35 protein-coding genes and 1 pseudogene (1 of these 36 only partly in view) are annotated in these 57,671 nt (G+C 66.8%); 8 read left to right on the forward strand and 28 right to left on the reverse strand.

Features of this window, described 5'->3' with window-relative positions:
* Window positions 1–100: 100 nt before the first annotated feature.
* The 7 genes from H582_RS32415 to H582_RS0114555 form a co-directional block, all read right to left on the reverse strand.
* Window positions 101–610, reverse strand: coding sequence for a TlpA family protein disulfide reductase (locus tag H582_RS32415; protein WP_052333283.1), 510 nt, complete (start codon window positions 608–610; stop codon window positions 101–103).
* 2 nt (window positions 611–612) lie between these two features.
* Complete coding sequence (locus H582_RS33140) at window positions 613–741, reverse strand: hypothetical protein (RefSeq protein ID WP_276203377.1); 129 nt, start codon at window positions 739–741, stop codon at window positions 613–615.
* Window positions 742–807: 66 nt separating this feature from the next.
* Window positions 808–1,560, reverse strand: a complete 753-nt coding sequence (gene ccmA / locus H582_RS27720) for a heme ABC exporter ATP-binding protein CcmA (protein ID WP_052333284.1) — start codon at window positions 1,558–1,560, stop codon at window positions 808–810.
* On the reverse strand, window positions 1,553–2,371 hold the full coding sequence (locus H582_RS0114540) for an ABC transporter permease (RefSeq protein ID WP_028599101.1): 819 nt from the start codon (window positions 2,369–2,371) through the stop codon (window positions 1,553–1,555). The genes ccmA and H582_RS0114540 overlap by 8 nt, the downstream gene beginning before the upstream one ends.
* A gap of 3 nt (window positions 2,372–2,374) precedes the next feature.
* Window positions 2,375–2,989 carry a nitrous oxide reductase accessory protein NosL gene (locus H582_RS27725; RefSeq protein WP_052333285.1) on the reverse strand — a complete coding sequence of 205 codons (615 nt, stop codon included), beginning with the start codon at window positions 2,987–2,989 and terminating at the stop codon, window positions 2,375–2,377.
* Window positions 2,986–4,338 (reverse strand): right-handed parallel beta-helix repeat-containing protein, encoded by a 1,353-nt coding sequence (locus tag H582_RS0114550; protein WP_052333286.1) that lies wholly within the window; start codon window positions 4,336–4,338, stop codon window positions 2,986–2,988. The genes H582_RS27725 and H582_RS0114550 overlap by 4 nt, the downstream gene beginning before the upstream one ends.
* A 137-nt stretch (window positions 4,339–4,475) precedes the next feature.
* On the reverse strand, window positions 4,476–5,822 hold the full coding sequence (locus H582_RS0114555; protein WP_052333287.1) for a DRTGG domain-containing protein: 1,347 nt from the start codon (window positions 5,820–5,822) through the stop codon (window positions 4,476–4,478).
* A gap of 78 nt (window positions 5,823–5,900) precedes the next feature.
* On the opposite strand from H582_RS0114555, the gene H582_RS27730 reads away from it, so the two are divergent.
* Entirely contained in the window at window positions 5,901–8,081 is a 2,181-nt protein-coding gene (locus tag H582_RS27730; protein WP_127464502.1) for an amidase family protein, read from the forward strand.
* Window positions 8,082–8,293: 212 nt separating this feature from the next.
* On the opposite strand, the gene H582_RS27735 is transcribed toward H582_RS27730, so the two are convergent.
* The 18 genes from H582_RS27735 to H582_RS0114655 form a co-directional block, all read right to left on the reverse strand.
* A complete protein-coding gene (locus H582_RS27735) occupies window positions 8,294–9,331 on the reverse strand; it encodes a hypothetical protein (protein ID WP_052333289.1) in 1,038 nt (345 codons plus the stop codon).
* Window positions 9,332–9,345: 14 nt separating this feature from the next.
* On the reverse strand, window positions 9,346–9,954 hold the full coding sequence (locus H582_RS0114575) for a hypothetical protein (RefSeq protein WP_028599104.1): 609 nt from the start codon (window positions 9,952–9,954) through the stop codon (window positions 9,346–9,348).
* Window positions 9,951–10,571: a hypothetical protein gene (locus tag H582_RS27740; RefSeq protein WP_052333290.1), complete on the reverse strand. Its 621-nt coding sequence runs from the start codon at window positions 10,569–10,571 to the stop codon at window positions 9,951–9,953. The genes H582_RS0114575 and H582_RS27740 overlap by 4 nt, the downstream gene beginning before the upstream one ends.
* An 18-nt stretch (window positions 10,572–10,589) precedes the next feature.
* Window positions 10,590–11,600, reverse strand: coding sequence for a hypothetical protein (locus H582_RS0114585; RefSeq protein WP_052333291.1), 1,011 nt, complete (start codon window positions 11,598–11,600; stop codon window positions 10,590–10,592).
* Window positions 11,593–12,462 carry a cell division protein FtsX gene (locus H582_RS0114590; protein ID WP_028599106.1) on the reverse strand — a complete coding sequence of 290 codons (870 nt, stop codon included), beginning with the start codon at window positions 12,460–12,462 and terminating at the stop codon, window positions 11,593–11,595. Before H582_RS0114590 ends, H582_RS0114585 begins: the two co-directional genes overlap by 8 nt.
* The gene (locus H582_RS0114595; protein ID WP_240479025.1) at window positions 12,437–13,120 is read right to left on the reverse strand and encodes a cell division ATP-binding protein FtsE; all 684 of its coding nucleotides are present in this window, start codon (window positions 13,118–13,120) and stop codon (window positions 12,437–12,439) included. The genes H582_RS0114590 and H582_RS0114595 overlap by 26 nt, the downstream gene beginning before the upstream one ends.
* Complete coding sequence (locus H582_RS27745; RefSeq protein WP_052333292.1) at window positions 13,117–13,941, reverse strand: ABC transporter ATP-binding protein; 825 nt, start codon at window positions 13,939–13,941, stop codon at window positions 13,117–13,119. Before H582_RS27745 ends, H582_RS0114595 begins: the two co-directional genes overlap by 4 nt.
* A gap of 22 nt (window positions 13,942–13,963) precedes the next feature.
* Complete coding sequence (locus H582_RS27750) at window positions 13,964–15,748, reverse strand: dipeptide/oligopeptide/nickel ABC transporter permease/ATP-binding protein (RefSeq protein ID WP_084137326.1); 1,785 nt, start codon at window positions 15,746–15,748, stop codon at window positions 13,964–13,966.
* Window positions 15,745–16,728, reverse strand: a complete 984-nt coding sequence (locus tag H582_RS0114610; protein ID WP_028599108.1) for an ABC transporter permease — start codon at window positions 16,726–16,728, stop codon at window positions 15,745–15,747. Before H582_RS0114610 ends, H582_RS27750 begins: the two co-directional genes overlap by 4 nt.
* The gene (locus H582_RS0114615) at window positions 16,725–18,383 is read right to left on the reverse strand and encodes an ABC transporter substrate-binding protein (protein WP_052333293.1); all 1,659 of its coding nucleotides are present in this window, start codon (window positions 18,381–18,383) and stop codon (window positions 16,725–16,727) included. The genes H582_RS0114610 and H582_RS0114615 overlap by 4 nt, the downstream gene beginning before the upstream one ends.
* A 184-nt stretch (window positions 18,384–18,567) precedes the next feature.
* Window positions 18,568–19,494, reverse strand: coding sequence for a LysR family transcriptional regulator (locus tag H582_RS27755; RefSeq protein WP_084137328.1), 927 nt, complete (start codon window positions 19,492–19,494; stop codon window positions 18,568–18,570).
* 168 nt (window positions 19,495–19,662) lie between these two features.
* A complete protein-coding gene (locus H582_RS0114625) occupies window positions 19,663–19,851 on the reverse strand; it encodes a YjfB family protein (RefSeq protein WP_028599110.1) in 189 nt (62 codons plus the stop codon).
* A 100-nt stretch (window positions 19,852–19,951) separates the two neighbouring features.
* Window positions 19,952–20,227, reverse strand: a complete 276-nt coding sequence (locus H582_RS0114630; protein ID WP_028599111.1) for a hypothetical protein — start codon at window positions 20,225–20,227, stop codon at window positions 19,952–19,954.
* A 145-nt stretch (window positions 20,228–20,372) separates the two neighbouring features.
* Window positions 20,373–20,717 (reverse strand): YlbF family regulator, encoded by a 345-nt coding sequence (locus tag H582_RS0114635; RefSeq protein ID WP_028599112.1) that lies wholly within the window; start codon window positions 20,715–20,717, stop codon window positions 20,373–20,375.
* A 63-nt stretch (window positions 20,718–20,780) separates the two neighbouring features.
* On the reverse strand, window positions 20,781–21,467 hold the full coding sequence (locus H582_RS0114640) for a S1C family serine protease (protein WP_028599113.1): 687 nt from the start codon (window positions 21,465–21,467) through the stop codon (window positions 20,781–20,783).
* 52 nt (window positions 21,468–21,519) lie between these two features.
* Window positions 21,520–30,261: a chitobiase/beta-hexosaminidase C-terminal domain-containing protein gene (locus tag H582_RS0114645; RefSeq protein WP_127464501.1), complete on the reverse strand. Its 8,742-nt coding sequence runs from the start codon at window positions 30,259–30,261 to the stop codon at window positions 21,520–21,522.
* An 82-nt stretch (window positions 30,262–30,343) separates the two neighbouring features.
* Complete coding sequence (locus H582_RS0114650; RefSeq protein WP_028599115.1) at window positions 30,344–37,966, reverse strand: S-layer homology domain-containing protein; 7,623 nt, start codon at window positions 37,964–37,966, stop codon at window positions 30,344–30,346.
* 31 nt (window positions 37,967–37,997) lie between these two features.
* Entirely contained in the window at window positions 37,998–43,265 is a 5,268-nt protein-coding gene (locus tag H582_RS0114655; RefSeq protein WP_028599116.1) for a hypothetical protein, read from the reverse strand.
* A gap of 477 nt (window positions 43,266–43,742) precedes the next feature.
* Here H582_RS0114655 and H582_RS32905 point away from each other — a divergent pair.
* Window positions 43,743–44,024: pseudogene (locus H582_RS32905) on the forward strand (transposase); the annotation flags it as partial.
* Window positions 44,025–44,157: 133 nt separating this feature from the next.
* On the opposite strand, the gene H582_RS27765 reads toward H582_RS32905, so the two are convergent.
* Window positions 44,158–45,276, reverse strand: coding sequence for a response regulator (locus tag H582_RS27765; RefSeq protein ID WP_052333295.1), 1,119 nt, complete (start codon window positions 45,274–45,276; stop codon window positions 44,158–44,160).
* A gap of 3 nt (window positions 45,277–45,279) precedes the next feature.
* Window positions 45,280–48,336, reverse strand: coding sequence for an ATP-binding response regulator (locus tag H582_RS0114670; RefSeq protein WP_164820131.1), 3,057 nt, complete (start codon window positions 48,334–48,336; stop codon window positions 45,280–45,282).
* A gap of 252 nt (window positions 48,337–48,588) precedes the next feature.
* Between H582_RS0114670 and H582_RS0114675 the strand changes: the two genes are divergently transcribed.
* From H582_RS0114675 to H582_RS33230, 6 genes are all read left to right on the forward strand, one after another.
* Complete coding sequence (locus tag H582_RS0114675) at window positions 48,589–49,965, forward strand: YheC/YheD family endospore coat-associated protein (RefSeq protein WP_043111398.1); 1,377 nt, start codon at window positions 48,589–48,591, stop codon at window positions 49,963–49,965.
* Between the two features lie 69 nt (window positions 49,966–50,034).
* Window positions 50,035–51,189 carry a YheC/YheD family protein gene (locus H582_RS27770; protein ID WP_052333296.1) on the forward strand — a complete coding sequence of 385 codons (1,155 nt, stop codon included), beginning with the start codon at window positions 50,035–50,037 and terminating at the stop codon, window positions 51,187–51,189.
* Window positions 51,190–51,229: 40 nt separating this feature from the next.
* The gene (locus tag H582_RS0114685; protein ID WP_028599119.1) at window positions 51,230–52,600 is read left to right on the forward strand and encodes a YheC/YheD family endospore coat-associated protein; all 1,371 of its coding nucleotides are present in this window, start codon (window positions 51,230–51,232) and stop codon (window positions 52,598–52,600) included.
* On the forward strand, window positions 52,600–53,766 hold the full coding sequence (locus H582_RS0114690; protein ID WP_028599120.1) for a YheC/YheD family endospore coat-associated protein: 1,167 nt from the start codon (window positions 52,600–52,602) through the stop codon (window positions 53,764–53,766). The genes H582_RS0114685 and H582_RS0114690 overlap by 1 nt, the downstream gene beginning before the upstream one ends.
* A 1-nt stretch (window position 53,767) precedes the next feature.
* The gene (locus H582_RS33145; RefSeq protein WP_052333297.1) at window positions 53,768–54,748 is read left to right on the forward strand and encodes a GNAT family N-acetyltransferase; all 981 of its coding nucleotides are present in this window, start codon (window positions 53,768–53,770) and stop codon (window positions 54,746–54,748) included.
* Window positions 54,705–56,558 carry a YheC/YheD family protein gene (locus H582_RS33230; RefSeq protein WP_084137333.1) on the forward strand — a complete coding sequence of 618 codons (1,854 nt, stop codon included), beginning with the start codon at window positions 54,705–54,707 and terminating at the stop codon, window positions 56,556–56,558. Before H582_RS33145 ends, H582_RS33230 begins: the two co-directional genes overlap by 44 nt.
* A gap of 685 nt (window positions 56,559–57,243) precedes the next feature.
* Here H582_RS33230 and H582_RS0114705 read toward each other — a convergent pair.
* Window positions 57,244–57,671 carry the 3' portion of an HAD family hydrolase gene (locus tag H582_RS0114705; RefSeq protein WP_043111399.1) on the reverse strand. The gene runs 265 nt beyond the window's last position, so the window shows 428 of its 693 coding nt (coding positions 266–693); its start codon lies off the right edge, out of view; the stop codon is at window positions 57,244–57,246.

Consider the following 57,671-nt stretch of genomic DNA (forward strand, 5'->3'; position numbering starts at 1 on the left):
CGGCTGGTTGCGACCAACCAAGGCACTCTCGACTCCCTCATCCGCCGGACCGATGCCGATCTAAAAAAAAGCATAGAACCGTCAGGACAGAGCTTCTGCCTTAGCGCGCCGCGTCCAGCGCATCCAGCACCTCGTCCGCGCTGGCGAATTCGCCCTGCACGATGCGCTCGATGCGGCCGTCGGGCCCGATGATGAACGAGGCCGGCAGCGCCCGTACGCGGAACGCGCCCGCCGACTCGCCGGCAGCGTCGGAAGCGAGCGGCAGCGCGATGCCGCTCGCCTCGGCGAACTCCGTCATCGTAGCGCGGCTGTCGCCGACGTTGACGACAAGCACCGCGCCGCTCCCCTGCGGCCGCTCCGCCAGCTTGGCCGCAGCCAAGTCGATGCGCGGCAGCTCGCGCTTGCAAGGCTCGCACCATGTCGCCCAAAAATGGACGAGCACCGGCTCCCCCCGAAAGTCGGCGAGCCGCAGCCGCGTTCCGGTCCCCGGCAGCGCCGCCTCGATCGCCGGGGCCGGCTCGCCGACCGCGATCCGCCCGTCGGACGCTCGCGGAGCGCCGCCGAGCAGCAGCCAGCCGATAGCTGCGGCCGTTCCCGCCAAGACGAGCAAGCTCAGCCAGGCTGCCGCCCGCCTGCGCCTTGGCCGACGGACAGAACCGTCCGCCCCTCCGTCGTCTTCACGCCCGACAATCGGGCCACCGCCCTCTCCTTCGCCGCCTTCACGCCCGGCGTTCGGGCCACCGCCCTCTCCTTCGCCGCCTGCCGGCCCGGCGCCCGTGCGGTCGCGATACTCCTCCGACGAAGCGCTCACGTCTGCCCCCGCTCTGCCGCGCCGCCCGCCTGGCGGCTGTCGGTGAAGGCCGCGTGCAGGCCGCCGCTGCCGTATTGCCGCAGCAGCTCCGCGACGGAGCCCTGGCGCACCGCCGAGCCCTCGCGCATGAACACGACCTCGTCCGCGCTCGCCTCGGCGACCGGGAGCTGATGCGTGGAGTACAGCACCGAGTGGCCTTCCGAGCGCAGCTTGCGCACAAGCTCCACGAACGAGTCCATCCAGTACGGATCGAGCCCGTTCGTCGGCTCGTCGAGCACGAGCAGCGGCGGCTTGGCCAGCATCGCCTGGGCGAACAGCAGCCGCTGCCGCATCCCTTTGGAGAAGGCCGTCACCTTGCGGTCCCGCATGTCCGCGAGGCCGACCTCCACCAGCGCCTCTTCGGTGCGGCTTTTCGGCAGCCCGCGCAGCGACGCCCAGAACTGCAGCGTCTCCCATGCGGTCAGGCCGCGCGCGAACGTATAGTCGTCGGGCATGTAGCCGAGCTTGTCCGCATAAGCGCGCCGGTCCTGCTGCCAGCGCAATCCGTCCACCTCCACATGGCCGGACGTCGGCTGCAGCAGCCCCATGACGAGCCGCAGCAGCGTGCTTTTGCCTGCGCCGTTGCCGCCGCACAGCGCCAGCACGCGGCCCGCTCCGAGCTCCAGCGAGATGTCCCGCACGAGCGTCTGGCTTTTGATCGTTTTGCCGACCTGCTCGACGCGCAGCAGCGGCTTCGTTGCGTCAGCCATGACGCCGCCCCCTTTCCCAAGCCCAGACGGCGATGCCGCCGGCTCCAGCGATCCAGGCGAGGCAGATGCCCGCGAACAGCAGCGGCCCCCAGCCTCCCGCCATCACCTCGACCCAGCGGTAATAGTCCGGTCCGAGGATCGAGCCGCCGCCGAGCCGGACGACGACGAACAGCCGCACCAGCTCCGCCGGATTGAGCAGCGTCAGCGCGGTCAGCGCCGGCTTGATCCATAGATACGGCAAGTAGCCCAGCGAGGCGATAAGCAGCGTCGGCCAGCCGATGACGGTGAAGAACCAGAAGGCGACCGCATACGTCAGCGCCTGCCAGCGATTCGCCGCCACGGTGCCGATCAGCAGCGCGACGGCCAGGTACAGCAGCACGAGCAGCAGCGAGAAGACGAGGAACAGCAGCAGCGTCCGCAGGTCGAAGCCCCCGCCCGCAAGCGCGCCCGCGACTCCGCTGGCGCCGAAGGCGAAGGCGACGATCGCGCCAAGCACGAGCGACAGGCCGGCATATTTGCCGAAGACGAAGCTGGAGGTGCGCAGCGGATAGACCGCGAGCAGCTGCCAGCTGCCCTCTTCCTTTTCCGCCGTGAGCGAAAAGCTGCCGATGAGCAGCGTCATGAGCGGCAGCAGGTACAGGATCAGGCTGAGCATCGAGCCGGTCGTGCTCGTGTAGCCGCCGCCGGGGCTTTGCGCCCCGATCAGCAGCAGCAGCAGCGAGAAGATCGTGAACAGCACGAGGAACGAATAGGACCACGGGTTGCGGAAGCCGAGCTTGATCTCCCTGCGGGCGACATGGACCGCGTTCATCGCCTAGTGGCCGGAGCCCGCATTGGATGCGTTCTCGCTCATGTCCATGCCGCCTTCATGACCTGCGTTCTCGCTCATGTCCATGCCGTCGCCATGGCTCTCGCCCGCGTCGCCGTCGTGGGAATGCCCTTCGCCCATCATCATGTCCTTGTTCTGCTCCCAGCTGTGGCTGGCGAGCTCGGCCGCCGTCAGCAGCTGCCCTTTGCCCTGCTCCTGGGCGAACGCCTCGGCCGATGCCTTGTCCTTAAAGCTGACGACCCCGTACGCCATCGGCGTCTTCAGATCCTTGTCATAGACGTAATACGCGTCGGCGTATGCGATCCATTCCTTGTCGTTGTAGTCGCGAACGTACTCGCCGCCGATTTTCGCCGCGGCGTTTTTCGCTTTCCAGTCGTTCATGCAGCCGATATCGTCGAACTTGAACGTTTTGCCCTCCGTCGTCGTCAGCTGCGTCGCGAAGGCGTCGTCCTTGACGGTCATGTTGCAGATCGCGCATTTGTCGACGGACTCGTCGATCGGCACCGGACCGTAGTCCTTGGAGCCGCAGGCCGCCAGCAGCAGCAGCGTCAGGAGCGCCGCCAGCGGCAGCGTCCGGCTCAGGCATCGCTTTGTTGTCATCGTTTCCTTACCCCCAATAAAATGATGGTCGACGCCGCCAGCAGCAGCGCCGCTCCGGCCGTGGCGGTCGCCCCGCTCGCCGCAGGCTCGGCCGCGGAGTCCGCGGCGCCGGCGAGGGCCGGCTGCTCCATGAGCGGAGCGCGGTCGCGGGTCCAGTCCGCGGAATCGGCCGCCATGAGGCCCTCGAGAAACTTCATGCCCGGCGACTGAAAGAACAGCTGGAACGCCGGCGTATCCTTCGTCAGCCGCTGGAAAAACGGATTCATCGGATAGGCCAGATCGCTCTTGCCGTCCCCGTTCGGGTCCAGGCCCTGGAACGCGTCCCAGTAGTTGCCCTCGATCCGGTTGCCCGCGCTGCCGTCGGCCATCGTCTCGATGACGTTGGAGACGAAGCGGTTGCCGGCCAGCTCGTTGTCCGCCGAGTCGAGTAGCTGGATGCCGACGAAGTTGTAGGAGACGTCGTTGCCCATCCATACGTTGTTCGCGGAGCGCTCGATGTAGAGGCCGACGCGGTTGCCGACCAGCTCGTTGCCGGTCACCTGCATGTCCTCGACCTCGTAGAACAGCATGCCCTGCGAGTTGACGCTCCCCTTCTGCAGCTTGAAGGCGTTGCCCGCGATCGTCCCGCCGCGCGACACCATCGCCATGATGCCGGTCACGTTATGCGAGCCGCGATTGCCCTCCACCTCGGTGTTCCTGGTGTACATCAGATGCACGCCATAGCGGGAAAAGTCCACGACATTGCCGCGGACGGCCGTATTGTTGCTGCCCTCCAGGTAGATGCCGTCGAACATGCTGCTGACGCGGTTGTTCTCGATCGTATTGCCATGCGACCGGTACAAGTCGATGCCGTTGCGCCGCTCCGAGGCGCGGGCGGAACGGCCGAGCAGCTCCGGCGTCGCCTCGACGGCATTGTTCCGGATGACCGAGCCGTCGGATTCCTGCAGCTGGATGCCGATCGTCCTCGTCACGATGCGCAGCCCCTCCACGCGGACGCCGTCGCCCTCGACGAGCACGGCCGCCGCCTCGCCGCCGCTGTCCTTGACGATTGACAGGCCGGAGATGGAGGCGAAGTCCGCGCGGACGGCGACCGCAGGCTTGTCCGCCGCTCCGCTATGGAGCGTGACGCCTTCGCCCTGCACGACGAGCGGCTTGTCGACGACGAGCTCCCCGTCATAATCGCCCGCCGGCAGCACGACCGTGCTTCCATGCGGCGCCTCGTCGATCAGCTTCTGCAGCGCTCCCGCTTCGGCCTGGGCGGCCTCCGATGCCGGGATCGGCCCTGCCGCGCCTGCGCCGACCGCGAGGACGGCGGCCAGCGCCAGGCGATACGCGATTTTGCCGATCATCCTCTCCTCCTTTCCGTCGATGCGCGTCCTTGGCGCCTGACTCCAGCATAATCGTCCGCGGGCGGCGCGGCATGACCCGTTGGAGCTATCCCCTGTGAAGAAATCCCGAACGAAAGCCGCGGCGGCGAAGAGCGCTTCTAGCCGTCCATCAGCTGCATCGACAGGATCGCCTTGGCGGCTACGCCTCCGGGATCCGACAGCTCGATCTCGAGCCTGGCGTTTTTGCGGCTCAGCTCCAGCACGGCCGGCTCCAGCACGAGCTCGGCGTCGATCGCCACCGGACGGAAGAAATACGTCGTCACGCTCTCGACCATATGGTCGCCTCGACCGCTCTCGCGGACCATGCGCCGCGCCGCCTGCAGCATGAGCGTCGAGAGCACGCCTTCGGACACAGTGCCCGGCATGCCGGACATCTGGGCGGCGGCGACGCCGGCGTAGCGGAAGCCCTTGGCGCTGCCGTCCGGCTTGAAGCCGGCCAGGATCAGCTCGTCGAACGTCTCGCCGGATTCGCCCTGGCGGCCGGTGATGCGCATCGCCTCCTGCACCTCCTGGCGCGTGATGACGCCGAGCAGCCGCCGGTGGCGGTCGACGACCGGCAGCAGGTCGATGCCCTCGGCGGCCATCGTATGCGCGGCCGACGTCACCGTGATGTTGGGCGCGGCGGTGATCGGATGACGCGTCATGAGCCGCTCCACGGGCGCGTCCGGCTCGGAGCCGGCAGCGTCCTTGGCGGTCATCATGCCGCTCACGCGGCCGCGCTCGTCGAGCACGGGGAAGCGGAAGCTGCCGGTCAGTCCCGCCAGCCGGTGGAAGTCGGCCGCCGTATCGCCGTGCTTCAGCACGTCGGCGGGACGGGCGAAGCTCATGATGTCCTCGATGAGCACGATTTTCTGCTTGATGAGGCGGTCGTACATGGCGCGGTTGATCATCGAGGCGACCGTGAACGTATCATGCCGCGAGACGATGATCGGCAGCCCGCGCTCGTCCGCAAGCCGCTTGGCCTCGTCGCTCGTATCGAAGCCGCCGGTGATGAGCACGCCCGCCCCTTGCTCGAGCGCGAGCCGGTGCGCCTCCTCGCGGTTGCCGACGATGAGCAGGCTGTCTTCATTAATATAGCGAAGCATCGCATCGAGCTCCATCGCGCCGATGACGAACTTGTGCAGCGTCCGCTGCAGGCCGCCGGAGCCGCCGAGCAGCTGGCCCTCGACGATGTCGGCAACGTCTCCGAACGTCAGTCCTTCGAGCGAGCCCCGCCGGGAGCGGTGCACGCGGACGGTGCCGATCCTTTTTTTGGTGGCGACGACGCCGAGCTCCTCGGCCTCCTTGATCGCCTTGTATGCCGTGCCTTCGCTGACGTCGAGCTCGCGGGCGATGCCGCGCACGGAGATGCGCGTGCCCGGCTCCAGCGCCTCGATGTGCCGGATCAGCTGCTCGTGCTTGGTCATCGTCTCGAGCGACGACGGGGGATGGTTATCGGGTGGCATGAGAGGTCCTTCCGCCTTTCCTTTCGCTGACGCTTCTTTTGTTCCCTTGATTATAACGAATCGGGCGGGCGCTGTCTTTTGCGCTCGCCTGCCGCTGGCGATATTCGCGAAGACCCGCTTCGACATCGTACATGCAAAGGCTCTAAAAATGCTTTGACAAGTCAATCGATATGCACTAAGATCCCTCGTGTAAGCATTCATTACATAGGGGGTTGTTTTGGCATGGGGAAGAAGACAAAGAACTACCGTCGATTGTTAGGTGTTCCTGCCCTCGCTTCAATGCTTCTGGGAGGCGCCCTGCCGGCTTATGCCCTGAATGACAACGGAATGTTCGAAGAAGCGGCAACAACGACAGCTGCCCTGAACAGACTGAAGGCCGTCGTCGAAGAAGCGAAGAAGCTGCAGCTGAACGATTACCCGGCCGAGTATGCGGCGCAAGTCAAGCATGCCCTCTCGAAGGTAAGCAACCTCACTCCGAACAGCCCTGTTTTCAACATCGACCAGACCCGGCTTCAGCTGCGGGTCGCGATCGACACGCTCACGATCGACCTGCAAAAAGCAACGATCTCCGACATCCAGGCGATGGTCAAATCCGGCAAGCTCTCTTACGAAAAACTATTCCAAATGTATTTTTCTCGAATCGATCTGTACAACACCCATACCGTTCAACTCAATGCCGTATCGAGCCTGAATCCCAATGCGCTGAAGCTGGCGGCAGCCGCAGATGCGGCCGTGAAGGCCGATCCGTCCAAAGCAGCCGGCATGTTCGGCATCCCTGTACTCATAAAGGACAATATCGGAACCGATGACGCGGACGGCATGCCGACGACGGCAGGCTCGATTGCTCTCGCCAACAACTTCGTCGCCGACGACTCCTATGTCGCGGCGCAGCTGAAGAAATCCGGCGCGATCATCCTCGGCAAGACGAACCTGTCGGAGTTCGCCAACTTCATTACCCGCGGCATGAAGAACGGCTATTCGACGCTCAATGGACAAGTTCTCAATCCTTACTTGCCCGGAGTGCTCGATGTGTCCGGCTCTTCATCCGGCTCGGGCTCGGCCGGCGCCGCCGCGCTGTCCGCCATAACGATCGGCACGGAAACATCCGGCTCCATCCTCTCCCCGTCGATGCGGAATTCCCTGGTCGGCTTGAAGCCGACGGTAGGACTCGTCAGCCGCAGCGGCATCATCCCGCTGGCCCACAGCCAGGATACAGCCGGCCCCATGGGGCGCAATGTCGCTGATGTAGCGTCCTTGCTCACCGCAATTCAAGGCTATGACGCAAGCGATATTCCGATCAACATGGGCGTAGACAACGAAATTGTCGTCGACGAATCGTACCTGGCTCCCCGCATGGAAGACTATACGGCCTACCTGAAAAAGGACGGGCTTAAAGGCAAAGTGCTCGGCGTATACAGCATTCCCAATCAGGAGACTCAGCCTGATCTGTACAAGGCGTTCACCGAGGTGATCAAGACGCTGCAAGCGCAGGGAGCCTCCATCGTGTATGGCGCCAACGGCGCCGGCATGAGCAGCGAGCTGCCGGCGGCTCCGGCATCGAAGGTGCTTTACTACGACTTCAAGCAGGATATCGAACATTACTTGAGCTCGCAGAAAAACCCGATTGTGGCGAGCGACAAGCAAACCGTCATCAAAAGCCTCCAGGATGTCATCGACTACAACAAGAAAAACCTAAGCGTCCTGAAATACGGCCAGAGCATCCTGGAGGAGTCGGTCGCCTATGACATGACGCCTGGATCCGCCGATTATGCAAGCTACGAAAAGGATCGGGCGGCCGATATCGCCTACTCCCGCAAAAACGGCATCAACTATTTGCTTGACAAATACAAGCTGGACGCTCTTATCGGCTTGAACGGCGCCACGACCGGCATCGCCGCCAAAGCCGGTTATCCAAGCATCACCTTGCCGGCCTCTTACCGCACGGCGGAAGGCAGCAACGGGGAGCCGGTCAACCTGCAAATTACCGGCGACGCTTTTACAGAAGAGCAGCTCATTCAGATGGGATATGCCTTCGAGCAAGCGACTCACGCGCGGATCGCGCCGGGCATGGCGGTCAAAACCCGCCTGAAGCAGCTCCTCGACGATGCGGCCGCGAACGGCGTGAGCGGCGATGCCTACGATGCCGCTGCCGCTGCCTACAGCAGCAACTTCGCCACGCAAAAAGAAGTCGATGAAGCAGGAAACGCCCTGTATCTGAAGCTTTATCAATCGTGGTGGGCAGGATTCCTGCACATCTAGGTCCGTTGCTGCGCCAGATCCTTGGATCGGCGCAGGTTCTTTTTTCGGGGGCGATCTCATCATCGCGGCAGTCGCTCGTCGGCATGGAGGACGGGATGCTGGCCGTCTGCGTCATCAAGAAGCACGAGTCGGCTCGGGAGCGCGGCTGACGCGCACTTGAACGCAAAGAAGCGGACCGCCAGCAAAAACTGGCGGTCCGCTTCGATTCAAAATCATTCCGCCGGCTTGGCGTCTCTTCTTCTCCGCCGCCGCGCAGCTGCTGCGGCGAGCAGGAACAGCAGCGCGGCGGCTCCGACGGCTCCGACGGCAACCGCCGACAGCCTGCCTTCCGGCTGCGCCTGCGCCGACGCGGCCTCGCCGGCCGCGGCATGCCCCGCATGGCCGGCAACCGCATCCGCGCCCGCGTTCGCATCGGCCCCTGCATCCGCATCCACTCCGGCGGCTCCGCCTGCATCCGCTCCCGCAGCGGCTTCCGCAGCGGCTTCCGCCCCGGCCTCAGCCGCGCTGAAATCCAGCACATGCAGCGCGAGCTTCCGCGAATCCGCCGCATCGGGCTTCGTCCAGGAGCGGACAAGGACCTGCCCCTCCCATTGAGCGGGATCGGAGGAAGCCCCCATCACTCTCGGATGCTCGTAGAGCCGGTAGGACTGATCCCCGATCTGAACGTCATACCCATCCCGCTCCTCTTCGACGACGACCCGCTCGACGATCCCGGCAGGGCCGCTCTCGTAGCCCGCCTGCTCCGGCAGCGTCCCTTCGGAGAGAGGCTCCTGCAGCCTCTCGGACACGAACGCGGCGAACTGCTCTCTCGTCAGCTCGTCGTCCGGCCGGAGCTTCCCGGACGGCTCCAGCGTCAGCTCGCCGCCGAAAAACGCCCGGTTCACATCCCCATAGTCCGCATTCCCATCGAGCGATCCGATCAAGCCGGCCGACAGCGCGGACCGAGCCGCCTGCTCCGCCGTCGCGCCCGCTTCGGCCTGTCGATGGAACTCCGCCGCCCAGTAGGCGAGCTCCGAGCGCTTCAGCTTGTCCAGCGGCCTGAATGTCGTCTCATCATGGGAGTAGGCGATGATGCCCATCCCCGTCAGCAGCACGATCTCCTCCTGGGCGGGGGACAAGGAGATGTCCGCATACGCGTTCGCGCTGGTCACGACATGGGCGGCCGCCCGGAACGGATCGAGGGCCGCGGATGCCAGCAGCAGCATCGCCGCCAGCACGATTGTTCTTCCTCCCTTGCCCATCCGGAGCATCGCGAGCACGCTCCTTACAGCTCGCCTTCGGCGAGCCACGGAAGGAAGCCGTCGAGGAACCGCTCCGTCGCCGGCATGAAGTACGAGCCGTAATGGAATTCCGGGTCCAGGCTGGTGACGACCCATGTTCCCGCCGTGCTGCTCTTGTCGACGTAGAGGATCGCCCCGCCGTCCTCCGTCTCGACGAGCGGCACGACGTCTCCTTGCGGCCAGAACACGCCGTGGTAATGCCAGGTCGCATCCTGCAGCGTGATGTAGTTGTACAGGTCATGCCCGGGATTGCGCTGCTCGATTCCGCTCTTGGCGTTTTTGTCGAGCCACCACCAGAAGTTCGTCGGCCGGTCCTCCCAGTTCTGATTCGGCACGATCTGCTCGGCGTCGTTCGGCCAGAATACGACCACCGTTCCTCCTTGAGCCGCAAAGCTGTCCAGCAGCGGCTTCAGCTTCATCAGCAGGCCCGTGTGCAGCCTCGACGGAAGCAGCACGACATCGAAGCCCGCCAGCGACTCCGGCCCCATGTCGGGGACATAGACGATATCGGCGATGTATTTGCGGTATTTCGGCTCGTTCCAGGCGCGGTTCTGATAGGACAATCCGGAATATAAAGCGGCGATTTTTCTCATCGGGACGGCACTCCTTCTTGCAGCTGCTTGTATTCTTGCTCGATCCACGCCTCGACCCGCTCGCCGATCAGGCTCGTCGAGTCTCCGTCGCGATAGCCGAGCAGGTTGTAGCCGGAGCTGACCATGAGCGTTCCCTTCGTGCTGCTGCGGTCGATATACAGCGTCGGCTCGCCGTCCGGCAGCGTGAGCAGCACCTCGGCGCCTTCCGGGACCGGATGATGGCCGCGCGCGAAAAAGCCGGCCACTCCCTTTTTGTACGTCAGCTCGCTCGGGTCGACGCCCTCGAAGATCGGATGCTCCTTGGCGACGGTAATATGATAGTCCAGGTGGCTGTGGATCGTGCGCGGGATGAAGTCCGAGCCTCCCGGAAGCCAAGGACGGAACAATTGGCCGCCGAACAGGACGACCTTGCCTTGATCCAGAAAGTTCTCGATGACCGCTTTATGCTTGAGCAGAAACTCCTGATCGCTCGACCCGTTGATGACGAGGCAGGCGTAGGCGTCGAGCGAGGCATGCGGCAGCTCGTACATGTCGATGTAGCTGTAGCCGGTACTGCCCAGCACCTCTCCCATGACGCCTACCTTGATGTCCAATACGGCGATTTCGTGTTTTTCCACTTCCGTCTCTCCCTTGCGCTAATCGTTTTTTGCGACGACGACGATTCTTCCTTCCGCCTGCTGCAGATAGGCTTGCTCGCCTGCTCCGGGCAGGCGCCTCAGCTCCGCATAAGGCAGCTCGAAGCCCTTCAGCTCCTCCAGCGCTTTGTCCGGGACGGCGAAGCCGTTGTAGAAGCCGGCCTCCAGCATGAGCTGCGCGTCGCCGCGTTCATTTTGCAGCAGCTGTCCGATCAGGATGACGTTCGCTCCTTCCTGCTCGTAGACGGCATAGAGATGATCCGCGCGAAAATAGTAGGACAGCCCGCTGCGTTCGTTCAGCCAGCCCGCCGCCAGCTCCAGCGAGCCGTCCAGCGGAGACTCGGCCAGCCATTCGCGCCACGACTCCGCCACCGTTCCCGCATCCGCCAGCAAGGCGGCCTTCAGCGGCTCCTCGACTTCGCTCACCCAGTCGATATCCAGATAGTTCGCGATTTCTTCCAGGCCGAGCTCGCCGACGCTGTCCAGAAACGGCTGCCGCAGCGCGAGATTGCTCTCGATCATCGCGAGCAGCTCCTGGCGGCTCTGCAGCGACTGGCGCGTCAGCCCGACCTGCAGATAGCTCCGGTACAGCTCGTCCAGCCGATTGAGCTCGAGCTCGATCTGCCGCTGCAGCAGCCAGCGGCTGCCCAGGAGGTCCGTGACCGATCCCGCGCCGCGAAGCAGCTCCAGCGACAGGTCCAGCCCCCGATCCTGATAAAAAAGCAGCTTGGGCACGGCGGCTTCGCGGTTTTCCAAAAACGTCTTCCGCCTCGCGTCCAGCTCGGGCTCGAGCTTCGCGATTTCCCTTCTCGCCGTCTCCAGATCCTCGCGCAGCTTGTCCGTCGTGGACTCGTCGTAGACGACGGCCAGATACTCGGCGAACGCTCCCGTAAGATGGGCGTAAGCCGCCGTTCCGACGAGCAGGCTCGCCAGCACGGCGAGCACCGGCAGCAGTCCGGCCCTGCGGCGCCTTCCTGCTTGGCGAGGCTGCGGCGCGCTGCCGCTACGCATCGCGGATCCTCTTGCGCACGGCGGCATAGGAGGCGGCCGCGGCGAGGATCGGACCCGCCAGCGCCACCAGCAACGCAAGGACGACGATCGCCGGGCCGTCCAGGGAGAGGATCTCGCCGTACGCCTCCGTCAGCCGCCGCTTGACGGCCAGCCCGAGCGCGCTCAGAACGAGCGCGGCTCCGGCCCCGCCTGCCAGGCCGACGACCGCTCCCTCCAGCAGGAACTGCCCCCTGACATGGCCGGCGCGAGCTCCGAGCAGCAGCTTGAGCCGGATTTCCTTGCTGCGCTGATAGAGAGCGAGCCGGATCGCCAGGAACACGATCATGAACGCGAGAGCGAGCAGGAACGCCAACACCGCGAGGCCCGCCGACTGCAGCAGTCCCGACCAGTAGACGAGCTGCTGCGCGAGCTCCTGCGGGTAGACGACCTGCTGGATGCCGTCCATCCGCGACAGCTCCTGCGCCGCGAATTCCATGTCCTCGGCCTCCTTCAGGACGAGCACGACCGCGTCCGGCAAGGCTCCGTCGCGGAACGCCTCCAGCAGATAAGGCTTGCCGGCGAAAAAGGACTGCAGCTGCTCCAGCAGCTGCTCTCCCGTCTGCAGCGAGGCCGAAGCGACAAACGGCTGCTCCGCCAAAATGTCCGCCACCCGCGCGGAATCGATGCCTTCCTCCACATAAACCTTGATCTCGAGCTGGGCATGCAAGTAGTGCGATACCCCGGCCAGTCCGGCGCGCGCCATCAGCAGCAAGCCCATGACGAGCAAGGCTGCGAGGATGAGCGCCGCGGAGGCCGCCGAAGCTCCGGCGTTCCGCCTGACGCCTTTCCAGGCTTCTTTAACGTAATAATTCGCGATATTCATGCTTTCGGACCTTTCCCTCGTCGATCTCCCATGCCGTCGCCGGGAACGCGTCGAGCAGCTCCCGGGAGTGGGTCACGACGAGCATCGCCATCCCCGTCTCCCGCTGCAGCTCCCTCAGCAGTCCCAATACGCCGCTCGCCGTCTGCGCGTCGAGATTGCCGGTCGGCTCGTCGGCGAGCAGCAGCTCCGGCTTGCCGATCAGCGCCCGCACGATGGCGACGCGCTGCTGCTCTCCGCCCGACAATTGCGCCGGATAATCCCGCTCCCGGCCGTCCAGTCCGACCCGCTTCAGCAGCGTCGGAATCTCCTGGCGAAGCGGCCCGGACGCCATCCCGCGAACTTCCCCGGCCATCGCGATGTTCTCGAAGACGGTCTTGTCCTCCAGCAGCTCATAGGACTGGAAGACGACGCCGATCCGTCTGCGCAGCTCATGCCTCGGATAATCCCGCAGCGGCCTCCCCGCCACCTCGAGGCTTCCCTCGAATTCGACCAGCTCCCGATAAAGCAAGCTCAAAAGCGTGCTTTTGCCCGAGCCGGACCGGCCGATCAAATAAGCGAATTCTCCGCGTTCCAGCCGCAAGGCGACGTCCTCGAGAACGGTGCGGCCGCCATAGCGCACGCGCAGCCCTTCGGCCGCGATCATCGCTGCCGCCGTCATGGGTGAAACTCCCGCAGCGCCTGGACGAGCCGGAGCGTGAACGGATGCGCCGGCTGCTCAATGACCTGCGCCGGCGTGCCGCTCTCGACGATCTCCCCGTCGCTGAGCACGAGCAGCCGGTCGCAGAACCGGTAGGCCAGCGCCAGATCATGCGTGATGAGCATCGTCGCGGTGCCGCTGTCGCGGCGAAGCCGATCCATCAGCGCCAGCAGCTCGAGCCGGAGCGACGAGTCGAGCATCGAGGTCGGCTCGTCGGCGATGACGAGCCGCGGCGGATCGACGAAAGCGCGAGCGAGCCCGACGCGCTGCCGCTCTCCTCCGGACAGCTCATGCGGATAACGGGCCATATACCGCTCGGGAGGAAGCGAGACATTCGCAAGCGCCGTGCGCACCGCCTGCTCCAGCCCTGCCCGGTTCCCGCGATATTTCTTGCGGATCCGCAGCGGCTCCGCGACCAGGTCGGCGATGCGCATGCGGGGAGACAGCGACTCGTACGGATCCTGGAAGATCATCTCGATCCCGCTGGCCGCCTGGCGCCGTCTGGCGCCGCGCAGCCGGCCGATGGACTGGCCGGAATAAAGGATCTCTCCCCCGTCCGGCCGCTCCAAGCCGGCGACGAGCCGGCCGATCGTGCTTTTGCCCGCGCCGCTCAAGCCGACGATGCCGACGGTCTCGGTCGGCTGCACCTGGAAGTCTACGCCTCGCAGAACCTCCTTGCCCGCCGAGCTGAAGGCGGACGCCTCGTACTGCTTGCGCAAGCCCTTGACCGCGAGCAGCGGCTCTGTCGGAGGGCTTTCCGCCCGATTCGTTGAATGGCTCATCCGTTCCTCTCCTTTGCTGGCGCTACCGTCCGGCAGCGGCATGCAGCGGCTCCGGCGATGGCGTCGGTTGCGCCGGTCGCGGCCGCTCCAGCGGCTGCTCCAGCCGGCCGATGGATGGAATCGCGTCCATCAGCTTTCTCGTATAGGGATGCGTCGAATGGCGGGACAGCTGCTCGGGATCGCCTTCGTCGACGACAGCCCCGCGCTCGAGAATGACGATGCGGTCGGCGATGCGCTTGACGACAGGCAGATCATGCGAGATGAAGATCATCGAGATGCCGAGCTGCTGCTGCAGCCGCTGCAGCAGCGCGACGATCTCCGCCTGCACCAGCACGTCCAGCCCCGTCGTCGGCTCATCGGCGATGACGAACGCCGGCTCGTTCACGAGCGCCATCGCGATGACGACGCGCTGCTTCATGCCTCCGCTCAGCTCATGCGGATACGCCTGCAGACAGCGCGATTCGATGCCGACCTGCTCCAGCAGCGTGCCGATCCGCTTCTCCATCTCCGCTCGGCTCAGCTTGCGGTGGCATGTAATCGCCTCCGTCAGCTGCTTGCGCACCGTCCAGACCGGATTCAGCGCGTTCATCGCCGCCTGCGGAACAAGCGCCATCCGATGTCCTCTTATCGCCCTCAGCTCGCGATCCGACAGCTCCGTCAGCTCCTCGCCGGCGAAGCGGATCGAGCCGGCGCTCTCGGCCGGATGCTTGAGCATCTGCATGATCGCCGCGGCGAGCGTCGTCTTGCCGCTGCCGGACTCGCCGACGATGCCGACGATCTCTCCGGGCTTGACGACAAGCTCGATTCCGCGGAGCGCGGCGACGCTTTCCTGCGCGTCCGGCTTCGGATACTCGACCGTCAAGCCGTCGATGCGGAGCGTCTCGCCCGCCTTCGCGGCGGACGCCGCCGTCCGGCTCGGCCGGCTGCGGAACCAGCCTCGGGCGCCCCGCTCCGCCGGCGCCGCATAGCTTTTGAGCCGAGGGCTGGCCTTTTCCTCCAGCCAGTAGCCGATGAACGAGCAGCCGAGCACCGTCCAGACGATGCACAGCCCGGGCGGCACGACCCACCAGATCCAGGCGTCGGTGAGGAACGCGCTGCGGGCGTTCGCATAGAAGAGGATGCTCCCCCAGCTCTTCGCCAGCGGATCTCCGAGTCCGAGAAAGCTGAGCGACGACTCCATCAGGATGGAAGCCGTCACCGCCTGGATGAATTGCGGAATCAGCAGCGGCAGCGTCATCGGCAGGATGTGCTTGCGGAGGATATAGCCGTCCCCGGCTCCCATCGCTCGGGCCGATTGGACCGGACCGCGCGTGCGGATCGAGAGAATCTGCGAGCGCAGCTCGCGGGCGACCTTCGCCCACATCAGGATCGCGATGACCAGAATCTGCGTGGACATGCTCGGCCCGAGAAAGACGCCGAGCAGAATCATGAGCGGCAGGAACGGCAGCGTCAGGCTGACGTCGACCGCCCTCATCAGGAGCGTATCGGTCCAGCCGCCCCGATAGCCGGCCAGCACGCCGACGAGCACGCCGATCGTCATGGACGCGGCAGCGCCTGCGAGGCCGATCGTCAGCGACACGCGGGCGCCGGCCGCCAGCTCCGCGAGGATGTCCTGGCCGATATCGTTCGTGCCGAGCAGATGCCCGTCGCCGGGAGCCGCGAGCGGAGCGCCGGTGCGCTCCATCGGATCATGCGGAATGAGCAGCGGGCCGAGCAGCGCGAACAGAATCATCGCGCCGAGCAGGAAGAGGCCGATCCGCCCCATCATGCCGGCTCTGCCCGTGCCGCCGAGCGTTCCGAGCTTCATCTCGTTCCCTCCCTAGGCCGTCTGCTGCGCACCCGCGGATCGACAAGCGGATAGGTCAGGTCAGCCAAAATGTTGCCCGCGATGACCGCGAGCGTGATGAGCAGGAAGACGCCCTGCATCATCGGGAAGTCGCGGGCGAGCACGCTCTCGTACAGCAGGCTCCCGATGCCGGGATACGAGAAGACCGTCTCGACGACGACCGCTCCGCCGACAAGCATGCTGAGGCTCATCGTCATATGCGTATACACCGGCAGCAGCGCGTTGCGGAGCGCGTGCCAGATCCGCCGGCGCTTCCCCGCCCCTTTCGCCTCGGCCATCATCATGTAGTCCTGCCCCAAGGAATCGAGCATCGCCGAACGCGTCAGCAGGAAATAGGAGCCGAGCGAGACAAGCGTGATCGTCGCCACCGGCAGCACCATCCGCTGCAGCACGGCGGCCGCGTACGACCAGCCGCCGGCGCTGAACAGCGGAGCCGCCCCGTAGGTCGGGAACCAGCCGAGCTGGACGCCGAAGACCGCGATCAGAATCATGCCCAGCCAAAAGCCGGGCATCGACTCCATCGTCAGGATGCCGCCGAGCAGCCATAGATCGCGCTTCCGGCCGCGGTTCCAGGCGGCGTAAGCTCCGAGCGCGACCGCGATCAGCGCGCTGAGGACCAAGGACGGCAGGACGATCCGCAGCGTCCACGGCAGGCGATCCGCCAGTACGTCGACGACAGGCTCGCCGAGCTTCGTCGAGTGGCCGAGGTCCAGCGTCAGCGCTCCTTTCAAAAAGCTCCCGTACTGCTCCAGCAGGGTGCCGTCCAGACCGGCCTCCTGCATCGCCTTGGCCCGCGCCTCCGGCGTCATCTCCTGCGCGAGCGCCTCGCCGATCGCGAAGCTCAGCGGGTCGCCCGGGGCAAGCTTCGGCAAGGCGAAGTTCAGCGTCAGCGCGACGAGGATGACGAGCGCGTATTGCAGAAGCTTGCCGGCGATCCTCACGCTTCGTTCGTCGCGTACTTCTTGCCGATCTCGCCCAGGAACGAATATTTGTGGATCATGCCGTAGCCCGGCGTCTCCACCCAATCGGCGAATTTATCCGGGTCGTACGCCCAGTTCTGCTCCGGATAATAGACGGCGAGGCTCGTCGGCTGCTTGTTGAACAGCTCCTGCATCTGGAAGGAGATCTGCTTGCGCCCTTCGATCGTCGTCTCCTGCTTCCATTGTCCGATCAGCGCGTCCATCGCCGGATATGGAACGCCTTTTTTCCAGAGGTAGCCGGCATAATGCGACATGACGAACTGGTCCGGGTCGCCGACGCCATGAGGCCCGATCATGCCGATCATCATGTCGAACGTCCGCTCCGAGCTGATCGCGGTCAGCGCGGACGGATCCATCACCTCGACGGCGACGTCGATGCCGGCCGCCGCGAACTGCTCCTTCAGCAGCTCGGACGTGCGGATGTACGTCGGCTCTGCCGAGGATACCGCGAGCTTGATTTTCAGCGGCTGACCGGAGGCGTCCTCGCGGAAGCCGTCGCCGTCCGCATCCTTGTAGCCGATCCCGTCGAGAACGGCGCGCGCCTGCTCGACGTCGAACGGCGTGCTCAGGTCCGGATTGGTCCACGGGGAATCCGGATGCGGGTATCCGGTCAAGCCGGCGCGGGCATGGCCCAGCAGCACCGTATCGGTGATCGTCTGGCGGTCGATCGCCAGCGACAGGGCGTTGCGGAACGATTCGTTGGCGAACGGCTCCTTGTCGTAGTTCAGCTTGATCTCGACGATGGCCAGCTCCGCCGTCCGCTTGACCTTCAGCTTGCCTCCGTCCTCGATGTTGCCGAGCAGCTCCGCCGGCACGCTTTTGGCCGCGACGTCGATCTCGCCGGCGCGAAGCGCGTTGAACATCGCCGTCTGGTCCTTGATGACCGGCATCGTAAGCTTGCTTACCGTCGGCTGGCCGAGGAAGTACGCTTCGTTCGCTTCGAACTTGTAATACTGGTCCGGAACGTATTCGACGAGCTTATACGGGCCTGTGCCGACTGCCAGCTCGGTGAATTTGCGCGGATTGTCCACCTTCTCCCAGACATGCTTGGCCAGGATCGGCAGATCGGCGAACGTGACGCTTTTCAGCGACGGACAAGCGTATTCGCAGGTGAACTTGAGCGTCGAATCGTCGACCTTGTCGATCGTGCCGATTTTCGGCACCTCGCTCACATGGTGGGAGAACCGGTTCTGCGGGCCGTCGCGGTAGTATTCGAACGTAAACTTGACGTCGTCGGCCGTGAACGGGGTTCCGTCATGCCAGGTCACGCCGTCGCGGACCTTGAGCGTCCAGGTGAAGTCGTCGAGCTGCTCGGCGGATTCCGCCAGCAGCGGCTGCGGCTCGTCGACGAAGGGAGACGGGCCGTACAGCTTGTCGAATACGAGATCAAGCAGATAGTCGTCGCTGGTCGTGTATAGGTTGAGCGGACCCGAGTCGCTGGCCACGCCGATCTTGAGCTCCTTCACGCTTGCTGCCGTTGCGGTCTCGCCTGCGGACGGCGCCGCGGCGCCGTTCGTCGCGTTCTCGCTGCCGCCGTTGCTCGAGCATCCGGCGACGAGCAGGACCAGCGCTGCCGCGAAGCCGATCCATCGTTTCTTTCCCCTTGTCCATTGCATGAACTTGACCTCCAACTTGATCTAGGATGAGAACTGGGTTAAGTATAATAATAGTGATAATGATTATCAATATCATCAAAAGGCGAAGCGTTCCATTTTTCCTTGACTGCAGGGCAATGGAACGCTTCTATTCTTTTTTTTGATGAGTCGATTCTGTTTTTTTATGGCCGACGGCCGGGATGGATCAGGAAAACGCGCTCCGCCCTGCGGGAGCCCCTTCATCGAAATGCGGACGCAGCCGTTCGAAGAAGGCTTGCTCCTCGGCCGTGAACCGGGCGCCCTTGCGGACGAGCACGCCGTTCTGCCTGAGATAGCCGAAGAAGGGGAGCCGCTTCGCGGTCAGCTCCTCGGCCTCCAGCTCCTTGCGGATCGCTCGGTACGGGAGGAAGGCGGCGCCAAGCCCGCTCTTGACCGCCTGCTTGATGACCTCGAAGTTGCTCATCTGCAAATACTGCACTCGCAGCCCGTGCCGGTCCATCTCCTTTTGCAAGGAACGGATCAAAAACGGGCTCCGCGGCAGGAGCACGGTCGCGCCTTGAAGATCTCTCGCATAAATGGTCTTGCGATTCATCAGGACATGCTCGGGAGGCAGCACCAGCATGAATTCGTCCTCGAACAGCGCATGCACGGCGAAGTCCGAGCGGATGAAGTCGTCGTCCGGGTAATAGGGCATGATCGCCCAGTCCGTCTTGCGGTCGACCAAGGCCTGTTTCAGAGCCTCGTAGCAGTACGCGTTGATTTCGAGCCGGTAGGGGGGATCGGAGGCGTGGAGCGTCGGGAGGATCTCGTCGAAATAATAATTGGCGAAGTATTGGCTGACGTAGACGGAAACGATCGAGCTCTCCGTCTTCATGGAGCTCTCGATGGCGCTCCCCGCCTGCAGCATCGTCTGCTCGATCTGCTTGGCGTAGTCGAGGAAAATCTCGCCCTGCCTCGTCAGCTGCGCAGTCCTGCCCGTACGAATGAACAGCGGAGCCCCGAACTGCTCTTCCAGCTTCTGAATATGATGGCTGATCGTCGGCTGCGAGCAAAACAGCTTTTTGGCCGCTTCCGTGAACGAGCCGCATTCCGCCAAGACTAGGAAGGTTTCCAATCGTTCCATCATTTTCATTTGTACGGGTCACCTCGGATGTGGATCGCTTGCCTATTGATAAAGATTATCATTTTCAATTAAAGCGGTCAAGATTTCAGCCGCTCGCTGCGGGCTGGCAATAGCTTGCAAAAAGAGCCCCGCCGCCAGCCGTTCCGGCGGGGCGAGGCTCTTTTTGGATGATGCGGCCTACACCTTGATGTCCAAGGAGCCGCCGAGCGTCGGATGCGGCGCCTGGCGGATCATCTCCGCCAGCTGCTGCCCCTGCTGCTCGAACATGTCCTTGGAGATGTTCATGACGCCGGTGCCGACCGCAAGCGCCAGCGCATGCTGGGTCATCGCGGCCGAAGCGGCCAATCCTTGCGAGACGCTGCTCATGGGCCGTCAGCCTCCTTTCGTCCTCCTCAAGGGCGGACTATGGAACATATCGGCTCGAGAGCCCGTTTTCGACACCTCGGCAAGCTCGTCCTGCGCCGGATCAGCCGCCCCGCCGGGCCGAGCGCCGGCGGGCGGCGGCCTGCTCGCGGCTGAACGCCTGCTGCCGGCGGATCGCCGCGATCCGCCGCCGCTCCCGCTCGCGGTCGCTCGCCAGCGCCCGCAGGTTGGCCGCGATGACGAGCATCGCGAGCGCCGACCACATGATGCCGAACACGGTCGCAGCCGTCCAGGCGCCGCTCAGCTCGAGCCGCGGCAGCGCATAGACCAGCATGCCGAGCGCGGCGAGCAGATAGATGCCGTGCTTCCACTTTCTCATCGCCCTGTTCCTCCCCTTGGCTTGTCTCTTCCACTGTATGCGGGCGGATGGAAGAACATGCCGATCGGCTCCCGGCACGAAAAAGGCGGCCCGCTCCCCCCGGGCAGGGAGATGGGCCGCCAAGCTTCCGGTTCCGGTCATTGGACTACTCGGAAGAGAGAAGCAGGGACTGCAAGGAATTGCCGATGATGCGGTTGACGTCCTCGACGACGACAGAGAGGCGCTTTTCCGCCTCGAAATACTTCTGCACGAGCGGATTGAGGCTCAGCACCTCGTACAGGCGGCTCATGCCCTCCAGCTCGTCGGCCGACGGCTCCTCGCCGCTCATCATCCGCTGCTGGAGATCGACCTGCTTCTTTTGAAAATCGAACAGCATCCGGCGGGCGTCGGGATCGGCGTCGGCGGCCGCGCGCGCGGCGCGCATCGTCTTCGCCTCGTGGCTGTCTTCCAGAGCTTTGGCCAATTCGTAAGCTTTGTCGTATACGCTCATGGCTTCATCTCCTTCGATATGGCTGAGCCCATCATACCACCCGTCCGCCCCGCCAAGCAAAAATCAGTCCGCCGTCCGCAAGCCGTCCGGCAGCAAAGCGTTCAGATCGGCCATGCCGACCGCCAGATGGATGCCGGCCATCGTGCGCAGCGAGCCGGAAATGATCCCGGCCAGCCGCCCTTGCTCGTCGAGCAGCGGACCGCCCGACATGCCGCTCGCGATGGCGGCGTCGATCAGCACGCGGCTGCGGCCGTTGACGACAGCGTCCGGGCTGCTGACGATGCCCTGCGTCACGATCGGCGTCTGCTTGAGCGGATAGCCGATCGCATAGACGGCGTCGCCATGCTCCAGCTTCTCCGCGCGGCGGGCGACGAACGGATAGCCGCCTCCGCTTTTCGGAGCGGGCAGCTCCAGCACGGCCGCATCGGTCCGCTCGTCGTAGCGGACGACCTTCACCGGCGAGACGGTCTTGCCGTCCGCGAGCACCGCCTCCAGCTTCGCCGCGCCCTTCACGACATGATAGGCCGTCGCGGCATCGCCCCTCGCGGAGAGCAGCACGCCGGTGCCCGTCGCGCCGACGGCGCCGTCGGCTCCAAGCGCCCTCAGGTAAAACACGGCGCTCGAGGCGAGCCGGTAGCTGTCATCGGCCGCCAGCGGCGCCTGCCGCTCCGCCTGCGTCGTGCCTGCCGCATACGGCCCTGCCGCCAGCACGGCGGCTAGAGCCAGGACGGCGATCCATCCTTTTTTCATCGCTTGAACTTCCTTTCCTGGATCGGAAATCATGCCTGGCCGGACGGACGGCTCAGTCGCGGGTTGCGGCCATGATGTCGGCGTACGCCCAGTGGCTCGGCGGCACGTCGCCATACAGCGGCTCGGCGTCCGCGCGCTTGGCCGTGCCGGCCATGCGGTTCAGCAGCGAGATCGCCTGCGCGCGGGTGAGCGGGCTGTTCGGACGGAAGCTGCCGTCCGGGAAGCCCTGGATATAACCCGCATCGGTCAGGGCGGCGATGAAGCCCGACGCCCAGTGCTTGCGCGCATCCTTCTGCTTCGGCACGGCATCGCCGTCGACGCTGATCTGGAGCGCCCGCGCGGCGATGACAGCGAACTCCGCGCGCGTCAGGCCGCGGTCGCCGCCGAACGTGCCGTCCGGATAGCCGCCGACGATGCCGGCGGAGGCGAAGAAGGCGACGAGCTGGTCGCTGCGTCCCGACTTGTCCGGGAAGGCGTTGTACAGCTCGCCCTCCTCGCGGTCAAGCAGCGGCGCAAGCGCTTCGATCAGCTCGTAGCGGCTCATCGCCGCGTCCGGCTTGAACTTGCCGTCGGCATAGCCGGAAGCGTAGCGCACGGTCGAGGCATCCTTGCGCAGGCTGTACTGCGCGGCGCCGACGTCGAACTTGTACGTCAGGATGCGCTTGTCGCCTTCGACGAGCGCTTTCACCGTCACGGAGCGGTTCAGCACCAGCTCGCCGGTGAAGCGCGGGCTGGACTCCGTCGGGTCGCTGCCGTCGGTCGTATAGCGGATCCACTTGCCCTCCGGCGCGGTCAGGCGCAGGATGCTGCCGCGCGGCGCGCGCACGGCGGCGGGCTGCTCGTCGCCGATCGCCGGCTTGCCGATGTTCGATTCGACGGCAGGCTTGGGCTCAGGCGTCGGAGACGGGCTCGGCGCCGGGAAGAAGAACCCTCCTCCGCCCGACGGCGATGGAGGCGGCTGCAGCTTCCACTCGCCGCTCAGCGCCGGGCTGTGCTCCTTGCCGAGCACGACTGCGATCGCCTTCAGCGTCGTCGTCGCCTTGAGCGGGATCGGCGAAGAGTAGACGGCCGATTGCTCGCTCGGCTCGCTGCCGTCAAGCGTGTAATGGATGACGGCTCCCGGCTCGGCGGAGAGGACGATCTCGACCTTCTCCGTGAACTCCCGATCGCCCGAGACGACTTGCGGAGCGGCTGCGGCCTGCGGCCAGCGCAGCTCCGGCGCGTTCAGGACCATCGTACGGACGAAGCCGCCCAGCGAGGCTTCGAGCTCGGCGACGCCGCCGGCCAGCAGCCGGCCGGAGCCGGACTGGAGCTGGACGAGCGACGGATCGGCGCTCCAAAGGAGGCCGTCCGCCCGGCTGAGGCCGAAGCCTGCCGTCAGGCGGTTGATCGTATCGCCGGCCGCCGGCATGACGGCCGCGGCCGCCAGGCGGGCGAGCGGGCTGTTGGACGGCGCCGGATAGAAGCCGGCCGCTGCGCGCCAGACGCCGCCGGACAGGCCGGACGGAAGCGTGCCGCTCGTCAGCGCCGCGCCGTCAAGGCCGCCCTCCGTGCGGATGATGCCTGCAGCGTCGTAATAAGCGACGCCGCGCTTGACCAGCTGCCGCTGGAACGAGGCGTCCGCGATCGTGCCGCCGTCCGCCAGCTGCCCGGCGATGCCGCCGAAGAAGCTGCGTCCCGGCACGAGCGCGCCCTGGATCGAAGCGACCGCTTCGCCGCCCGCGACGGAGCGCTCGACGGCGCCTGCGCTGCGGCCGGCGAGGCCGCCCGCCCAAGCGAGCGCCGTGCCGTCCGCCGTCGTCCGTCCGGACGCCAGCGTGTCGGAGATGCGGCCGTCGTTGCGTCCGGCCGCGCCGCCGGCTGCGGCTTCGGAGCCTTGAGACGACGCATCGGCCGCGCTGTACGAGCGCTCGATGACGCCGCCTTTGGCGTTGAGGCCGACGAGGCCGCCGGCGCTGGCTTCGCTTTTCGCGAGGCCGGCAGAGCCGGACTCGGCGATGAGGCCGGCATTGTCGCCGGCGATGAGGCCGGCGCTCAGGCGGCCGCTGGCCGAGCCTTCGGCCGTCGCGCCGCGAATGTCGCCGCCGGCCGCGTTGATGCCGGCGACGAGGCCCGCGTCGGCGCCGCTCGCCGAGCCCTCGGCCGTGACGTCGCGGAGGATGCCGCCCGATTCGTTGACGCCGGCGATGAGGCCCGCGCCAGCGCCGCCGCTGGCCTTGCCCTCGGCCGTGACGCCGCGGATCTCGCCGCCGTCCGCGTTGATCGCGGCGACGAGGCCGGCATGGCGGCCGGCCTGCACGCTCGCGCCGACGAGCTGCAGGTCGGCGATGAGGCCGCGGCTCACGAGCGCGAACGCCGCGTCGCCGGTGCCGCCGTCGGCGCGCAGGCCGATCAGCCGATGGCCGTCGCCGGCCAGCTCGCCGTCAAAGGCTTGCAGCGGCGTCCAGCCGAACGCGGACAGGTCGATGTCCGCCGTCAGCCGCAGCTTGTCGCCGGAGCCGAGCGGCGAAGCCGTGGCCGCGCGGTCGAACAGCTTGAAGTAGGCGGCGCCGGTGTCGTTGCTCAGTCGAACGTAGCCGTCCAGCTGCGCGCGGCTGCCGATCGCGATCTCGCCGTCTGCGGACAGGCGCAGGACGGACGGATCGTACGTCGCCGCCCAGCTGCCCGCCGGACGCGGATCGCGCGCCGGCACGGCCTCGGCCGAAGCCGCCGCGCCTGCATTGCGTCCTACCGCCGCGCCGCTGCCGCTGTAGGCGGACGAGGCGATGCGGCCGTCGCGGAAGTTGTAGCCGACGAGCGCGCCTTTATGCGTGTCCGTGCCCTTGGCGCTGACGGCCAGCTCGATCGCGGACGCGTACGCCTGCTCGATCTTGCCGTCGTTGTAGCCGGCGAAGCCGCCCGTATACGAGCGGGTCGTGCCGGCGAGGCCGGTCGTGGCGACGCGCTCCTGCAGCGCATGGGAGCGAAGCACGCTGCCGCTGCGCTCGACGGCGGCCGCGAAGCCGCCGGTACGCGTGTCCTGGCCGGTGTTGCTGACCGAGCCGGACGCATAGCTGTCCTCGACGGCGAAGCGGTTGATGGAGCCGGCGAAGCCGCCCGCGTAGGAGCCGCGCTTGCCGGCAGCCGTCACCGCGCCGTCCGCATAGGCGTAGCGGATCGAGCCGCTGCCCGCGCCGTTCTCGCCGAGCTGTCCGGCGAAGCCGCCGGCATACAGCGTCGTGTCGATGTTGCCGTCCGCCGCGTCGACCGGGATCGACGCGGAGCTGCGGGCGACGACGAGACGGTCGCCCTGGCCGAGCGCGCCGCCGACAAACGTCGCCGGGAGATTTTCCCCGATCGTCAGCGCCGTGCCGACCGCGATCCGCGCTCCGCCGGCGGCGACGGCGCGGCTGTAGTGGATCTCGCCGTCCAGCGCGCGGCCGACAAGGCCGCCGACGCGGTAGACGCCGCTGCCGGAGGCGTCGATGCCGCCGAACGCATCGGCATGGACGAGGATGCCGCTGCTGAAGCCGGCGATGCCGCCCGCGTCGAGCTCGCCCGCCGAGCCGGCGGCGATATGCGCGCGGCTCTGCGAGTCATAGATCGAGGCGCCGCGCAGCGCGCCGACGAGGCCGCCCGCATGCAGCGCGGATTCGCCGCCTGCGGCCGCCACGTTCAGCTGGCCTTCGTACTCTGCCTGATACAGGCCGCGGTACAGCGGATAGAGGTCGCCGAAGCGCAGTCCCGCATCGCGGTCCGATGCGCTCAGCTCGCCGGCGATGCCGCCAGCCGCCAGCGCGCCGGCGGAGCCGGCGTCGAGCGCGGCGGCGATCGGTCCGGACGCCTCGGCGTCCTGGATCGTCGTCTCCGCCGCGCGGCCGACGATGCCTCCGGCATAGACGGCCTCTCCGCGCGCATCCAGCGACGCGAAGCCGGCCTTGACGCCGCCAAGCGCCGTCTGGTCCGCTCGGCCGATCAGGCCGCCGACCGCCGCCTCGTCCGAGCCGGCCGGAGCTTTTACGGCCAGTCCTTGGACCGAAGCGTCACGCATGTCCCAGGCCGCGATGCCGCGGCCCGTCTTTTCGCCGATCAAGCCGCCGGCAGAGCCGCCGCCGGTTACGCCGAGCGCGGACGGAGCCGCCTCGACCTTCAGGCCGCCGAGGCCGTTGCCGGCTGCCGAGCGGCCGATCAGGCCGCCCGCCGCCGCATCGTCCGCGCCGGCGCTCACGGAGACCGCCTCGCCGAACGAGACGGAAAGCTCCGAGGCGTCGCCGTCCGAATAGGAGCCGAACAGGCCGCCCGCCGCGGAGCCGACGCCGGAAGCTTCGACCGCAAGCCGCGTCAGCTCCAGCTTCAGCGCCGAGGAAGTCCCGCTCTGGCGTCCCGCCAGGCCGCCCGCCGCCGCATCGTCGCCGCTTGCCGCGATGCGGCTTGCCGCTTCGCCCGATGTCGTCAGGCTCCAGCTGCCGGCTGCGATCGCGGAGACGTTCTCGCCGGCGATGCCGCCGGCCGCTCCGCCCGCCGCCGCGCTCTCGACGCGGCCGCCGGCGAGCTCGGCCCGCAGGCCCTCCGCCGCGCCTTCGCTGCGGCCGACGATGCCGCCGGCGACGCCGCCGGAGACGGACGCTCCCGCCGGCAGCTTCAGCGCGATGTCCGCGATGCGGCCGTAGTTGAGGCCGGCCAGCGCTCCGGCATACGAGGAGCCGCGCGCTTCCTTCGGCTCCAGCGCGAGGCCGCTCGCCGAGCCGTCCGCGCCGATGACGCCGAACAAGCCTCCGAACGGAACCTCGCCGCTGACGGCATAGCCGTCGATCAGATGGCCGCCGCCGAGCAGCTCGCCCTGGAACGCCAGCGCCTCGCTGACGCCGATCGGGCTCCACTGGGCGGACTGCACATGGATCGGACCTTTGATCTCGATCGTGCGGCCGGCGAAGCTGAACGGCTCGACGCCGACAAGCGTGCCGTTGACGATGGCCGCCAGACCTGCCAGCTCGGCCTCCGTGCCGATCTGGAACGTCGTCGCGTCCTTGTCGCGCAAGTACCAGTTGAGGTTGGCGTTGACGTTGCCGCCCGTGCCCTCTTCCCCGCCGCCGCTGCTGGCCGCGCGGTTCACTTCCGGATACTGGTACTGGGCGCCGAGCGAGCCGTATTTCCAGGCGGCGGCAAAATCCCAGCCCGACAGCGCCGGAAACTCCGAGCGGTCCGACAGCGTCGACGACAGGATCGTGCTCAGGCGGCCGAGCACGCTCAGCCAGCGGTACTCGCCGTCGGCGAAGTCCGGCAGATCCTTGTTCAGGTTGAGCTTTTCGTCCTTGATGTAATAGCTCTTGTACAGCAGCTCCTTGCTCGCGTTGTCGTAGCGGCCGGCGAAGCCGCCCGCCAGCGCCGTCCCGCTCGCCGACACCTCGGCGGCGGAATAGCTCGACGAGATGCGGCCGGAGACGATCCGTCCGGCGAAGCCGCCGGCATACGAGCCGCTGCCCGAAGCCGTCACGCTCTTGGCGCTGTAGGCGTTTTTGACCGAGCCGCCTGCGAGCTCGCCGAGCAGGCCGCCGGCCTGCGCATAGGCGCCGGAAGCCGTCACCTTGGAGGCGGCGTACGACTGCTCGACCGTGCCGGAGCTGCGGCCGGCGAGGCCGCCGAGGAACACCGGCTGGCCGGACGTGCCGTAGGCTTTGCTCGTCAGATCAAGATCCGTATAGGAAGCGAGGATGCGGCCGGCGTTGTCGCCGACGAGCCCGCCGGCCAGCGTTCCCTGGCCCTCGATCGTCAGATTGGCGTTCGTGTACGTGTAGTAGAGCGTGCCCGTCGCCGCGTTGCGGCCGACGAAGCCGCCGACGACGGCGTTCGCGCCTTTGGAGGAAACCGGAATCTTGTCCGTCACGCTGACGTTGGCGATCAGGCTGGCGTTCTCGCCGACGAGGCCGCCGACCGTCATGCCCGGCGCGAGCGCCTGCACGCTGCCGGCTACGCGGCTGTTGACGATGATGCCGCTCGAGCTGGCCGGAGCGGCTGCCGGGTCGCTCGCGCGCGCCTCCAGCCGTGCCGCCATGCCGCCGACGAAGCTGCCGCTTGCGGAGGCGTTGGCCTTCAGCTGCATGCCGCCGAACACCGTATCGACGATCGCAGCCGCCTCGCCGCCTTTGAGCGTGCCCGCCAGGCCGCCCGCCGCCGAATCCGGACCGCTCAGCAGCAAGTTCGCGCCGCTGCCGACGAGGCCGCGCAGCGTCGTCTCGACGCTGCTGCCGACCAGGCCGCCGGCCTTCGCCTGCGAGGCGTCCGCCGATGCGGTCAGGAGCAGGTTCTGCATGTTCACCCGCTGCAGATCGCCCTCGATCCGGCTGCTGTCCGCGCGGCCGGCCAAGCCGCCGGCCTCGATGCCGGGCGCGCTCAGCGTTAGCGCGACGTAGTTCGGCGCTTCTGCGAGCGCCGCCGGACGGATGAGATCGGCATGGACGGCGTAGCCGGCGATGCCGCCGATGCGCGCTCCCGCCGCCGTCGCCGCTGCCGTCGGCGACTCGCCGCCCTCAAGCTTCGAGTCGGTCAGCGTGGCGCGGCTGTCCGCCGAGCCCTCCAGCCGGCCGACGAGTCCGCCCGCTTCCGCGCCGGAGCCTTCGGCCGCAAGCGCGACGCTGCGCGCCGTGGCGCCGAGGATCGAGCCGCGGCTGAGGCCGGACGCGCCGCCGAGCCGCGCGTCCGCGCCGGTCGAGCGGATCGTGACCGCCTCGGCCGCGCCGCCGCTCAGGCTGCCGGCGTTCTCGCCGGCGATGCCGCCGATGCGGGCGCGGGCGCCGGAAGAGTCGACCTCGAAGCCGGATACGAGCAGGCTCGCCTGAGCGGTGCCGTCAAGCCGGCCGATGCCGCCGCCAAGCGCGGCTTCGTCGGCCTGCGCCTCCAGCGTGACCGCGCGGACCGCCAGCGGCTGCGCCGAGGTGCCGAGCACGGCCGCGCCGTCGATCCGGCCGGCCGCGCCGCCGAACGCGACTCCCGTCATGCCCGCGGGCAGAGCGGCGGATACCCGGTCGACCCGGCTGCCGCTCACCGTCAGCTCGCCGATGCCGCGGCCGATCAGGCCGCCGGCAGCGAAGTCGTCGCGTCCGCCCGCCGGCGAAGCGATCGCCGTCTCGAAGCGAAGGCTCGCCGAATCGGACGCAGACGGATCGCCGGCGCGAGCGTCTGCAATCGTGCCGGAGGCGGCGCCGGCGATGCCGCCGGCCGCGCTGCCGGAGCGCTGCGCCCGCAGCGTCAGCCAGGAAGCCGACGAAGCGGAGATCGTGCCGTCGGAATGGCCGGCGATGCCGCCCAGCTCGCCTTCGGCGACGATCGCGAGCGGCTGGGCCGCCGTGCCGCCGGCAGCGGAGCCGCTGATCTCGGCTCCCGCCGCCAGATAACCGGCGATGCCGCCGGCATAAACGGCGCTGTCGCCGGCCGTGTCGGCCGTCAGGCCGCTCTTGAACGACGCATGGCGGATCAGGCCGCCGCCGTTGTAGCCGACGATGCCGCCGGCGTATACCGCGCCCGTGCCTTGCGCCTCGACGGCGGCCGCCGAGACATACGCCGCAGGCGCATCGTCGGTCAGGCTGACGCCTTGCGCCGCATAGCCGAACAGGCCGCCGACATAAACGTCCTTGCCCTCGGCGGCGATCGGAATCGCCTGCTCGAAGCCTTTGGACCAGGTCAGCGCAGGGCCGACGAAGCCGGCGATCGTGCCGGAGTAGACGCGTTCGCCGCCGGCATGATGGACCGCGGCCGTCTGGCGCAGCGCGACAGAGGCGTCCGGCAGGACGCCGCCGATCGAGCCCGCCACGCCGCCGGCGTAGCTCTCCTCCGCATCCGGCGACGTCACGCTGACCTCGCCGCTGTTCGCCGTATCGGCCGAGAACGTCACCGGCGAGCCGTAATGCCCGGCGAGGCCGCCCGCATGCGCGAGCCGGCCGCCCGTCACCGTCACGGCGCCGCCGTTGCGGATCGGCGTGCTCTCGCCCTGCATGTCGAGCGCCCCTGCCGTCAGGCCGGTCAGACCGCCGGCGTACAGCTCGCTCGCGGCTCCGCCGCTCGCGGAGACCGCCCCGTCATTGGCCGCCTTTTTCAGCGTCAGGCCGCCCTCGGACACATGTCCGACCAGACCGCCGGCGTAGGTGGAGCCCGCCACGGTGACAGGCGCCTCGTTGAGCGCATTGGACACCTGGCCCGAGCCCGAGCCGACGATGCCGCCCGCATAGGCGACGCCGCTGCCGCTCTCGGCCTCGATCGCAAGCTCGTTCTCGATATCGTAGACGATGCTGTAGCCGATCATCTTGCCCACGGCCGAGCCCGCGTAGACGTTGCCGGCCACGGTGACGTCGATCTCGCCGTCCGCCTCGAAGCGGAAGCCGCCGACCGTGCCGCCGTCCATGTTGCCGACCAGTCCCTGATAAGGAATGGCGGCCGGAACGCGCATGCCGGAAATGCCGAACATCGCTCCGTCCTTGGCGATCAGCGTGCCCTTGAACGGATGGGATTCCGTGCCGATCGGCAGCCAGTCGTACGCCGACAGGTCGAGGCTCCGGTCGACCTCCAAAATCTTGCCCTTCAGGCCGTCCACGCCGTTCTCGCCGTTCTCGCCGTTGACGAGCTTGGCGATGCCCGCCAGCTTGGCCGGCGTGTCGATCTTGAACGTCGTGTAGGTCGCGTCGAACCAGCTCGTATCCGCGGAGCCGTCCCAGGTCTGGGCTCCGGCTCCGGCCAGCATGGCCGTGCCGCCGGCGGCCCCGGCGAGGATGGCGGCGCCGAGCGCCGCCATCTTCCAGGTCCGATATCTTTTCCTTGCCTTCATGTCCTGCCCCCCACTTAGATCCGTTCTTAGCAGACAACCCGCATCACGCCTGAAGCATGATGCGGGCTCGCCTGCCGGCCGGTTATGAATTCATCCAGTCGCTCGCCCGGACCGCGATCGCAGCCGCCTGGCTGCGGGTCAGCGGATCGCCCGGACGGATGCTGCCGTCGATGCCTTGAATGAGCCCCGCCTTGACGGCGGCCGCAACCGGGCCGCGCGCCCAGTCCGGGATCGCCTTGACGTCGGCGAAGGCGCCCAGCACGCGCGCGATCTCCGCTTCCTCAAGCTGCGCTCCCGGCTGCGCGATCGCCATCAGCCTGCCGGCCATGGCCATCGCCTCGAGCCGCGTCAGCGCCGCGTTCGGATCGTAGCGCTCCGCGCTCTTGCCGCTCGCCAGGCCGAGGCCGACTGCGATGCCGACCGTGCGGGCGTACCAGCTGTCCGCCGGCACGTCGCCGAAGCGGACCGCCGCGGCCGGCTCGTTCATGTAGCCTGCCGCGCGCAGCAGGATCGTCGGATACTCGGCCCTCGTCACCTTGGCGTTCGGCGCGAACTTGTCCGCGGATTGGCCGAGGACGAGCATCCGGGCCGAAGCCTGGCGGATGCTGTCCGCCGCCCAGAACAGCGGCGCGACGTCCGTGAACGTCCGCGTGCTCGCCGCGTAGTACACGCTGCCCGAGCCGGTCAGCCGCACCAGGGCGGCCGAGCCGCCGGCGGCCGGCTTCCACGGCAGCGGCGTCCAGCTGCCGTCCGCCGCGCGGAGCAGCACCGCTGTCACGTCCTTCGACGAGACGCCTTCCGGCAGCGGCAGCGTCGCGCTTGGCGCCGGCTTCCAGCCTGCCGGCGCGAGGCCGAGCTGCAGCTTGGTGCCTGCGCCGCCTCCGAGCAGCCGGAAGCCTTGGGCCGCGGCCGCCGCATCCAGCAGCGTCCGCTCTCCGCTGTCGTTCAAGCCGAACGCCAGCACGAGATCGTTGTTGCCGCCGCGCAGCTGCGGCGCTCCGAGCGCGAGGCTCGCCATCGGCAGCTCGATGCGCAGCGTCTTGCCCGCCGCGGCGAGCTTGTCCGCAAGCGCCCGCTCCACCGTGACGCGGTAGCCTTCGGCTCCCGCCTCGGCCGAGCGGAGCGTCAGATCCGCCGCGACGCCGCCCTCCAGGACAGAGCCGTCCAGACGGATCAGCGCCGTCTTGCCTTCCCAGGCGGCTTCGATCGCCGCCCCGTTCACGCTCGCCTGCGGCTTGTCGCCCGCAGGAGCTCCGCCGCCTCCTCCGAAGCCGAAGCCGCCCGGCATCATCATCCAGATGCTCGCCGGCATCAGCTTCGCCGCCATCGCCAGCTTGCCGCTGGACAAGCGCTTCGCCACGACGACGGTGTCGCCGTATTTCGCCGCGACGATGCCGTCCGCCGGCAGCAGGCTCCAGGACGACAGGTCCTCCTGGAAGGCTGGCAGCTTCGCTCCCGCGCTATAGACGCGGTACGCGAGCTGCTGCCCCGTCATGTCGCCGGCATCGGTCACGACGACGCGCGTCTTGTCCGTCGCGCCGAGCACCGCCTCTGCCTCGGCTCCGAGCGCGCCGAGCGAGGTCGGCTGCGGCAGCTTCGCCTCGGCGACCGCCATCGCTTGCAGCGTCATGCCGTCCGACACGCGGTACTCCGCCGTAATCAGGCTCGCGCCGGCGCCAAGCGCCGTCAGCGTGCCGTCCTCGGCGAGCAGCGCCGAGTCGCCGTCGACCGTCAAGGTCAGGCGCTCGCGCTCGGTCTCGGTCAGCGCGACTTCCTTATAGCGCGTCTTGCCGCTGCCGTCCTTGCCGTCCGCCACCTGGAGCACGGCCTGCAGCTTCACGCTGTCGCCCGGACGGAGCGTCGGGATCGGCTTCAGCACGATCGCGCTCGGGGCGCGGTAGCCGTCGTTCGTGACGTCCACGACGGCCGAGTTCTCATTGCCCGCCGCGTCGCGGGCGACGAACTTCAGCTCGGCCGACGCGCCGGCGTCCTCCGGCAGCAGCACCTCGCCGCCGAAGCGGCCGTCCTCCTCGACCTCGACCGGCTGTCCGGCGACCGTCAGCACGTCGCCCGGCGTCGTCGATCCGGCGACGCGCACCCGGCCGGCCTGCGTCCGCGCTCCCGTCGCCGGCTCGTCGATGTACAGCACCGGCGCGATCGTATCGACCGTCAGGTACAGCATCGTGACCGAGACGTCGCCCGTCGCCGTGTTGCGGGACCGCAGCTCGACGGCGAACGTGCCGTCCGTCGCGAAGCGGGTCAGCTTGAGCGAGCCGCGGCTGATGCCGCCCTCGCTGCGCATGTCCGCCTTGCCGAGGTATTCCTCCCCGACATAAGCCTCCACCTCGACGTTCGGCTGCGCCGAATGCAGCGAGATCGTCTGCTCGGTGCCGCTCGTCAGGTAGGTCCAGAAGGTTTTGCCCGGCTCGCTCGTCCTGACCGGACCGCCGCCGAGCGTCAGCTGCGGCTTCTGCACGAGCGGCAGCAGCGTCGCCGCCGTGTCGGCCCGATCCGCGTAATGCGGGTTGCGGTTCTTGTCGTCCGCTTCCGTCGGCACCGCCGAGGCGCTGACGCCGATGACGTACATGCTGCCGGTCTCGAGTCCGGCATGAGACACCTTCGGCGCCTCCTTGCCCTCCTCGCCGACCAGCTGCGTGCCGCCAAGTCCGGACGTATCGATCTGATCCGAAGCCGACACGGCCGCCCAGCCGCCGATCGGAATGCCCTCGTACTTGCCGCTCGCAGCGTTCCAGTACGGCTGCAGCTCCTCTTCGGTCATGAGCACGTCGCCGAACGGCTCGTACGCGATCCCGTTCTGGAAAGCCTCGACGACATAGCTGCGCTCATAAGCCTGCTGGCCGCTCTTGACCGCGCCGGGCTTGAACGACAGATGGAAATAGCCGTTGCCTGCCGGCTTCACCGCTACGTCGCTGACCTTGCCCGGAGCCATCGGATCCTTCAGCTCGAAGCGCTGCGCCGACGTCTTCGTGGCGAAGGCGTTTTCCGACTTGAGCTCCGCCCGCACATAATAGCTGCCTTGGCGCAGCAGGCCGCGGATGTCCTCCGTGCCGCCCGCCAGCTCGATGCGCCGGACGTCGATGCTCGCCCGTCCCGCCGCTGCCGGCAAGTCCTTGGCGATCAGCATGCCCGCGTCGCCGGCCTTGCGCACGACGTCGCCGCTTGCCAGCGTCTCGGTCGCGTCCGTTACGGCGTCCTTCGCCAAATACAGGCTCACCGTATCGCCCGGCTTGGCATTATCGACCTTCCACGTCGCGGCGAACTTGTTCTCGTCCGCCGGATCCGCCGTCAGCCCGACCTCGCTCAGCTGCGGCGCCGTCGGCACGTTCAGCAGCTTCGTCTCGACCGGCGCCTGCGCGGTCAGCGTCCATGTGCCGCCTGCGGCCGCCTTGGCCGCCGGGATGATGACGTACGCCTTGCGCGAGTCGACGTCCGTCCCTGTGTTCTTCGCAGACACGACTTGCGTGAAGGCGTTGGCCGTCTTGTCGGTGTTCGTGTTGTCGAACTTGATCGGGTACGGCTTGCCGCTGCCGTCCTTCAGCGTGAAGGCCGGCAACTCCTTGCTGTCGTACTCCACCTCGATGATCGCGTTGCCGCTGACGCCGCCGAGCGGAATCTCATGCACGCGTCCGCCGTTCTTGACCGTAATGCCGCCGAGGCCGAGCGTCATGTCGCCGTTGTCGACGATCTTCATGCCGTTTCCGATCTCGCGGTACTCGATCGCCTGCGTCTCCTGCTCCGCCGCGACGCGGGAGTCGGCCAGCGCCTGCACGCCCGAGCCGATGACGAGCAGCCGCGGTCCGCGCTCCGGATCCTCGATGACCAGATGCGCGAGGCCCTCCGGCAGCTGGTCGGTCGACGTGCCGAACTCGACGCCTCCGCCCCAGTAGTAGGTGATGCCGAGGCTGATGAACAGGATGCCGACGCTGCCCCACAGCTTGTCGTTGTTGACGCCGAGGAACACGCTCGCCAGCGGCATGCCGCCGACGACCGGCACCGAGCCCGGAATCTGCACCTTGGAGCCGATGTAGCCCTCGAAGTCGGTGCGGTTCTTCTCCAGGTTCTGGCCGACAAAGATGCCGGCCTTGCCGACGATGATGTCCCAGCCGCCGATGTCGACCTCGGCCTGGACGCGCACGAACCACGGCGTCACCCACTGGGCTTCCAGCAGCGCCATCGTGATCATCTCGATGCGGTCGTCCTTTTCCGCGTTGGCGTCGGGGGAATAATCCATCACGCCCTCGATCTTGATGCCCGTCCGCTTGAGCGTCAGGTCGATGTCGCCGAAGAAGTACGCCGGCGCCATGCCGAAGCGCACGCCGACGCCCGCCTGGATCGTCAGCGGGAACGGATCCTCCGCCGTGCCGCCGGCGATCGTGTCGGCCAGCTCGCGCACCGCGCCGCGGATCGCGGTCAGGTACGTCGCGCCGGTGATGAGGATGCCGGGGCTCTTGAGCTGCGTGCCGAAGGCGATCACATCCGGCAGGATGCGCCCGTCGTCGACCTGCTTGAGCGAGAACTCGATCGCGACCTCGGTCATGTTCTTGAGCTGCGCCTCGAATTCAAGGCCGTACGTGTTGTTGATGCCGTCCACCTTCTGGACGTAGTGGGTGACGCCGATGCTGCCGCTCGGCTTTTTCGGACCTTCCTCGCCCGACTTCTTGTCCTCCTTCGGCCCGAACAGGCCGAGGCTTTCGTTGAGGTCGAAGCCGAGCTTGGCGTCGATGCCGACGAAGCCCTTGTCGTTGAAGATGACGTTGTTGATCTCCGCGTTCACGATCTTCAGCGAGATCGAGCCGCCGAACGAGATGCCGCCCTCGCGCAGGATGAAGTCGTTCAGCGACAGCCCGAAGCCGTCGATCGAGAAGCTCGGAGCGCTGAACAGCGAGTGCTTGTTGAAGTACACGTTCTCCAGCATGATCTGGCGAAGCGGATTGAGCCGGTCGCCGACGCCGCCGACGGCCCATTTGAGGCTGCCGTTCTGGCTGTCGTCCTCCGGGTTCGTCGCCGACTGCTTGTTGGCGTCCTGGCTATCTTCCTCCTCGTCCTCCTCCTCGTCCTCGCCGCTGCCGGCGCGCGGGATGCCGTAGCCGTCCCCGCCGAGCGTCTTGTCGAAGCCGTTGAAGAAGTCGAGCGTCCATTCGCCCTTGTGGAAAATGAAGCCGCTGCTGGCCACGCTCAGCGTGCCGTCGCCCTTGACGAACAGCGTGTCGAGCAGCGGCAGTCCCTCCGGCTGCTTGATGCCGAGGATGTCGAGCTTGCCGCGCACGAGCACGAGATCCTTGCCGCTGTAGGCGACCGCGCCGTTGATGATCGCCGGCTCGGTCTTCGTATCGACGATGATCTGCTGGTCGTCGCCGCTGCCGACCTGCTTGACCATGCCGCGCACGACGACGAGCGTCTCGCGCTCGATCTCATCCTCCTCGGCCTGCTCCTCGAACGCCTCCAGATCCTCTTCGCTCTCGAAGATCTGATAGTTGTAAAGCGGCGTCTCCGAGAGGGCGGCCTCGTCGGCGAACTCGCTCAGCTCGAATTCCGGATCGACCGCCTTGCTGGCCGCGCCGATCAGGGCGCGCGTCTTCTTGTACTGCGTCGCGGCCTCGTACAGGAAGCTGCCTTCCTCGAAAGGCTCGCCCGGGAACAGGCTGTTCAGCTGCTCCAGCCGCTCCTCGCCGACCGTCGCGCCGTTGTCGATGCCGCTCAGATCGACGACTTCCTTGTACAGCGCCAGGATGCCGGCCTCGCGGATGCGCGACTCGTCGTTGTCGGTGACGAGGATCGTCTGGCCCGACGCGATGTCGTACATCGAGGCGAGGTCCGGATCGTCGCCGGCCGTCCCCTTGTAGTCGATGACGATCTCGTACTCGCCGAGCGGCAGCTCGGGACCGAGTCCTTCCTCGATCACGCTGCCCGCCTCGTCGACCTTGTCGCCGCCGCGGTAGGTGATGCGCATGTCGCCGGTCAGGCCGTCGTCAGTCGGCTGCAGCAGCACCGAATCGGCGACCGGCACCCGGTAGCGCTCGCGGGTCGACTTCTCGACCAGGAACAGGTCGAAGTTCGGCTCCGTGCCGCCCCCGCCGGTCGTGTACGCCTCGATGTTGGACAGGTTGACCGTCATGTACTTGACGTCCGTGCGGTACAGCTCCTTGGGCGAGACGCCGTACACGTACGTCGGCGTCGCCTGGCCGACCGGCGGCAGCAGGATGAAGTTCGTCTTGACGGACTCGTACTGCGCCTGGATGCTCTCGTCGGCGATGCCCTCGATCTTGCTGCGCGTCTCCGGGCTGCGCGCCGTCAGCATGTATTGGCGGGTCGTCGGCCACGGCCGGCCTTTGGCCATCACCTTGAACGTCGCCGTCACCGTATCGCCGGGCTTGTACTTCGGCTGGATGCCGAGCTTAGCCTCCTCCGGCGTCGCCTCCTTGCGGTATTCGACGCGCTTGCTGCTCACGGTGTCGACGAGCGGCTTGCCGGAGCCGTCGCGCTTGATGTTCCCCTGCTCGTCGAGCTGCACGAAGCTCAGTCCGCTCTCGAGCGTCATCTCCAGCTCCAGGCGCGAATGCTCCATGTTGAACGACGGCAGGTTCTCGACCTCGGCGATGATGTCGAACACGCCTTCGTCGCGATAGCCGCTCGCGTCCGGCAGCGTGGCGAGCTGCTGAATCGGATCGACGTAGCGGATGGAGAACACTTTGTCCGGCGCGACGATCTCGCCGAGGCCGTAGATCGTCTCGAAGCTCTGCATGCGTCCCGGATCGATCGCATCCGGGTTCCAGTAGAACGCCACGGCGGAATCCGCGCTGCCGTAGTCGTTCGTGTCGCGAGTGAAGTCGAGGTTCGGATGGACCTCATAGTCCCACTTCGTGTTCGCCAGACCGTTCCAATGTCCGACGACCATCTCGTCGACGATGTTGATGTTCTGCTCGGCGACGTTGTTGAAGCCGTAGGCGACGACGTTCGTCGCCTGCGGATTCTCGAGGTCGAGCTTGTCGCGCATGACCCAGTAGGCGGGCAGCTTGTGCAGCGGCGCGTCTTCCGGAGGAATGCCGATCTTCTCCGGCTCATGCGTCAGCCGGCGCTCGACGAGCAGCGGCGCCTTGGACGCCGTGCCGACCTGGAACGCCGGGCCGTCGTTGCCGCCGACCATCGTATCGAGCAGGATCCGGCTGCCGACCTCCACCTTGGCGCCGCTGCCGTTCGTCACCTCGTAGCGGATGTTCACGTTGCCCGAGTTGATCTTGTCCTTGCCGTCCGTATAGAGCAGCAGGATCTGCTTGATCGACACGCCCTTCATCGACCAGACCATCTCCAGCTGCTTCGTGCCGTTCGGCTTCTCGACGAGCGTCGGCTCCGTCGTCCGCGACTGCTCGCTGCCGAACTTGTATTTGTTGCCGAAAATATAGTCCGTGCCGTCGATGCGGAACGTCGTGAACGACGTCTCCGGATCGTCTCCGCGGAACAGCAGGCTCACGTTCTGGTCCTGCTTGCGGATCGGCTGTCCCTCGATCGTGCGGATGCCGTACCGTCCCGTCTCGTTGTCGACCGTCACCTTGATATAGTCGTTCTGAATCGTCGTCGTCCGGCTCTTGCCCAGCTCGGCGGCCACCGCGTGGCCGCTCTCGAACAGGGCGGGAAATACGAGCACGAATGCCAGCAGCGACGACAGTCCGCGTTTAAGCAGCTTCACCGAACATCCCCCAGTTCCTTCGTTCATCACTCTATTTGACCGATCCGACAAAGAAGCTCGCATATTCGCGATCGCGCTCTTGCGTGCGGACGATGACCGTATACCAGCCCGCCTTCGGGAAGGTTACGGTGAAGCCGCTGCCTGCCAGCTGCTCGTACGTCAGCTTCGTCGCGATCGACTTCATCTGGCCTTCGCGGTACAGCCCCGGCTGGTACAGCAGCTCGAACGTGCCCGCTTCGTTGACCGCCGCCTTGCCGCCGACCTTCATGTCGCCGTAGCCGCTGACGCGGAACGTGATGCGGTTCGTATCGAACAGCGCCTGCTCGCCGGACAAGGCCGACAGCAGCGTGCCGTTGCCGAAGATGAGCAGCCCGCCGTTTTTGACGACGACGACGTCCTGGTACGCGACCGTGCGGTTGCCGACCTCGTCGGTCGCCGTGTAGGCGACGCGCTGGCGGCCGAGCTGGCCCAGGTCAAGGCCGCTGATCTCCACCTTGATCTTGTCCGCCGCCGACACATTGTCGGAAGCCTCGTAGCCGCCGAGATCGGCTGCCGCATTAAAGCCGGCCTTGTTCTGCACGATGCCGACGGAGCTCTGCTTCAGCCGCAGCGTCGGCGCGGCGTTGTCGAGGCCCGCTACCGTCACCGGAATCTGCGTGGCGTTGCCGAGCGCGTCGGAAATTGCCAGCGCGGACGTGCCGTTCGTTTCAAAGATGCGAGAGTACGAGTAGGCTCCGCTGTCATCGCTCACCTGATTGCTGTAGGCGCCTGGCGTCCCGATCGGACGCAGGCCGGAGAAGACGGCGTTCGGCGCGGCGATCTTGCCGCTGACCGTCACCTTCATCCTGCCTGCGGCGTATTTCTTGCCGCCGATCGTGGCGATGCGGCTCGCCGGCAGCTCCGCGCCGCTCGCGTCGATGAACGTGTAGGACACGCGCTCCGGCTGCGGACCTTCGCTGGCGATGCCGTCCACCTGCTCCTTGACGACGAGCGTATTGCCGAGCGCGTCGCCGACCGTGAACGAGACCACGCCGTTTTGCGTCACGGCGACGCCGTTGTTCTGGCTGTGCACGACGAAGTCGCGGGCCCCGGCGTCGGCCTTGACGACCGACAGCGTCACGCCCGAGGACAGCACGACGTTGCCGCTGCCGTCGGTGATCGTGCCGAACGTCCGGCTGCCGTCCTTGCCGTAGGCGTAGGAGCGCTCGATCTTGACGCGCGGCGGCGTGCGGTCGATGTTGGCCACGACGGCGGTCGCCTCGCCGGTGTTGCCGGCGGCGTCCTTGAAGGTGAAGGTGAAGCTGCCGTTGTCCGTGAACGTGTAGGCGCTCTTGCCGCCGTTGTTCGTCACGACGATCGGCTCAGTGCCGGTCAGCATCGCCGTCACGCTGCCGTTCGTCTGCACGTTGTTGCTGACCGAGTACTGGATGATGCCGGCCGGAGGCGTGCCGTCGACATGGTTCACGACGACAACGAGCGTCTCCTTGCGCTTCGCATCGTTCAGATCGCTCAGATCGAACGTGTAGAAGCCGTTCTCCTTGACGTTGAAGCGGTTGCCGGAGCGGACCGGCTGCACATGGTTGAGCTTCGACGGCACGATGCGGATGCCCGGCGGAGGCGCGATCTCGATCGTCGCTCCCGTCTGGGCGTTCACCGGCGTCAGCGACGGGATCGTCGCCACCGCATAGACCGGCTCGGCGTCGGGGTCGAAGCCCGCGGCGTCGACCGGATAGACGGCCCCGACCTTGCCGCCCGGCGAGCGGTACTTGACCTGCACCTGCAGCGCGGCCGGATCTCCCGACGGCACCTTCAGGCTGGCGAACGTCGTGTACGGACGCCATTTCAGCCAGGTCGATCCCCCGTCCGGGGACACCGAGTAGTCGTAGCCCGACGGATTTTCCGTCTGCAGCCCCAGCTTGACGATCGCCGTGTAGCCGTCCTCCTCGTCGCCGGTCAGGGAGATGAGCTTGGACGTGCCGGGAGCGGCCGGAGCGTCCTTGACCGGGCCGGCCAGCTTGAACGTGCCGGAGGTGGCCGCCAGCGCGGAGTTGCCTGCGCCGTCCACGGCCTTGACGTACAGGCGGAAGTCCGCCGTCTCGCCCGGCGCCAGCCGCTCCGCGCCATCCAGCTGCGCGACGCGGTCGCTCTTCAGCTCCTGCCAGCCGCCCGAGCCTTCCGTCGGCTCCGACTCCCCTTCGCGCACCCATTGGAACCAGGCGTTCAGGTTGTTCTTGCTGTACAGCTCCGCTACCGTGACGAGCACGCTCTGAATGGGCAGCGGATAACTCAGCCCCTCGAGGCCGAAGCCGATCTGCGGCGGCTCGTTGTCGAAATAGTAGGCCCGGGAGTAATACTGCGTACGGTCGCCGAGCTGCGCCTTCACATGCACGTAGCGGACGCCGCTTTTTCCTTCATCCGGGATCGTATAGCTCGTCCAGCCAAGCTCGTCGGTGCCGAGCGGATCGAGCGGCGAGAACGCGCCGTCCGCAGGACGCAGCGGACTGTCCGACCAGGCGTAGCCGAGCGAATCCGGCAGCGCCTCGCCGATATGGAACGTCAGCTCCGAGCTGCGGACGAAGCTCGCTTTCGGCTCCGGCAGGAATTTCGTCGGCACGGCCTGCTCCGAGCTCACCGTGATCGGCGCGCTCTGCGGCGTGTCGACGACGAAGTTGCCGGCCTGGTCCTCGGCTCTCAGGTAGAGCCAGTAGGCTCCGTCCTCGAACACGTCGCTGTAGGTCGACTGCGTCACCGTATAGGACGGCGCGTCATCGCCGTACACGGCGCCTGCCACCGTCGTCGCCGGCTTCCACTCCAGCTCCTGCGGATCGAAGCCCTCCTTGACCCACTGGTAGCCGATGCTGCGGATGCCGCTATGCGGCTCCTCGACGAGCGCCTCGACCGTGACGTTGGCCGTGCCGTCCGCCGAGACGGATGCCGGCTGCAGCATCGGCTGCTTGTTGTCCAGGCGCAGGATGCCGACCTCATGCGTCCAGTTGGAGTCGTTCCGCTTGAAGTCCTCCAGCTTCCAAAGGTCGGAGTCCCCGTACTGGCCGACCGCCTGCAGCGCCTTGTTGTCGGCGTAGACGGTCTTGTCCGCCTCCGACTCGCCCGGCGCCTCGGCCTTCCATGCCTCGTACTGCTGCGGATGTTGGGCGACGTAGTCCTTGCTCTTGTCGTACTGCATCAGCTCGCGGGCGGTATCCCACGTCATGTCCGCCGTCCACGCATGCAGGTACCACTTGCCGCTGTTCTCCGGCCGCAGCGCCTCGGGCGGCGGCGCGATCAGGTTCGTCTTGTTGTTCGTCACCGACAGCGTGAGGCCGGTCATCTCCGGATACAGCTCCTCCGCAGGCTGCTTGGCCGACAGCGAGTAGCGCTTGATCGCGGCGAAATGGTCGCTTTCCTTGCCCGCGAGCGGATCGGCCGGCGACTGGCTCCACGTGTAATAAACGAGGCCGATCGACGGCGACGCCTCGGCGCTCATGTTGCTCGGCCGGTAGATGCCGCGGCTCGGACGCTCCAGCCCGCGGTCAGGGACGGACGGATCGAGCGGAGGCACGAGCAGGGATGGATCGTTGGCGTCGATCGTCGCTTTGCCGTCCTTGGCGTAGGTCGAGCCCGTAGCTCCGCCCTGCTCGTAGCGGTAGCCGATGATCGGCTTCGTATTGTCGATCATGAGATTGGCCCAGTCGATTTTGGAGTTTACGAGCGACGGCTCCAGATCAAGCGGCGCATTGGCATAGGTTTCCTGGAAATTTGCCGGCTGGATGAGCAGGTTGCCCGCATAGTCCTGGATGACCTCGAGATCGGATGTCTGCGGCGTCTTGCGGTCATGGGACAGCGAGACGACCTTGAGCAGCGGCGTCTCGAGGTCCACGGAATCGCCAATCGTCGCCCGGAATTTCCATACCGACTTGCTGTAGCCGGAGACGTAGTAGGCGCGCATGCCGTTGTTGAACAGCAGGTACGTGCCGTTCTCCTGCCCTTCCCACAGCCGATTGACGATACCCGGCTCGGTGAGCTGCACGCTGAAGTCGATGACGTCGCCTTTGTTCAGCGTCGTGCCGGTCAGAATTTCCGGCTGGATGCCGTTTCCGCTTTTCGTGTACTTCGGACGCACCGCGTCGACGATGACGCGGTAGCCGCCGGACTTGTAGTCGAACGGATCGACGGCGCGGCCGGCAGAGACGACGACCGGCAGGCTCCCCGCGCTCGCCTTGTTGGGGAAGCGCATCGAGGCGACGTTGCCGGCGGCGTCCGCCAGCACGGCCTGCTCGAGCTTCTCCTTGAGCGAGAGGTCCATCGGCAGCGCGTTCAGCGTGCTCGTGTCGACCCTCGGCTCGAGCGGCAGGTTGCCGCTGTTGTGGTACGCCGAGGCGACGTAGCGATAGGCGAGCCGGTCGTGGTAGGTGCCGAGGTTGGCCGCGCTGTACGTCGTGTTCTGCAGGTACTGCTGCTGGCCCTCCGCCGGCAAGCCGGTATTGGCCTGGTTGACGAACAGCGGATGCCTCAGGAAGTAGTCCGAGAAGCCCGCCGATACGGCGGTCGGCCGGATCGGCTCGCTGAAGTTGTAGGCGAGGTCGACGAACTCGTTCTTTTTGACGTAGAGCTCGGTCTGGTTGATCTCGGTGTTCAAGCGCGTCGCCCCGTTGCCGGTGAACGTATAGTCCTCCAGCACGGGACGCTGCTTGTCCTCGAACAGGATGTACAGGCCGCGCACGCCGGTCGGGCCGTCGTCGTCGTCCTGGCCGAAGATGCGGATCTTGATGACCGCGCCCGGCGTCAGCGTCTCTTGCTCCGACTTGTTGTAGATCTGCGTGCTTCCGCTCGTGTCGTCCGTATCGTAGTGCATCAGCTCCCGGCCGTTCACGGTCACGGTGATGCTGGAATTCTCGGAGCCGGAAAAGACGCCGTAATGCTTGCGCAGCACGGCGAAGCCGATCTTAAACGTCGCATGGCCGCTTTGGGCCATCGCCGACAGCAGAGGGTTCTCTCCTACGCGCAGCGTATAGGTCGCGCCCGACTCGTCCGTGAAGACGTCGCCGGCGCCCCAGTCGGCCGACGTAGACGAATCATGCTCCATGTAGAAGCCGCTTTCCATGTTGTTGTAAAAGTTGCCGAACGCGTTCTCAGCCCCGTAGCTGAGGTTCCCGATCCGGTTGCCGAACTTCTGCTTGACCTCGATGTCCGCCGCGGCCGCCTCGGCCGGCTTCACCCAGCCTCCGGACGCCGCTCCCGCGAGCAGGCTCGCCGCCAGCAGCAGCCCAAGTCCCCGCTTGCCTTTTTTGCGCAGCAACACATTGTTGCCCCCCTTATCCCCTTGTCGAACTGAGACGAACGTCCCGATGATTCGACATATTCTGAGACGATTCTAAGAAAAGGGAATAAACGAAAAATAAACAGCCGATAAACAAGCGCAAAAAGAGAGGGTGTCCCGACAGCCTTGGCTTAGGGACACCCTCTTCTAAATGGGTTAACACAAAAAAACTTCCTCTTCCGGGAGGAGTAGACGCCGGCCGGGAAGCGGGCCATCCAAGGCAGAATTGTGCCTTGGATTCGGCTCGCCGGCCGGGAGCCGGGCCATCCAAGGCAGAATTGTGCCTTGGTTCCGGCTCTCCGGCCGGGAACCGGGCCATCCAAGGCAGAATTGTGCCTTGGTTCCGGCCCTCCGGACGGGAGCCGGGCCATCCAAGGCAGAATTGTGCCTTGGTTTCGGCTCTCCGGCCGGGAACCGGGCCATCCAAGGCAGAATTGTGCCTTGGATTCGATTCGCCGGAAACCAGCCTGCACGGAAGCGGAAGGAAACCGAGAAATCAGCGTCAGCCCGCAGTACATGATGCCAAAGAAGAAGGAGCGCGATAAACTCTCCCGTGAAGAAGGACACGCCCTTTCCGTCCGGAGGATTCATGAGCCGGAAAGTGTGTTTGGACAACTGAAAAACAACCGGGGGTTCCGGGGGTTCCGGGGGTTCCGGGGGTTCCTGCTTCGCGGCTTACTAAAAGTAGGCTTGGAGGCCGGGGCGCTTTCCCTTGCCCGCATTCTACTGAAGAAAGCCAGCTGTGTATGCACAAAAACCCCGAATGGAAATGGAGCCGAGGCAACTGGCTTCATGCTTCATCCGAGGTCTTTGCTGTTTTTTGAGATTTTGGGATGTCTCCATTTGCTTTCGGGACAGCCCCTTTTTTGAAGGATTAGAAATGGGCGAAGCCGACGTAGGAGGCGAAGGGCCGGGCGGGAGCGGTGCCCAGCTCGCGGGCGAGCCGCTCCTCCAGCTCCCGGTACTGCCTGGCCGCGTCATGCGTGCGGCCGAGAAACAGATAATGCCGGATCAGCTCCTCGTGGATGTCCTCGCGCAGCGGATCGAGCTCGAGCATCTGCTCGAACAGCGGAAACGCCGCCGCCGGCTTGCCGTCCCGCACGAGCAGCCGCGCCTTGCCCTCCAGCCGCTCCATGCGCTCCCGCTCCAGCCGCCGGGACAGCTCCGCCGCCCATTCGTACAGCCTGCCCTGAAGGAAGCCGCCCGGAGCCGCGGCCTCCGCCTGATCGAACTGCCGCGCGTCCGGCGCCGCCTCGGCGCGGATGCGCTGGACGAGCCGCTCGTACTCGTACAGGTCGCAGTCGACCCTCGCGGCGTCGATCCGGATGTCGTAGCGCCCGGCCAGCAGCAGCGGCTCCAGCCCGGCCTCGGCCAGCGACTTGCGGATGTAGTAGAGCGTCGAGTTGATGTTCTTGGCCGCCTTGTCCGGCTCCAGCCCGCGCCAGAGCGTGTCGGCGACCTCCTCCCGGCTCGCCGTCCCCTTGCACAGCAGATAGGCGAACAGCTCCTCGGTCTTCGGGCTGCGCAGCTTGATCGGCGTCTCGCGTCCGGGGCCGTCCGTGCGGAAAAAGCGGAGGCCGCCGAACATCCGCACGCCGAGCTTCGGCGCCGACGGAGGCGGCTGGGGCGGACGCGCGCGCCGGCTCAGCCGCTCGAGCGTCTTGGCGAGCCGCTCCGCGTTGACCGGCTTGAGCACATAATCCACCGCGTCCTGCTCGAAGGCGTCGACCGCATAGCGGTCATACCCGCTGACAAAGACGATCTGCAGCGGCTCCCGCAGCTGCCTCAGCCGCAGCCCGAGCTCCATGCCGTCGATCTCCGGCATGTTGATGTCGAGGAACGCCACGTCGACGTGATGATCCCGGACGTAGGCGCAGGCCTCGGACGGATGGAAAAAGGTCGCGGCGATCTCCACGCCCCCCAGCTCGCCGGCGATTCTCGCCAGCCTGCGCATCGACAGCTCCTCGTCGTCCACGATGATCGCTCTCAGCATCGGTCATCCTCCTTCTTTCGGTTCGCTCGTCCGGCTCGACGCCGGAATGCGGAACGTCAGCCGCGAGCCGAAGCCCGTGCGGCTGTCCATGCCGAGCCGCTCCCCGTACAGCAGCCGCAGCCGCTCGCTCACGTTCCACAAGCCGACGCCGCCGATGCGCTCCGGCTGCTCGAGCCGGAACAGCATCGCCTGCGCGTCGAAGCCGGCTCCGTCGTCCTCCACCGCCGCATGCACATAGCCTTCGCGCTCGACCACCGTCACCTTCACCTCGCCGCCCTGCGGCCTCGACAGCAGGCCGTGCCGGATCGCGTTCTCCACGAGCGGCTGCAGCAGCAGCGGCGGAAACCGCAGCGCCGGATCGGCCTCGCAGCGCAGCGTCACCTGGAGCCGCGAGCCGAAGCGGGCCTTCTCGATCTCGGTATACGCCTCGATCAGCCTCAGCTCCGCGCCGAGCGTCGACATGCCGTCCCGCTGGCCGAAGTCGAAGCTGCCCCGCAGATAGCCCGACAGATGGAGCGTCAGCCGCTCCGCCTTTTCCGGCTCCTCCACGCATAGCTCGGCGATCGCCCCGAGCGCATTGTAGAGGAAGTGAGGGTTGATCTGGGAGCGCAGGAAGGCGATTTCCCGCTCTCGCGCCTCGCGGACGGACTGCCGCAGCTTGACGAGGCTGCGGACTCGCGCCAGCAGCTCCTCCGCCTCGAACGGCTTGGAGATGTAGTCGTTGGCGCCCAGGTCGAGAGCGAGCCTGCGCTCCTCCTCGCGCCTGCGCCCGGTCAGCATGAGCACCGGCAGCTCAGAGGGCGAGAAGCGGCCCCGCAGCTGCTCGAGCGCATCGAAGCCGCTGCCGTCCGCGAGCGAGACGCCAAGCAGCACGAGGCTCAGCTCCCCCTCCAGCGCAAGCGCCGCGCGCGCCTGCTCCGCGGAGCGGACGCTCACGGCCCGCAGCCCTTCCTGGGCAAGCAGCTGGCACACCGCATGCCGGCTGGCAGCGTCCGGCTCGGCGACGAGCACGACCGTCTGGCCCTTGCTGCCGCCGGCAAGGGCGACAGGCGTTTCGGAGGCCGCCGCCGCCTCCCCTGCGGCCGGCCAGGCGGCCTTGCGGGAAGCGGCAGGATTTTTCTCCAGCAGCAGGGAGAAGCGGAAGGAGCGTCCTTCCTTGCCCGGCAGCGGCTGAAGCGCCAGTCCGCCCTGCAGCTCGATCAGCCGGCGCGTGATCGACAGCGCGAGATCGGCAGCTTCCCCGTCTGCGGCGGCGAGGCATGGCGCGACATCCGGATCCGGAGCGGGCCTCGGCCGGCCGTCGAAATCGACGGTCACGACCGCGAAGCCGAGCTCCTCCTCGGCCGTCACCTCGATCCGGCCTTCTTCCGCCCGCAGCGCCGCCCGCTCGACCAGCCGGTGCAGAATCTGCTCGAGCCGATCCTCGTCCGCATAAACAGCCGCCAGCGTTTCCGGAACTCCGTTCGCCAGCTCGATCAGCCTGCCGCTCAGCAGGAAGCGATGCAGCTCCAGCACCGAGCCGACCGCGGAGCGGAGATCGAGGTTGCGCGGCTCCGGCACGATGTCCTCATGCTTGAGGCGGGAGAAGTCATGCAGATCCTGCACGAGATAGCCGAGACGACGGCCCGTGCCGGCGATCAGCGCAAGGCTGCGCGCGGAGCCGGGAGCAGGCCCGCCGGCATGCGCCAGGCTGTCCGCCAGATGCACGATGTCCTGCAGCGGAGCTTTGAGCTGGTAGGTCGTCGACGAGAGGAACTCATCCTTTTGCCGATCGAGCCGCAGCAGCTTGCGATGCATGCGCTCCATGTCGCGGAACGCCCCGTAGAAGCGGTAGACGATGACGAGAAACACGACGAGGCTGAACAGAATCAGATAGATCTGGCTGATCAGCAGGGAGCCCAGCATCGACATGCCGAACAGCAGGCAGCCGTAGGAATACAGGTTGAGCAGCAGCACGGCGAGCAGCAGCAGCAGCGACTCGTAGCGCTGGCCGCGAGGAGCGGCGAGATGCCTCGCCGCAGCGCTCCACAGCACCCGGGCCATCAGCACATGCTCGAGCAGGATCGTGACGCGGTACAAGGGGAGATACTCGCGGATGCTGAGGAACGGAAACAGCACCAGGCTGCCCAGCAGCAGGAGCGCGAACAGCTTCGTCAGCCGCCGGTCCGCCCCTTTCCCTTGGAGCAGCATCATCAGGTAGAGCGAGACGAGGAAGCCGGCCAGCGCGCTCATGTCCTTGATCGTATACAGCGTCTGGAAGGAAAGCCCGTCCAGCAGCAGGGCAAGCGGCCGCTCTCCGAGCAAGCCGTTGAAGACGGCCATCGTCACGCAGGTGAGGCCGAACAGCAGCAGCGGCTCGTCGCGCTGGCCGTACAGCCATACCGCCGCGAACAGCACGAGATGGATGAGCCCGATGACCGCCAGCACGACCGCCATCGCCGACTCGCGGATCAGGCTGCGCTCATGGGCTGCGTTGATCGCCTCCTCCTTGCCGAAATAGAGCGACATCGGCACGCCCGCATCAATATAATCGTAATTGGCCGCATGCACGATGATCTCCGCCTCCGAGCCCTTGATCTCGACGACCGCCAGGCCGGGAGAATTGCCCGGAACGTAAGCTTCCGCCGAAAGGGCGGGCTTGCCGTCCTCGAGCACGAGCCGGCCGTCGACGTAGATCGCGCTGGCGAAGCGGATGTTCATCTTTTTGATCCTGTACACGCCCGGCTCGGACAGATGGGTCAGGCGCAGCCGATAGGTGGCCGCTCCGTAGACGGGCCGCTCCGCGCCTGCAGCCCGGCTGCCGCTCCATACGCCCGGCACCTCCATCCACGAGCGCTCTCCCCGCGGCGTCTCGCCCGGCTGCAGCAGCTCGTTCCAATAAAACTCCCATTCCCCGTCCAGCGCGATCCGGCCGGAGCCGTCCCAGCCCGCCAGATCGATCACGCCTTGCTCCGCCCGGAATGGCTGCTGTCCGCCCCATCGCTCCGAAAAGATGCCCAGCGGCAGCCAGATGCCGAACAGCACGACGATCCCAACGACGCCCAACCCCTTACGCCACAACCGTTCCGCCCCCACCCACTACTTACATATCAATATTTCCAGGTCTTATTTATCGGCTTCGACGAGGCAATCGTGAAGAGGCGGAGGACAATCGCTTGACGGCTCCGCGTCTTCGCTGCTGGTACAAAGCGTCCCGTCCTTCTTGGATCGCGCCTAGAACCACGAGATAGATGTCCTCATATGATGAATTAATTCGCTTCATTCACCTAGACCTGCCATGCGTTACCCTTCGTTCCGGAAGGAGATTCACCGATGCTCAAATCCAAGTCCAAGATCGCCGTCCAGGTGACCCAAGGAGGCCACGGAGCCGACGATGCGATCGTGCTCGGCGAGTCCGTCCTCAAGCATCACAAGATTCCGTCCGGCACTCCGATCGCGCTCCGGTTCGGCTCGTACCGCACCGCCGTGCGGGTCGTATCCGGCGGCAAGGGCGACACGATGCGGCTGCCCTCCGCGCTGGCCCGCAGCCTGGGCATCCACGGAGCCGTCTCGCTGCGGCTGCACTTCCGGCCGAGCACCCAGACGCTGTCGCTCGGCCCGCTGATCGGCGTGCTCGTCAGCCGCGACTATCCGCAGCAGCCCGATCGGCCCTTCGGCTCGATCACGATGTTCTGCCGCGAGCTGGTCGACGCCTGCGCCGCGCAAGGCGCCCATGTATACTTCTTTACGCCCGAGGCGGCCGGTCCCGGTCCGCGCATCGACGGCTGGGTGCATGGCGACGGCGGCTGGCGCAAGGCGAGCCTGCCCGTGCCCGACGTCGTGAACAATCGGCTGACGGCGCGCAAGCTCGAGAACCGTCCGTCCGTCCAGCAGCTGTTCAGGGAAGCCAAGTCCCGCTACGGCACGCAAGTGTTCAACGAAAAGTTCCTCGACAAGCATGAGGTGTTCGATGCGCTCGGCAAGGACCCCTCGCTCGGCAAATACTTGCCGGAGTCGCGGCTGCTGAAGAGCTTCGCCGATCTCAAGACGGTCTCTTCCCGCCACGCTACCGTCTTCCTCAAGCCGGTGCGGGGCAGCCTCGGCAAAGGCATCATCAAGGCGAGCCGGATGGAGGGCGAGGGCATCCTCGCCACCTACACCGCCCCGACCGGCATCCGGCGGCAGGCGTATCCGACTCTCGCCAAGTTCTACGGCTCGCTCGGCGGCAAGATGAAGACGGTCCGCTACCAGCTCCAGCAAGGCCTGACGCTGATCGACATCGGCAAGCGGCCGGTCGACTTCCGAGCGCTCGTGCAGCGCAGCGGCACCGGCGCCTGGATCGTCACGTCGGTCGTCGCCCGCACGGCCGGCAGCAATCACTTCGTCTCCAACCTGGCTCGCGGAGGCACGCTCAGCCGCGTCAAGGAGGCGGTCGGGCGCAGCAGCCTCGCTCCCGGCTACAAGGCCGGCGCAAGCGCCAAGCTGGAGAAGGCCGCGCTCGACATCGCGAAGGGGATCGAGGAGCGCATTCCCGCCCACTTCGGCGAGCTCGGCATCGACCTGGCGATGGATACCGGCGGCCGCGTCTGGCTGCTGGAGGTCAATTCCAAGCCGTCCAAAAACGACAACACGCCGCTCGAAGGGGGCAAGATCCGCCCCTCGGTGCGGAACATGATCCAATACGCGCGTTACTTGGCCGGCTTCCAATAGCGTCCGGCCCGCCAGCCCGCCGCCGGTCCGCCGGCAGCAGCAGCTGAACCCCGTGAGGAGGAGCCCGCGATGAAAAGCGATGCAGGCGTAATCGGAGTATGGATCGGAAAGGCGCCACGGCCGGACGGCTCCGGCAGGCTGACGGTTCCCGAGGACGGATTCCTCGCGGCTCTGGCCGAACGGGCCGCCGAGCTGCGCCTGCCGCTGCATCTGTTCGCCGCGGAAGGCTTCCGCGCCGAAACGGGCTCCCTGACCGGCTACGTCCGCGAAGGCGGATGCTGGCAGGAGCGGGAAGTCGCGCTGCCGGCCGTCGTCTACGACCGCTGCGGACCGAGCGGAGCGTCCAGCCGTCGCTTCAGCGAGCTGCAGCTGGAGCGGATGCGCCGCCTCCATCCTCATGCGCGGCTCAGCAGCTGGCTGCCCGGCAAGCTCGCGCAGCTGGAGGCGCTGCGCCGCGCCGGCTCCGAGCTGGCCGCGCTCGCGCCGCCGACCCGCCTGCTGAACGGGGCGTCCTCCGTCGCGGAGGCCGCGCGCGAATGGGGAGCAGTCTTCCTCAAGCCGGACGGCGGCATGCAGGGACGCGGCGTCCTCTCCCTCGGTCCGGACGGCAGCGGCTGGCTGCTGCGCGGCCGCGCCGGGGACGGCCGGACGCTGGCCGCCCGCTTGCCCGACCTGGAGGCGGCGGCCGAGCGGACGGAGCGGCTGGTCCGCGGACGCCGCTACATCCTCCAGCCGCAGCTGCCGCTATGCGACCGCCAAGGCCGGCCGTTCGACGTGCGGGCGCTCGTGCAGAAGGACGGGCGCGGACGCTGGCGTCTGACCGGCACGGCGCTGCGGCGCGGACGTCCCGGCGGCATCGCCTCCAACCTGCACGGCGGCGGCGAGGCGCTGCCCGCCCGCGACGGCCTCGAGCTGCTGCTCGGCGCCGAAGGGGCGGCCCGCTGCTCGGCCGAGATCGACCGGCTGGCGCTGCTTGCCGCCGAAGCGGCCGAGAACGCCTTCGGCCGGCTCGCCGAGCTCGGCCTCGACTTCGGCGTCGAGCCGGACGGCCGCCTCTGGCTGCTGGAGCTCAACTCCCGTCCCGGCCGCGACGCCTTCTCGTCTTTTCCCGGCGGCATCGCCCGTACGGCGGTGGAACGCCCGCTGCTCTACGCCCGCCTGCTGGGCGCGCGCCCTGTCCCGGAGCGTTCCGGCGCCCGATCGTCGGCCGCTCCTTCGCGATAAATCGACCCAACCTAGCGACAGAACGTTCAGGAGGTTCATCATGAGTCTTACTTTGTGCAACGTGCATTTTTCGGATAAGAAGGACCGTGTCGTCTATGTATCCGGGCCGCTGTACCGATCGCTCAAGCTGTCGGACAAAAAGAAGCTGCAGATCAAGCTCGGCCGGGAGACGGTCACCGCCTCGGTCAAGGCGGTCAAGCGCGAGGGCAATCATGTGTTTCTCAGCTCGGCGCTCCGCCAGCAGATCCGCGTGCCGAAGTCGGGCAACGTGTTCATGCTGCACGCCTCGGAGAACGAGGTGCAGCTCGGGCCGCTCGTCGGCATCCTGAGCGACGGTTATGTCAGCTCCTCCCTGCCGTTCGGCTCGCGCACAGGCTTCATCAAGGACCTGATCCGCATCGGCGAGAAGAAGGCGTATTTCTTCGGCTTCACCCCCAAGGACATCAATTGGTCGCAGGAGACGGTGAACGGCTATTTCCTGAACGCCGACGGCTCCTGGTATCGCAAGACCGTGCCCCTCCCCGACGTCGTCTACAACCGGCTGCCGAGCCGCAAGGCCGAGACCGGTTCCTATATCAGCTCGCTGCGCGAGCGCTTCGTCCGCAAGGGCATCCCGTTCTTCAACTGGAGCTACTTCAACAAGTCCGACGTCTACAAGCTGCTCGACAAGGACGTCGAGGCGCTGCGCCATCTGCCGGAATCCGTCTCCGGTCCGAGCGACGCCAAAATCAAGGAGCTGCTGGAAAAGCATCACTTCGTCTACTTCAAGCCGAGCGGCGGCAGCCTCGGAGCCGGCATCTACCGGCTGACGTACCAGCCGAAGCAAGGCTACTTCGCCCGCTACCGCAGCGGCGGCAAAAACGTGCTGCTGCGCTTCGGCACCTTCCAGGCGCTCATGCGCACGATGCACGCGCGGCACGGCAGCTCGTTCGGCGGCTATGTCGTGCAGCAGGGCATCCGGCTCGTCGAGATCGAGGGCTGCCCGCTCGATTTCCGCTTCCACATGCACAAGAACGGCCGCAACGAATGGGTGACGGCGGGCATCGGAGCGAAAAAAGCCGGCAAGGGCAGCGTGACGACGCATATCAAGAACGGCGGCGTGCTCATGACGCCGGGCAACGCGCTCTCGCGCACGTTCGGCAGCCAGGCCGGCGAGGTGCTGGAGAAGGCGAAGCGCGTCGCGGTCAAGATGAGCGAGGCGATCGAGCGCAACTACCCGCATCGGCTCGGCGAGCTCGGCCTCGACCTCGGCATCGACAAGGACGGCGAGGTGTGGATGTTCGAAGCCAACGCCAAGCCCGGCCGCTCGATCTTCAAGCATCCGGCGCTCAAGCCGGAGGGCCGCGCCTCGCTGGAGTACATCCTCGAGCACTGCCTCTACCTGAGCCGCTTCCGGGGGAGGGACAGCTGATGGAATACGAGCTTCCGTACGGATTTTCAGCCGAGCTGACCGCGCGCAAGCCTGTGCTGGCGATATTGACGATGTCCGATCCGAAGCTCGGCTTCCGCGGCAACCGGGCTAATTTCGCCGATCTGGTCCGTACCGGCAAAGAGATGGGCTTCATCGTCTACGTGCTGCCGATGCGCTACCTGAAGTTCTCCCAGCCGATGCTGACCGGCTTCTCGCTCGCCGACTCGGCGGGCAAGGGCGGCGAGTGGGAAAAGGGACTGTTCCCTTTCCCCGACCTCGTCTACAACCGCATCCCGCAGCGCGAGGATGAGCTCATGCCGCGCGTCCAGCGCAAGCTGAAGCTGCTGCTCGCGAGTCCCCGCGTGAAGGGCGTGTTCAACCCGTCCTTTTTCAACAAATGGGAGCTGTTCGAATGGCTGCGGAAATCGCAGGCGACGAAGCGCTACATCCCGGCGACGCGCCGGATGGCGACCGTGGGCGGACTCGACCGGATGATGAGCAAGCATCCGTACCTGTACCTCAAGCCCGTCAGCGGCAAGGCCGGCAAGGGCATCATGACGATCCGCGTCTATCCGGAGAAGCCGCTGCCGTACCGGCTCAGCATCCAGAACCGGAAAAAAAGCAGCACCTATAATTGTTCGACGGTAACCAAGCTATGGGCGCGTATCCTGAAAGAGAGCGGCGGCGCAACGTACATCGCCCAGCAAGGGATCGACCTTGCCTTGTACCAGGAGCGGCGGTTCGACCTGCGCGCGCTCGTGCAAAAGAACGGCGCCGGCCAGTGGTCGGTCACCGGAGTCGGCGCGAGGGTCGCCGGCTCCAAGAGCATCACGACCCATGTGCCGCGCGGCGGCAGCATCGAGGATCCGGAGAAGCTGCTCAGCCATGCGTTCGGCGCGGAGAAGGCGCGCCAGCTGATCAGCCGTGCGCGCAGCGCCTGCGTGCAGCTGGCCCGTCAGATCGAGTCGGCCAGCGGCCATAGCCACGGCGAGATGTCGATGGATCTCGGCGTCGATGCCGCGGGCGGACTGTGGTTCTTCGAAGCCAACTCCAAGCCGATGAAGTTCGACGAGCCTCATATCCGCAAGAAATCGCTCGAGCGCATCTTCCATTACGGCAGCTATCTGATGCGCTCGCCGAAGCCGGGAAAGGCTGGAGGCGCTTGACATGAAGGCAATGCTTCTGACACCGAAGCAATGGACCCGCAGCCGGGAGCCGCTCCTGCGGCTGATGGCCGCCTGGGGCGGCGGACGGCTGTCGGCGGCGGGCCTAGCGGCTCTGAAGGAGCTGCGGGCGGAGGAGCTGGAGACCGCGGGCGGAGGGGCTCCGGCGGCGGCGCTGGCCGTCCTGCTGGAGCAGGGACGTCCGGCGGGCATCGCCTTTGCCCGCAAGGCAGGCCGGGAGGCCTGCCTTGTCGCCGTCTCGCCGCCCTGCCGCGGCCGAGGAGCCGGCAGCCGGCTGCTGCGCGAGCTGCAGCGGACGTGGGGAGCGCTCGACTGCCGCGTCGCCGCGGACAACGCCGCGAGCATGAAGATGTGCTTCCGCGCTGGCATGGCCGCAGTGGCGCTGGAGGACGGCCCGACCGGCAAGCCGACGCTCGTGTTCCGCAGCGGCGCCGGCGCGCTTGCCGCGCAAGGCGCGCAAGACGGCGCAGCGCGGGCGGAGGCGCTACGCGAGGCGGCTCGGATTGAGACGGCGCAAGTCAATGCGGCGCGTTCCCAGGCGGGTCGGTCTGAGGTAGAGCGTTTCGAAGTGGAGCGGCCTCAGGCGGAGCGGTTCGAGACGGCTTGGTTCGAGGCGGCTCAGCCTCAGGCGGAGCGGTCCCAGGTGGGGCGGTCCGAGGCGGAGCGGTTCGAGGCGGCTTGGCCTCAGGCGGAGCGGTCCCAGGTGGGGCGGTCCGAGGCGGAGCGGTCCGAGGCGGCTTGGCCTCAGGCGGAACGGTCCCAGGTGGGGCGGTCCCAGGTGGGGCGGTCCCAGGTAGGGCGGTCCGAGGCGGGGGCGACGAAAGCAGCGCGCACCGCAGGCGCGGCGCGAACCCCCTCCTCCCGGCCTTCCGGCCGCGAGCTCCTTCCGAAAAAGCCCGCTGCTGCAAGGAGGGATGATCATGGCTCAGCCGGTGCTCGGCATCTTAACGTTATACCTCAATGAGAACAAGGCGCTCGAGGAGCGCCCGATCTATCAGCGGATGATCGTCGCCGGCAAGAAAATGGGGCTCGACGTGTTCGTCTTCACGCCTGCCGACGTCGATTACGAGAAGAACCGGATCCAGGCGATGATCTACGATCCGTCGTCGAAGACGTGGTCGCGGCGCTGGACCTCCTTTCCCCATATGATCTTCGACCGCTGCCGCATCCAGCAGAGCTACCGCTTCGAGCAGCTTCAGAAATTCCGCTCCCGCTACGGCCATCTGACCTTCCTCAACCGGATGCTGCGCAACAAATGGACGGTGTACAAGACGCTGGCCGCGCAAAGCCGGTTTCAAGGACGGCAGCCGCTGACCGTGCTGTATGCCGGACACAAGGATCTGGCCGACATGCTGCGCCGCTTCCCGCTCGTCTTCCTCAAGCCGATCAACGGAACGGGCGGGCGCGGCATCCTGCGGATCGAGCGGCAGAAGGAAGGCGTCTATCTCATCCAAGGACGCGATCAGTCTCGGCGCATCATCCGGCCGCAGAAGGTCGGAGCGGCCGCGCTGCAGGAGCGGCTTTCCTCCTGGAGCCTCGGCGGCGGCAAGTACATCGTGCAGCAGGGCATCATGATCAAGCTGCCGAGCGGCCGCGTCCACGACTACCGGCTGCTCGTGCAGAAGAACGGCCGCGGCGAATGGGAGCCGACCGGCTGCGCGGGCCGGGTCGGCGCGGCGGGCAGCATCACCTCCAACCTGCACGGCGGCGGCAAGGCGATGCGCATGGAGGAGCTGCTCTCCTCCTGGGTCGGCGACGAGGAGCTGGCCGCGTCCGTACGCCGCGAGGCGGAGCAGTTCGGCGTCGAAGTCGCGGCCCATCTGGAGCGGCAGTACGGCCGCCTGTGCGAGCTGGCGCTCGACCTGGCGATCGACAAGAAAGGCGGCATCTGGCTGCTCGAGGTCAATCCGAAGCCCGCGCGCGAGGTGTTCCGCCAGAGCGGCGATCTCGCGACCTATGAGCGGGCCATCGTGAAGCCGCTGGAGTACGCGCTGTACCTCTACTCGAGACGCGGACGCAAGTCCGGCGGCCGCACGACAGGCGGACGCACGGCCGGGTCGCGCACGAGAGGCTCGCGCACGGCCGGATCGAGGACGACGGGCTCGCGCACGACCGGTTCAAGCCTGGGCGGCGCGCAGCCGGTCGGCTCGGGGCCGGCGGCAGACGAAGCGGCGACGCTCGGCTCCGGCTCGAAGCGCCGGAATGCGGAGCCCGGCGGCAGCCGCAGCCCGGCCGGGACGGCGGCAGGCAGCGGCAGGAGCGGATTGGCCGGATCGGCGGCAGGCAGCGGCAGTAGCGGTCCGGCCGGGACGGCCGCAGGCAGCGGCAGGAGCGGATTGGCCGGATCGGCGGCAGGCAGCGGCAAAAGCGGCGCGGCCAGCTCGGCCGCGGACGGCGGCAAGCGCTCGGCGGCAGGCGGCGCGCAGGGACGCGTTTCGAAGCAGCCGCCTGGCGGGCGGCGCGAGGAGAACGAGTCGCCGGATCGGCGGCGCAAGCCGAGACCGCTGGCCGGATCGGGTCCGTTCGCGGCGAACAAGCCGACGATCCGCTCCGTCCCGGCGCCGGCGAGTTCCGCTCTTTCCGCTGACATGGATGAGGCGGAGCTTGAGCCTCTTGCCGCGCCGGCCGATACGGCGGCGAAGCAGGGCGATCCGTCGGTAAAGCAGGCCAATTCATCAGCGAGGCAGGCCGATTCGTCGGCGAAGCAGGCCGATCCGTCGGCCGAGCAAGTCGACACAGCGGCCGCGCCGCAGACGGAGGAGAACGGGGAGTAGACAGAATCCGTCTTGTCCGTTCGGAAGGACCCGGGCAGCCTAGGAAGGTCGATTTCGTGAAAAAATCGGCCTGCGGACTCCCCCGAGCGCGATCCTCGGCCTGCAACCCGATAAAATCGGCTTGCGGACTCCCCGCGGCGCGATCCCCGGGCCGTAACCCGAAAAAATCGGCTTACGGACTCCCCGGGGCGCGATTCTCGGGCCGCAACCCGATAAAATCGGCTTACGGACTCCCCGGGGCGTGATCCTCGGCCTGCAACCCGAAAAAATCGGCTTACGGACTCCCCGGGGCGCGATCCCCGGGCTGCAACCCGATAAAATCGGCTTGCGGACTCCCCGGGGCGCGATCCTCGGCCTGCAACCCGATAAAATCGGCTTGCAGACTCTCCGGAGCGCGATTCTCGGGCCGTAACCCGAAAAAATCGGCTTGCGGACTCCCCGGAGCTCGCTCCTCGGGCTGCAACCCGATAAAATCGGCTTACGGACTCCCCAAGGCGCAGCTCCTCCGCAAAGCGGCTGTACACGAAAAGATACGTACATCAAAAAACCAGGACGAAGCTGCTTCCCGGCCTCGTCCTGGTTTTCCGTTTGCAATCCGGCCGCGGGCTTTCCGCAGCCGGCGCCGCGCTCGGGCGTCCCGCCTTGCTTCTCTACGTCCAGCCGCGCTCCCCGGCTGACGGCCGCTCTACTCTCCGAGCAGCTCCAGCAGCTCGCCGAAGCGGCGGATGCGGACATCCGCCCCGTCGAGCTCGGACGACGCGCCGAAGTCGGCGTAATCGCAGCCGACGACCGGCAAGCCGTTGCGCTTGCCGGCATCGACGTCCGAGGAGCGGTCGCCGACCATCCAGGCGCGGGCGACGCCATGCTCTGCGAGCAGCAGGCGGACGAGCTCTGCCTTGGTCGCCGTGCCTCGGCCGCCGGCCGTGTAAAGGCCGTCGAACAGCGGCTCCAGCCGCTTGTGCCGGACGATGCCCTCGACATAAGGCTGCAGGCCGTTGCTCGCCACGAACAGCCGGATTCCCCTCGCGCGCAGCTCGGCGAGCGTCTCGGTTACGCCTTCGTACAGCACGCCTTTGCCGGCCGCCAGCTCCTCCAGCTCGAACTGCAGCAGCA

Source organism: Paenibacillus pasadenensis DSM 19293 (genome assembly GCF_000422485.1).
Classification (GTDB): Bacteria; Bacillota; Bacilli; order Paenibacillales; family Paenibacillaceae; genus Paenibacillus_O; species Paenibacillus_O pasadenensis.

What these genes read in the sequence shown, in the direction of transcription:
- H582_RS0114590 (WP_028599106.1), bottom strand. Translation starts at nt 12,462, where the DNA reads ATGAATATCGCGAATTATTACGTTAAAGAAGCCTGGAAAGGCGTCAGG.
- H582_RS0114595 (WP_240479025.1), bottom strand. Translation starts at nt 13,120, where the DNA reads ATGACGGCGGCAGCGATGATCGCGGCCGAAGGGCTGCGCGTGCGCTAT.
- H582_RS27750 (WP_084137326.1), bottom strand. Translation starts at nt 15,748, where the DNA reads ATGAAGCTCGGAACGCTCGGCGGCACGGGCAGAGCCGGCATGATGGGG.
- H582_RS0114540 (WP_028599101.1), bottom strand. Translation starts at nt 2,371, where the DNA reads ATGAACGCGGTCCATGTCGCCCGCAGGGAGATCAAGCTCGGCTTCCGC.
- H582_RS0114585 (WP_052333291.1), bottom strand. Translation starts at nt 11,600, where the DNA reads ATGCGTAGCGGCAGCGCGCCGCAGCCTCGCCAAGCAGGAAGGCGCCGC.
- H582_RS0114625 (WP_028599110.1), bottom strand. Translation starts at nt 19,851, where the DNA reads ATGAGCAGCGTCTCGCAAGGATTGGCCGCTTCGGCCGCGATGACCCAG.
- H582_RS0114645 (WP_127464501.1), bottom strand. Translation starts at nt 30,261, where the DNA reads ATGAAGGCAAGGAAAAGATATCGGACCTGGAAGATGGCGGCGCTCGGC.
- H582_RS0114690 (WP_028599120.1), top strand. Translation starts at nt 52,600, where the DNA reads ATGGAATACGAGCTTCCGTACGGATTTTCAGCCGAGCTGACCGCGCGC.
- H582_RS27755 (WP_084137328.1), bottom strand. Translation starts at nt 19,494, where the DNA reads ATGAAAATGATGGAACGATTGGAAACCTTCCTAGTCTTGGCGGAATGC.
- ccmA (WP_052333284.1), bottom strand. Translation starts at nt 1,560, where the DNA reads ATGGCTGACGCAACGAAGCCGCTGCTGCGCGTCGAGCAGGTCGGCAAA.
- H582_RS0114685 (WP_028599119.1), top strand. Translation starts at nt 51,230, where the DNA reads ATGAGTCTTACTTTGTGCAACGTGCATTTTTCGGATAAGAAGGACCGT.
- H582_RS27745 (WP_052333292.1), bottom strand. Translation starts at nt 13,941, where the DNA reads ATGAGCCATTCAACGAATCGGGCGGAAAGCCCTCCGACAGAGCCGCTG.
- H582_RS0114630 (WP_028599111.1), bottom strand. Translation starts at nt 20,227, where the DNA reads ATGAGAAAGTGGAAGCACGGCATCTATCTGCTCGCCGCGCTCGGCATG.
- H582_RS0114615 (WP_052333293.1), bottom strand. Translation starts at nt 18,383, where the DNA reads ATGCAATGGACAAGGGGAAAGAAACGATGGATCGGCTTCGCGGCAGCG.
- H582_RS0114555 (WP_052333287.1), bottom strand. Translation starts at nt 5,822, where the DNA reads ATGCCACCCGATAACCATCCCCCGTCGTCGCTCGAGACGATGACCAAG.
- H582_RS0114635 (WP_028599112.1), bottom strand. Translation starts at nt 20,717, where the DNA reads ATGAGCGTATACGACAAAGCTTACGAATTGGCCAAAGCTCTGGAAGAC.
- H582_RS27725 (WP_052333285.1), bottom strand. Translation starts at nt 2,989, where the DNA reads ATGACAACAAAGCGATGCCTGAGCCGGACGCTGCCGCTGGCGGCGCTC.
- H582_RS0114575 (WP_028599104.1), bottom strand. Translation starts at nt 9,954, where the DNA reads ATGAGAAAAATCGCCGCTTTATATTCCGGATTGTCCTATCAGAACCGC.
- H582_RS27765 (WP_052333295.1), bottom strand. Translation starts at nt 45,276, where the DNA reads ATGCTGAGAGCGATCATCGTGGACGACGAGGAGCTGTCGATGCGCAGG.
- H582_RS33230 (WP_084137333.1), top strand. Translation starts at nt 54,705, where the DNA reads ATGGCTCAGCCGGTGCTCGGCATCTTAACGTTATACCTCAATGAGAAC.
- H582_RS0114550 (WP_052333286.1), bottom strand. Translation starts at nt 4,338, where the DNA reads ATGATCGGCAAAATCGCGTATCGCCTGGCGCTGGCCGCCGTCCTCGCG.
- H582_RS0114640 (WP_028599113.1), bottom strand. Translation starts at nt 21,467, where the DNA reads ATGAAAAAAGGATGGATCGCCGTCCTGGCTCTAGCCGCCGTGCTGGCG.
- H582_RS27770 (WP_052333296.1), top strand. Translation starts at nt 50,035, where the DNA reads ATGAAAAGCGATGCAGGCGTAATCGGAGTATGGATCGGAAAGGCGCCA.
- H582_RS33145 (WP_052333297.1), top strand. Translation starts at nt 53,768, where the DNA reads ATGAAGGCAATGCTTCTGACACCGAAGCAATGGACCCGCAGCCGGGAG.
- H582_RS27735 (WP_052333289.1), bottom strand. Translation starts at nt 9,331, where the DNA reads ATGCTCCGGATGGGCAAGGGAGGAAGAACAATCGTGCTGGCGGCGATG.
- H582_RS0114675 (WP_043111398.1), top strand. Translation starts at nt 48,589, where the DNA reads ATGCTCAAATCCAAGTCCAAGATCGCCGTCCAGGTGACCCAAGGAGGC.